This is a genomic window from Phreatobacter aquiterrae (assembly GCF_053471285.1).
Genome location: NZ_JBJPHW010000019.1, coordinates 1 through 40,543 on the forward strand (window position 1 = coordinate 1; position 40,543 = coordinate 40,543).

Consider the following 40,543-nt stretch of genomic DNA (forward strand, 5'->3'; position numbering starts at 1 on the left):
TCCACACCCGTCATCCCTGGACCCTTCCCGAAAACGGAAAGGATCGTGCGCTATGGCCTCAGCAGGGGTGGTTATTGGACGCGAAACCAGCCCAGCAGGGGGTGGTTCTTGCACGCGATTTCACATGTCTCCATCACCTGAAACGCTCGTTCGAGGTCCCCGGTTGGGCCTGTTGCAATGGTCCGTCTCTGCCGGAAAGCCGATCCGGTACCCCGACCCGGCAGAAAATGCCTAGAGGCCGGCAGAAAATTCCTATCTAAGTATCTGAAAAAAAAGAGAATTTGGCGAATTTTTCGCGCCTGCTTTTTCGCCTTCGATCGTTTCAGTATCAGGTGGCCCCCATGAACCCGGGCGTCGCCATTGGCCAGGGTGGGAGAATCGTAGTGTCTCTTGGAGCGGCAGCTTTGGATCTGGAGACCATCGGGGCACCGGTCATGACGGACGGACGGGGTGGGCAGCGCAAGACCGGCATCGATGCGATGCCGGCGACTGCGCGCCCGACGGATGCCGACGATCTGCTGTTGCGCCAGATTGGGCGTGGGGAAGAGGCGGCGTTCCGTGCCCTGGTCGAGCGTCACATCGACCGCGCCTATGCGCTCGCACTGCGCATCCTGCACAATGCGGCTGACGCCGAGGACGTGGTGCAGGAAACCCTGCTCAAGATATGGAACACCCGCGGGAGCTGGCAGGAGGGCCGTGCCCGGTTCTCGACCTGGATCTACCGCGTCGTCACCAACCGCTGCCTGGACCTTCGCCGCCAGCCGCGCATGGAGGAGATCGACAGCGCTCCCGAGGTTGCCGATGCCCAGCCCGACGCGCTGACCGCGCTGCATCGCGACGAGGTGACTGACCTGCTGCAGAAGGCGATGGACCGCCTCCCCGACCAGCAGCGCGTGGCGATTATCCTGTCCTACTTCGACGATCTCGGGAACGCCGAGATCGCCGAGGTGATGGAGACCACGGTCTCGGCAGTTGAATCGCTTCTCAAGCGCGGCCGTCAGGCACTTAAGAAGTTGTTAAATCGCGCAGAGCGCGACATTCGTCAGTCATTTACTGATGGTTAACCATAACCGCGCGGCCCATTATTGATTTTCCGCCTGATATTGCGGGGTCAGTTCGTTGAAGGTTCAGACGCGGACGTCCGCGTTGCAGCGCCTCGTTGACGTGAGGCGTCGTGTCAGCCTTGCGAGGAGTACGACCTCATGCCCGTCATTTCGACGAACATCGCCGCCAATTCAGCCGTCCGCTACCTGAACGTCAACTCGTCCGACCAGACCTCGTCGCTGTCGAAGCTCGCCAGCGGCTCGCGTATCTCGCAGGCCTCGGACGACGCGGCCGGCCTTGCCATTTCCACCCGCATCACCTCGGATGTCACGACGCTGACCCAGGCGGCGACCAACGCCTCGCACGGCATTTCGGTGCTGCAGACCGCCGACGGCGGCGCGGCCAACATCAGCGACATCCTGCAGCGCATGAAGGCGCTCGCCTCGCAGTCCGCCTCCGGCACCGTCACTGACAACGAGCGCGCCTATATCGACGCCGAGTTCTCGCAACTGACGGACGAAATCAACGGCATCTCCGAGTCCACCCGCTACAATGGCCAGAGCTTGCTCGACGGCACCAGCGCATTCGCGCAGGGCATCTCGGTCATGGTCGGCTCGGACGCCTCCGACACCATCACGGTCTCCATCGCCGCGCTGACAGCCAGCGCACTCGGCATCACGGCGGCGGCGGATGAAGCGGCGACTGACCTCGTCGGCGGGTCGGCCGGGTTCGACGCGAGCGGCGTCGACGTCTCCTTCAACGTCAACGGCACGACGGTGACGCTCGAGGACGACGGCGGCGCGGGCAGCGACGGTGTCTATTCTGCCGACGACATCGCCGATGCGATCAACACCGCCCTGTCGTCGGTGTCGGGAAATACGGTCACCGCTTCGGTCGATGCGACCACCGGCGCCCTGACCCTGTCGAACAGCGCGACCGGCTCGGCCGCCGAAATTACGCTCGACGACTTCACCGGCCTTTCTGCGTCGGACCTCGGCTTCGCCACCACGACCAGCGCTGGGCGGGACAAGGGCGATACCCTGTCGGTGGCGACCCAGGACGGTGCGAGCGCCGCGCTCAAGGCTCTCGACGAGGCGATCAACATCGTCTCGAAAGCACGCGCCGACATCGGCGCGACCGAGTCGCGCTTCGCCTTCCGCTCGGAATCGATCGCCACCAGCATCGAGAATCTGACGGCGGCCAATTCGGCCATCCAGGACGTCGACGTCGCCTCGGAATCCGCCAAGCTCGCCTCGGCGAAGGTGAAGACCCAGGCTGCAGTCGCCGCCGCCTCGCAGGCCAGCCAGATGCCTCAGGACCTCCTGAAGCTTTTGCAGTGACGACTGACACTTTTCACTGACGCGAAGGAGGATCGGGGCTTTGCTCCGGTCCTCTCCCTTCCGGAGGCCGCGCGATGTCCACCGTATCGAGTTCGAGCACGTCCAGCCTTCTGTCTTCCGCCTACAGCACCTCGACCACCACCGCGACGACGAGTTCCGGCAGCGCGTCGAACTCGAGCGGCACGAACAGCACGTCGAGCAGTTCCGACATCGACTGGAATGCGCTCATCGAAACGGCCGTCCAGGCGAAGCTTGCCCGCGCCGACACGATCGATCTGAAGATCAACTCGAACCAGTCCAAGGTCGCGGCCTACCAGAACCTCCAGTCGCTGCTGACCGGCATCACGACGGCCGCACAATCGCTGCGGGCGCCTTCCGGCGTTCTCGCCTCCGCCGACGATACCTTCCTCAACCGCGCCGCCTACCTGACCGCCAATGGAAGCGTCGATGCCTCCTCGTCCGTCTCCGTGTCGGTGAAAAGTGGCACGGATGTCGGCTCCTACGACCTGCAGGTTCTGCAACTGGCGAAAGCGCACAAGTTCTCTTCAGCCGCTGTCGGCAGCAGCACCGAGGACCTCGGCCATGACGGGGTGATTGCGCTCGGTGTCGAGGGCGGCGATCAGGTCGAGATCGCCATTGCAGCCGACATGACGCTCGTCGAGATCGCCGAGGCGATCAACAACACCACCAGGACGTCCGGTGTCCAGGCCACCGTTCTCAAGGTGTCCGGTTCCGCCTATCAGTTGATCCTGACCAGTGCCGAGACCGGCAAGACGATATCGGCCAGCGCGGTGTCGGGCGACGATGTCCTGGGGGGCCTCGGCGTTCTGGACGATGACGGCGCTCCGGCCCATGTGCTCCAGGAGCCGCAGGATGCGATCATCAAGCTCGACGGGATCATCATCACGCGCGATTCCAACGACATTGCCGACCTGATCGAAGGCATGACGTTCCGCCTCTATCAGACGACGCCGGCCGACACCTCCATCACGGTCGAGGTCGGCGCCGATGTCAGCGAGGTGAAATCGGCGGTTCAGGCGCTGGTCGACGCCTACAATGCCTTCCGCGAATTTGCCATCAGCCAGCAGACGCTGACCAGCTCCGGGACCGCATCGTCGGACTCCGTCCTGTTCGGTGACGGGACGCTGCGCAGCGCGACGCTCGCCATCTATGACGCGCTGAACCGGAAGATCGACGAGAATGCCATGGCCCTGCTCGGCCTGACCTTCGACAAGAACAACTACCTGGTCCTGGACGAGACGGCGCTCGACGATGTCCTGCTCAGCGACCTCGATGCGGTGCAGTCGTTTCTCAGCTTCCAGATGGAGAGTTCCTCCAGTGACCTGATGCTGCTGTCGCGCGGGACGTCGACGCCGTCCGCCTTCAGGCTGGACGTGACGACCGATGCAAGCGGAGCGCTCACATCGGTGTCCGTCAACGGCGATCCATCGCTGTTCACGGTGAATGGCGCCCGCATCATCGGGGCCGCGGGCACGATCTACGAGGGTTATACCCTCGTCTATGTCGGTAAGTCGTCCGGCTCGATCGACGTCTCGTTCAGCACCGGCATCGCCGAGCTTCTCTACCAGACCACCCATGCGGTCGCGAACAGCTCCACCGGCACGCTCCAGACGCTCATCGACAATCTGGAGAGCACATCCGACAGCCTCCAGACGAAAAGCGACAGCATCCGCACGTCAGCCGAAACCTATCGCACCAATCTGACCAGGCGCTATGCCCAGTATCAGGCCGCCATCGCGGCGGCCGAGTCCACCCAGGACTATCTCACCGCCTTGCTCGACCAATGGAACAGTTCGTGATGAACCAGAGATTGAACCACGCCATTTCGGCCTATCGCACCACGGCCACCCGCGTGCATCCACTCGTTGCGGTCGTCAGGCTCTTCGACGAGGCGCTGGTGCAGATCCGCCGTGCGGTTCAGGCGATCGAGACGAGGAAGCATGAGGACAGCTTCATCGCCGTCGCCAAGGCCGGCCTCATCCTTCAGGGGCTCAGCCACAACCTGCGCTTCGACAAGGGCGGCGACGTCGCCGAGATCCTGCTGAAGGCCTACAATCAGAACGCCATCGCCCTGCATACGGCCTACGGGAGGCCGGACGCCGCCGCGCGTTACCGCAAGATTGCCCTGGGGCTGGCGGAATTGCGCGATGCCTGGGCTTCGGCGGCCGGCATGCGGACCCTCGCCGAAGAGGCGCAGATGGTGTCCCGGCCCGTCGCACGGCCGTCGTGACCCGGCCAACTTGCCTCTCGCCAAATCATCTGTGTTTCGCGTAACAATTCGACACGAGGTGTTGCACACCGTCACAGACGGATACGGCAACATGCAATCGCGCGTCGGTGGGCGCGCCGGCATGCGAAGGCTTTTGACGGGCGGATCCCATGCAACGCTTGGATTTCCAGGATGCCCTCGACCGCTTCGGGGACGATCTGTCCCGCTGGCCGGCAGCCGAGCGGGTGCTGGGTGAAGCGATGCTGCGCGACGATCCAACTGCCAGGCGCCTGATCGAGGACGCCCGCCTGCTGAAATCCCTGATCACCACCACCTCGACCATCCGTGCGCCTGCCGGACTGGCCGACCGTATCGTCAGTCTCGCCCGGGAAACCGCCCCCGCACTGCCCCATGTCGCCTCTCCACCGACCGCGGCTGTCGACCGCGCTCCGCGGGGGCGTCTTGACACCGCCGTGCCGCATCGGCTTCGCCGTCCCGGCTGACGACCGGCGGCGTCGTTCCCCAAGATGAACCTTGCGTCGCGCCGTCCCGCTGTCGGCATGCGGGTTACGGGATTGCCTGTGCCAGTTTCACGCTTGTCGTCAGCACTTCATTCATACTTGAAATCGCTGACGTTTCCGCTGTTCGGCTTCGGCAGAATCCGCGCCTGAATTTCCTCACCCGACCGTTTCACTAGCGACGCCACACGAACCGTCGTCGCCCACGAAACCCCGATCTCCGGCACCGGAGGTCGGGCAACGGTCGAGGTCTGCCATGAGCATCAGTGCCCTCTCATCCACCAGCACGACGAGCACGTCGAGCACCTCCTCGACGTCGAGTGCGTCGAGCTTCTCCAGCGACGATTTTCTCAAGCTGCTGGTCGAGCAGTTGCAGAACCAGAACCCGCTCGACACCACCGACACCAGCGAGTTGATGGACCAGATGATGTCCTATGCCAGCTATGACCAGCAGGCACAGACGAATAACACTCTGACCCAGCTGTCGAGCACCCTGTCCGAGCTCTCCTCGACGGTTTCGGGAATCGCCTCCAAGCTCGACATCTCGGTCTGAGGCGCCTGTCATGAGCCTCTCCGGCGCCCTCAATTCGGCCGTCTCGGCGCTGAGCTCGCAGAGTTCGGCCCTGGCGATGATTTCCGACAACATCGCCAATGCCGGCACCTACGGCTACAAGACCGTCTCGGCGAGCTTCGAAAGCCTGCTCACCGGCACATCATCGTCGACCTATTCAGCCGGCGGCGTGGCGGTCAGTACCGTCTCGAACATCTCGATGCAGGGTCTGCTGACAGCGAGCACGACCTCCACCAACATGGCCATCGACGGCAACGGCTTCTTCGTTGTCGCCACCGGCAGCGACAGCGCCAACACCTACTACACCCGCAACGGCGAGTTCACGGTCGACGCCAGCGGCTATCTGACGAACGGCGACTACTATCTTCAGGGCTGGCCGACCGATGCCAGCGGCAATGTCGTCGGCGGCACCACGGCGAGCGCGCTCGAATCGATCAGCACCACGGCCGTCTCGAGCATTGCCGCGGCGACCACCGAACTCAGCCTGAGGGCGAACCTGCCGGCCGATGCCGCGGTCGGCGCAACCTTCACCAGCGAAGTGGAGATCTATGATTCACTCGGCACAGCGGCGAAGACCAGCATCACCTGGACCAAGACGGCCGAGAACGAGTGGACGGCGAGCTATTCCAATCCCACCAGTTCGGATGGCTCCACCGTGCTCGCCAGCGTCACCAGCGACCCGGTGGTCATCAGCTTCAATTCCAACGGCACCCTCGCCAGCACCACGCCGAACCCGCCGACAGTCACCATTTCGGGCTGGACGACCGGCGCGGCCGACAGTTCGATTGCGGTGAACATGGGCACGGCCGGAACCTCCAGCGGCCTGTCGCAGCTCTCCACAGGCGCCTCGACGCTGAGTGTCAGTCTTCAGAGCGAGCAGGACGGCGTCAGCTTCGGCAGCCTCAGCGGCATCACCATCTCGAACGGCACGGTCTATGCGAGCTATGACAACGGCCAGCAGCGGGCGATCTACAAGGTGGCAGTGGCCACCTTCAACAATCCCGATGGCCTGAGCGCCGAGGGCAGCGGCGTCTATTCTGCCAGCACAGCTTCCGGCGGCAGCACGCTCAACATTGCCGGGACCAATGGCGCCGGAAATATCGTCGGCAGCAAGCTTGAGGCGAGCACCACGGACACCAGCCGCGAATTCTCCAGCATGATGTCGGCGCAGCAGGCCTATTCGGCCGCGGCCCAGGTCATGTCGGCTGCCAACAAGATGTACGACACGCTCATCTCGGCCGTCCGATGAGCCGTCCCCGTCCGTTCCCCCGCCGCCAGGAGGCTGATCCGTTCGGCGACCGCCTCGAACGGGCGATACGGCACGCGCAATCCCGCTTCGGCCCGGGCGAGCGCCCGCCGCCCCAGGACGGGGCGGCGAGGCGTGAGTTGGTGGCACTGCTCACCGACCTCGACGCCCTCATCCGCGACCTCAAGGCGGGGCGGGCCAGCGTGCGGATCGAACTCGACGCGATCCTCGCTGAGACCAGAGCCGGCGACGCCTATCGCCGCACCGCAGCCTTGCGAACCGGTGGGCAAACCGGTCGCGCAGCCAACCAGGGACCTGTCCGATGACGCTTTTCACCGCAGACCAGATCGACGCCATGGTGGTCCGCATCATCACGTTGATCGACGCGATGGCCGAGGTCATCCGCGAGGAGAATGCCCTGCTGGCGAAAGGCGTCCCCGCTTCGCTGACAGACGCCGTCACCCGCAAGGCCTCGCTCGCTGCGGAACTCGAGCAATGGACCCTGGCGGTTCGGCAACGCAAGCTGCGCCTCGAACAGGCCGATCCCGAATTGCGCGGCTGGATGACGCGGCGCGGCGCGGACCTGCAGGCCGAGATGAACGAGAACGTCGACCGGCTGGAGGCTGCGATCGAGGCTACCCGCCGGCGGGTCGACGCGGTCATGCGCGCCATGCGCGAGCAGGTGACCGATCACGGCTCCTACCAGGCCAATGGCCGCGTCATGACCCATGCGCGGCCGGCTCCGGCCGGTGTGGTCGGACGGCTCGTCTGAGGTACCCGGACGCACCGCATCGGGGGTGAGGAGGCAGTCATGTCGTTTTCGACGATTCGCAGCATCGCCTATTCGTCGCTGTCCGCGGCGCAATACCAGATGAGCGTCACCTCCTCTAACATCGCGAATGCCGACACGACGGGCTACACGCGCAAGACGGCGAACCAGGCCGCGGCGGTTTCCAATGGAGTCGGCACCGGCGTCACCATCACGGCGGTGACCAGCAGCGTCGACAAATACCTGGTCAAGGACCTCGTGGCTGCGGCGAGCGCTCTGGGGTCCGCCTCGGCGACCGATACATTCGCCTCGCGGCTACAATCGCTCTACGGGACGACGTCGGGCTCGAGCGGCACCTCCCTCGCGAGCAGCCTCGTCAGCCTTGAAGCCGCGATGTCCTCGCTCGCCACCACGCCGGAGAGCGAGACCCTGAAGGCGCAGGCGGTGCAGGCGCTGGAGGATGTGGCAGCCCAGTTGCGGGAAACCTCTTCGGGCATCCAGAGCCTTCGGGCCGATGCCGATGCGGGGATCGAGGACGCGGTCGCGACTGTCAACGATGCGCTCGGCACCATCGCCGATCTCAACGCCCAGATTGCCGCGACCCAGGCGCGTGGCGGATCGACCGCCGATCTGGAGGACCTCCGCAATACCGCCCTCCAGGCCATCGCGACCGAGATGGACATCTCCTACTACGTCAATTCCGACAACCAGATGCGCATCTATTCGAGCGGCGGGACGACGCTGCTCGACAGTTCCGTGCACGCGCTCTCCTACAGAGCGACCTCTGCGGTGACGGCCGATACGGTGTTTGGCGCCATCACGGTCGACGGCAAGGACATCACAGGCCAGATCAGCTCGGGAACAATCGGCGCCCTGGTCACCCTGCGCGACGAGACGCTGGTCGCCAGCCAGGACGAACTCGATGCGCTGGCCGGAGGGCTGATCGCCGCGCTGAACAGCGCCTACAATGCCGGCAGCGCCCTTCCATCTCCCGACAGCCTGACCGGTTCGGTCGCCGTCGCCGGCTCCGATGCGTTCTCGGCTACCGGAACACTCCGCGTGGCCCTGACCGATGCGACGGGCAGCCTCGTCTCCTACGCCGATCTCGAGCTGTCGAGCTACGCGACGGTGGACGAGGTTGTCTCGGCGCTCGACGCCCTCGACGGCATCAGCGCCTCGCTGGACGCCAGCGGGCATCTCGTGATAGCCGCGCAAGCCAGTGGGCAGGGCGTGAGCCTCGCCGATCTGGATGCGGCGGTCGGGAGCGATGGCGCCGGGTTCGCGGCCCATTTCGGGCTGAACGACCTGCTGGCCGGCACGGGTGCGGCCACGATAGCGGTTCGTCCCGACATTCTGGCCCAATCCGGAACGCTGGCCACGGGGGGTCTCAGCACCGCCGCCGTTCTGACGACCGGCGCGGCCGTGATCAGCAGCGGCGAGAACGGGATTGCCCAGGGCCTGAGCGACGCGCTCGGCGGCAAGACCGCCTTCGCCGCCGCCGGGAGCCTGGCCGCAGGCCAGGAGAGCTTCGCGGACTATGCGGCGCGCATCGTCTCGGCAGCAGCGGGCCGCGCGACGTCGGCAGCCACCGATCTGACAGCCAAGCAGACGGCGCAACAGACCCTGTCCGATCTGTTCTCCTCCCAGACGGGCGTCAATCTCGACGAGGAGACGGCCCGGCTCAGCGAACTCGAGCAGCAGTATTCGACAGCCGCCCAACTCCTGCAGGTCCTGAACGCCATGTTCGACGCCCTGCTGGCAGCGGCCCAATCGACCTGACGGGGAGGGGACCACCATGGCCATGCGGGTCGCCACCTTCGCGATGAACGAGCGCATGTTGTCGGCGTCCCTGCAGACGCAGGCCAAGATGGCGCGGATGCAGATCCAGGAGGCGACCGGCCTTGTCTCCACCGACTATGGCGGGTTTGGCGCCTCCGCCTCCCGGGTCCTCAACCTGGAAGTGTCGCTGGCACGTTCGAAGGCCTATGGCGCGGCTGCGGACGAGGCGAACAGCCGCGTTCAGGTCATGTACGACCAGATGTCCACGATAACGGACATCCTGACCGACCTGCGCGCGCAGGTGACCGCGGCTCGCGGAACCAACAGCACGGCGACCTCCGATGCGAGTCTCGCGGCGTCCGCCGCCAGCGCCCTGGCGGATCTCGCCGGGCTCCTGAACGTCCGCTACGAGGGGCGCTACCTGTTCGCGGGGAGCGCCACGACCACCGCGCCCGTCGACCTGAGCGCCTACGATCCGGCGGAGCTGACCACCGCCGACACGAGCTATTATCAGGGCAACGGCACCGTCGCCGCGGTGCAGGTTTCCTCGGAGCGGTCCATCTCCTATGGCGTCACCGCGGCTGATCCGGCTTTCGAGGCGATGTTCCACGCGGTGCATGCCCTGGCCGGCGTGGACGGCTCCACGTCTGACAGCGCGTTCGAGGCGCTCTCGACGCTGCTGGTCTCGGCGCTGGACTCGGTCACGGCGGTTCAGTCGCGCCTGTCGTTAAGTTCCGCGGCGCTGGAGCGGGCTTCGACCTCGCAGCAGGACTATCAGGATTTCGTCTCGACCACCCTGACCGGCCTCACCGGGGTCGACGTCGCAGCCGTCACGGTGCAACTGACCGCATACGAGACGCAGCTCCAGGCTTCTTACGCGGCGGTCGCCAAGGTTCAGGGCCTGTCGCTGCTGGACTATCTGCGCTGAGGTTCAAAGGCCCGGTGCGCGCGTGCCGTTCAGGAACACGCCAATGGCGGCGTCGATCCGGCGCTGTCGGTCGGGAGCCTCGCCATGATCAGTGCGCGGCATCATGGCGCCGAACATCATGTCGAGCAGCACGCCGGCGCAGGCTGTCGGGTCATCAGTGACGAGGCGGCCGCGCGCGACTTGCCGCGCGATCCAGGCGGCCAGTTCGGCCTCCGCCACGCGCGGACCGCGGGAAACGAAGATGTCGTGCAGTTCGGGAAAGGCGCGGGACTCCGCGACAATCAACCGGATCAGGCCGTCATGCCCGATCGCCTCGCCCTCATCACCGTCAACGCGGAATATCCGCCTGATCGCCTGCTCCGGAGGCTCGTCGGTCTCGCAGGGCAAGTCGAGAATCGATCGCCGATGGGCCTCGACGATGGCACCGATCAGTTGGGCCTTGCTCGCGAAGATCTCGTAGAGCGTCTTCTTCGACAGCTGCGCACGACGGGCGACGCCGTCCATGGTCATGGCGCCATAGCCGGCCGCAAGGAGCAGTTCGCGCGCCGCGGCAAGTGCGCGGTCGCGCTGATCGCCGGGTGGGAGGACGCGCGGGCGACCACGCCTTGCTGTCGCAGAGACCTGTGAAGCATCGTCGTCGGGCAAGCTCTGAACCTTTCGTGATCGTGCTGATGGCCTTCGCACATTGACCCTAGCAGGACACTGCTATTAAATAAACTCAATAGTTTCCAATTGTTTCTGGGGCCATGATCATCCTATCCCGCACGCACGCAATGGCATCATGCCGTCGCCCGAACGGCCGCGCCATGCTCATGATCGCACCGGTGTTGCTCGGTCTTGCGGGCTGTGCGGTCGGTCCCGACTACCGCATGCCGGGGGTGGCGCTGTCGTCCCATCACGCCAATGCCCGCAATGCGCCGCCGATCCGGCCCGGCGAACTCGCGGACTGGTGGAAGCGTCTGGGCGATCCCGTCCTCGACGGCCTGATCGAGGAGGCCATCGCCGCCAATCTCGATGTGGCCTCCGCCAAGGCGCGCATCCGCGAGGCGCGCGCGACCCGGCGGCAAACGGCTGCCGGGCTGTTTCCGCAGGTCGATGGCGGTGCCTTGTCGTCCCATTCCCGGTCCAGTGCCTCCGCTTCGGGTGGCAATGTCACGTCCAATCTCTACCAGGCGGGATTTGACGCGAGTTGGGAACTCGACCTCTTCGGTCAGACGCGCCGCGGCATCGAGGCTGCCGACCGCGGCATCGAGGCGGCGGAGGAGAGCCTGAGGTCGACGGTGCTGACGCTGGTCGGTGACGTAGCGCAGAACTATGTCGAGGCGAGAGGCAGCCTTGCCCGGGCCGGGCTCGCGCGCCGGACCTCCGCCCTCCAGCGCCAGACGGCCGCTCTGACCCGCGCCAAGTTCGAGGCCGGGGCCTCCTCGGCGGTCGACGTGGCCAAAGCGACGGCTCTGGCGAGCAGCACCGCGGCCAATATCCCGACCCTGGAGACGGCCTTTGCCGCCTCGACCCACCGGATCGGCGTTCTCACCGGACGCCCGCCGGCGGCGATTGTCGCGCGGTTGCGGCGGAATGCCGCCATTCCCTCTCCCCGCCGCAATCTCCCACCCGGGGTACCGGCCGATGTTCTGCTTCAGCGTCCCGATGTGCGGCAGGCCGAGCGCCAACTGGCGCAGGCCACCGCAAAGGTCGCGCAGGCCGAGGCGGCGCGCTATCCGAGCGTCTCGCTGACCGGGTCACTGGTCACCAGCGGCATCCGCATCGGCGATCTCGCCAACGGATCCTCGCTCGCCTGGTCCTATGGTCCGTCGGTCACGATTCCCGTCTTCAATGCGGGCCGCCTGCGCGCAGCTGTCGAGGTTCAGGAGGCGCAGCGGGATCAGTCCTATGCCGCCTTCCACCAGTCGCTTCTCTCTGCGCTCGAGGATGTCGAGAACGCCCTGGTCGGTCTCGCCCAGCAACGCATCCGCTACCAGAGTCTTTCGACCGCGGCGCGCAGTTACCGCGAGGCGGCACGACTGGCGCGGGTCCTCTACGGGCAGGGAGCCTCCAGCTTCCTCGAAGTTCTCGATGCCGAGCGGTCGCTCTACGAGTCCGAGGATTCGCTGCTGCAAAGCCAGGTGCTGATCGCCACGCGTTTCATTGCGCTCGGCAAGGCGCTTGGAGGCGGCTGGAGCGGCACTCTCGATCCTTCGAAACCCCTCGTGATTGATCGCGACACCGGCCCGCGGTTCGCCCGCTAGAGGCCCGTGCGCACCCTCATATCCAGGAGCCCGGCCGTTGCCGGGAATGCCTTTGAAACGCAAAATCGTTGTCCTCCTTCTGCTCCTTGTCGCCGCCGCCTCGGCCTATGCCCTGCGCGATGTGCTTTCCGTCAAGCCGACATCTGCGGGGCTCCTGACGACCTCCGCTGCGGTCGGCGACGTGGAGGTCACGGTGTTGGCGAGCGGCACGGTGAAGCCCGCGAAGCTCGTTGCCGTCGGCGCTCAGGTCTCGGGCCGCGTGCTGTCGATCCCGGTGCGGATCGGCCAGGTGGTCAGGAAGGGCGATCTCGTCGCCGAGATCGACTCGCTCACCCAGCAGAACACGCTGCGCAGCGCCGACGCGGCGCTGGCCAGTACCCGCGCCCAGCGCGAGGAGAAGGCGGTCATCCTCGCCTATGCGGAGTTGAAGCTGGACCGCCAGCGCACCATGCTGGCGCAGACGGCGGGATCGCGCGCGGATTTCGAGACCGCCGAACAGACGGTGAAGCAGACCCGCACGCAGATTGCCCAACTCGACGCACAGATCGCCCAGGCCGAGGTGTCGGTGGCGACCGCCCGGGTCAACCTTGGCTATACCCGGATCACCGCGCCGATCGACGGAACGGTGCTGTCGGTGACGGCGCAGGAAGGGCAGACGCTGAACGCCGCACAGACCACGCCGACGGTCGCCGTCATCGGCCAGGTCGACGTGATGACGGTGAAGGCCGAGATCTCCGAGGCCGACGTGGTGCGGATGAAGGTCGGCCAGCCGCTCCACTTCACCATCCTCGGCGACCCGGACCGGCGTTTCGAGGCGAGGGTCGAATCCATCGATCCGGCCCCGGAATCGGTGAAGAACGACAGCAGTTTCACGTCGGCCAGCACGACCTCGTCGAGTTCGTCGAGCAGCACATCGTCCTCGGCGATCTACTACTTCTGCCAGTTCGACGTGCCCAATCCCGACGGCGTGCTGCGCACCTACATGACGGCGCAGGTCGTCGTGGTGATCGGCGTCGCACGCGGGGTCGTCACCGTTCCGTCGGCAGCCGTCACGCCGGCCGCAACCGGGCGACCGGCAACGGTCCGGGTTATCGATGACGCCGGACGGGTTGCCAGCCGCGAGGTGGCCGTGGGTCTCGACAACAAGGTCACGGCCGAAATCGTCTCGGGCCTTGCCGCCGGCGAGCGCGTCGTCACGGGCCAGCAACCGACATCGACGACTGCCACGTCGGCGCAGTCGGGCGGCGGGCCGCCGCCGCCCATGGGGCTTTGACATGGGCGAACCCCTCATCCGCCTGAGCGGGCTCAGCCGCGACTTTCAGAGCGGCGACCAGACGATCACCGTGCTCAGGGACATCAACCTCGACATCCGCGCAGGCGAGATGGTCGCAATCATGGGCGCCTCGGGTTCGGGCAAGTCGACGCTGATGAACATTCTCGGCTGCCTCGACCGTCCGAGCCGCGGCAGCTACGCCATCGACGGGCAGGAGACGGCCAGCCTCTCGCCCGACGATCTTGCCGACCTTCGCCGCAACCACTTCGGGTTCATCTTCCAGCGCTACAACCTGCTCGATGAACTCTCCGCCCTCGGCAATGTCGAGATCCCCGCCGTCTATGCCGGCATGGCGCGCGCCGACCGGCAGACGCGCGCGGCGGCGCTGCTCGGGCGCCTCGGGCTCGCCGACCGATCCGGACACAGGCCAAGCCAGCTCTCCGGCGGCCAGCAGCAACGCGTCTCCATCGCCCGCTCACTGATGAACGATCCGCAGGTGATCTTGGCGGACGAGCCGACAGGCGCCCTCGACACGGCCGCCAGCGCCGAGGTCTTGCGGATCCTCGAGGAACTCAATGCCGAGGGCCACACGGTTGTGATCGTCACGCATGATCCAAAGGTCGCCGCCCGCGCACGGCGGATCATCGAGATCAGCGATGGCAGGATCGTCGCCGACGAGCAGAAGGCGCCGGGGACACAGGCGGTCCCTCAAGCGGAGCGTGGCACGCAGCGGCGCAATGCCCTGTCCGTGCAGATCGACGGCCTGCGCGAGGCCTTCGCCATGGCGTGGGTCTCGATGAACGCCCATCGGCTGCGCAGCTTCCTCACGATGCTCGGCATCATCATCGGAATCGCCTCGGTGGTGTGCATGGTCGCGCTAGGGCAAGGCTCCCGGCAGCGGGTCCTCGCCAACATCAGCGGTCTGGGGACAAACACGCTGGAGATCTTTCCCGGAACAAGCTTCGGTGACGTGCGCTCCGGCAAGATCAAGACGCTTGTCGTCGACGACGCCAGGGCGCTTGAGGGCGAGCCCTATGCGTCAGCCGTCACCCCGACGGTCTCCACCTCCAGCACGGTGCGCTACCGCGCGATCGAAGCGAGCGTGATGGTCAATGGCGTTGGCGATCGGTACTTTGCGGTCAAGGGCACGAAACTGCGCGAAGGCCGCTTTTTCGATGCCGACAGCGTCCGGCGGCTGACGCAGGATGTCGTCATCGACGAGAACACGGCGCAGCGTCTGTTTCCGGGCGAGACAGGCATCGTCGGACAGATCATTCTCATCGGCAGCGTGCCCTGCCGCATTGTCGGCGTCGCCGCGCGCCAGCAGAGCGGCTTCGGATCGAGCCAGAACCTCTCGGTGTTCCTGCCCTATACGACCGTCCAGTCGCGATTCCTGGGCGATCCCTCGCTTCGCAGCATCACCGTGCGGGTGAGGGAGGACGTCGCGAGCGATGTGGCTCTGAGGGCCGTCACGCGGTTGCTCCTCCAGCGCCACGGGCGGCAGGACTTCTTCATTCTCAACACCGACGACATTCGCCAGACCATGACGCAGACGACGGAGACCCTGACCCTGCTGATCGCCTCGATCGCCGTGATCTCGCTGGTGGTCGGCGGGATCGGCGTGATGAACATCATGCTGGTCTCGGTGGTCGAGCGGACCCGGGAAATCGGCGTCAGGCTTGCGGTCGGCGGTCGCCGGCGCGACATCCTGCAGCAGTTCCTCATCGAGGCGGTGCTCATCACGGTCATCGGCGGCATTGTCGGCGTGATCACCGCGCTGGGGCTCGGCTCTGCGTTCAACCTGCTCAGTTCGCGTTTCGCGCTGATCTACTCGCCGGCCTCGATCGTCCTGGCCTTCGTCTTCTCGATGCTGATCGGCCTCATCTTCGGCTTTCTCCCGGCGCGCAATGCGGCACGGCTCGACCCGGTGGTGGCACTGGCGCGGTGAGGGGCGTTTGGTGATAGTTGTCCGTCAGACGGAGGGCACGGTCACGCTGGCCATAGAGCCGAAAGCGCCATTCAGCGCGGCTCCATCGCTGGATGCCGACCGACGGGCTGGTCAGCACACGCTCTATGTGGACGAGTATCCCGCTCTCTGAGCAGCATGGCGGGGCGAGGAGGAGTTCCGGCCGCCATGCGCTATCGACAGACCATCGGCCAGCGGACCCATCAGTTCCGCGACCTGAAGGACCTCATGGCGAAGGCGACGCCGCTGAGGTCCGGCGACCAGCTGGCCGGCATCGCCGCCACCAGCGCCGAGGAGAATGTCGCCGCGCGCATGACGCTCGCCGATCAGCCCCTGACGCTGTTCCTGGCCGAGGCTCTGGTGCCCTACGAGGCCGACGAGGTGACGCGGCTCATCGTCGACCGCCACGATGCGGCGGCTTTCGCGCCCGTCAGCCATCTGACGGTCGGGGGCTTTCGAGACTGGCTTCTGTCCGACGCTGCGACCACCGGGGTTTTGGCGGCCCTCGCCCCCGGCATCACGCCGGAAATGGCGGCGGCTGTGTCCAAGGTCATGCGGAACCAGGACCTCATCGCGGTCGCGCGCAAGTGTTCCGTCATCACCCGCTTCCGCAACACGATCGGCCTGCACGGCACCATGGCGGTCCGGCTGCAGCCCAATCACCCGACCGACGACGCGCGCGGCATCGCCGCCTCCATCGCCGACGGCCTTCTGCACGGAACGGGCGACGCCACGATCGGCATCAACCCCGCCTCCGACAGCCTTCCGGTGCTCTCGGACCTCCTCAAGCTGCTGGACGAACTCATCGCCCGTTTCGACATTCCGACCCAGGGCTGCGTGCTGACCCATGTCACCTCGTCGATCGAGCTGATCGAGCGCGGCGCGCCGGTCGACCTCGTCTTCCAGTCGGTGGCCGGCACGCAGGCCGCCAACACGTCCTTCGGTATCGATCTCGCTGTGCTGCAGGAGGGCATGGAGGCGGGCCGCTCGCTGAAGCGGGGCACGCTCGGCGACAATGTCATGTATTTCGAGACCGGTCAGGGCTCGGCGCTCTCCGGCAACGCCCATCACGGCGTCGATCAGCAGACGCTGGAGGCCAGGGCCTATGCGGTGGCGCGCGCCTTTGAGCCACTGCTCGTCAACACCGTCGTCGGCTTCATCGGCCCGGAATATCTCTATGACGGCAAGCAGATCATCCGCGCCGGGCTGGAGGATCATTTCTGCGGCAAGCTGATGGGCGTGCCGCTCGGCTGTGACGTCTGCTACACCAACCACGCCGAGGCCGATCAGGACGACATGGACACGCTTCTGACGCTGCTCGGGGCGGCGGGCGTCACCTACATCATGGGCGTGCCCGGCGCCGACGACGTGATGCTGAACTACCAGTCGACGTCGTTCCACGATCAGCTCTACATCCGCGACCTGCTTGGTCTGAAGCGCGCGCCCGAGTTCGAGGCCTGGCTGCAACGGCAGGGCATCACGGGAGCCGACGGGCGTCTGCTGCCGCGGGCCGACAGCCTGCCACTCCTGTCGGCCCTGACCGGGCTTGGCGCATGAGTGCCGAGATCTGGCGCCAGCTCGCGGCGACCACGCCGGCCCGCATCGGCCTCGGGCGGGCGGGGTCGGCGCTGACGACGGCGGAGACGCTGCGCTTCGCGCTTGCCCACGCCACCGCCCGCGACGCCGTGCTGGCGCCTTTCGATGCGGCGGCGGTGAGGGCCGGCATCGAGGCGCTCGGACTGGATGGGGTCGAGGTGGCGAGCCGGGCTGCGACGCGGCAGGCCTATCTGCTACGCCCCGATCTCGGCCGCAGCCTGGATGCCGACAGTCGGGAGCGGCTGGAGAATGCCTGCCGTGGGCCTGTCGATGTGGCGATCATCATCGGCGACGGCCTCTCTTCCAGCGCCGTCCATGCCCATGCCGTCTCCATGCTGTCCGCTCTGCAGCCGCATGCCGCGCGGAAAGGCTGGAGCCTTGGCCCGGTCGTGGTCGCGACACAGGCCCGCGTCGCGCTCGGCGACGAGATCGGCGAGCTCCTACGGGCGCGGCTGGTGGTCATGCTGATCGGGGAGCGGCCTGGCCTCTCGTCGCCCGACAGTCTGGGGCTTTACATCACCTATGCGCCGCACCCTGGCCGGAACGACGGAGAGCGCAACTGCATCTCCAACATCCACGGCGCGGGACTCGGCTATGCCGAAGCGGCCTTCAAGGCCACGTGGCTCATGCGCGAGGCCCTGCGACGTCAGCTCACGGGCGTCGCGCTGAAGGATGAAAGTGACAGCGCCATCGCAGCCCCGGGCATCGACCTGTTGGGCCGGGCCTGACGCAGACTGCCCCACCCCGCCTTCAGCCGGCAAAGTAGTCGGGACGGGGGATGGTCCACTGGTCGCCCCAGACCTGGTTCCCACCGTCCACCACGACGACTTCGCCGGTGATGAACGAGCCGCTCGGGGCGATCAGATAGGTCACGGCGTCGGCGACATCCGTCGCCTCGCCGAAGCGCTTCATCAGGTTGGACCGCGGCAGGTCGCGCTGGGCCTCGTCGGAATAGACGTCCATGCCCTCGGTGGCGATGGCGCCGGGGGCGACGCAGTTGATGCGGATGTCGAGCGGCGCCCATTCGATCGCCACCGTCTTCGACAGGTAGATGACGCCCGCCCGTGCGGCGCAGGTGTGGGCGACGCCCGGCATGCCTCGCCACACGACCGTGACGATGTTGACGATGGAGCCGGGCAGGCCGCGGTCGCGCCAGTTCCGCGCCGCCGCCTGCATCATGTACCAGGTGCCGTTGAGGTTGGTGTCGATGACGGCGTTCCAGCCCTTGACCGAATAGTCGATGGCCGCCTGGGGGAACTGGCCGCCGGCATTGTTGACCAGATGGTCGAGCCGGCCGAAGCGCTCCCAGACGTCGGCATGCAGCCGATCGACATCCTCCGCGTCGCGGATGGTGGCTGGTCTTACAAATACCTCCGCGCCGATGTCGCGCAGGATGGCGGCGGTCTCTTCCAGCTTCTCCACCTTGCGGCCGCAGATGGCGAGTTTCGCGCCGAGACGCGCGCACTGGATGGCAATGGCCTTGCCGATGCCGCTGCCTGCCCCCGACACCAGCACGACCTGGTCCTTCAGAAGGTCGTCGCGGAAGGTCAGGGGCGAGGTCAGGGGATCGCGGGCCGGCGGCCGGGTCGTGGGCAAGCTTCATCCTCCTCGGCGGGCCGGCGTGAAGCCGGCGGGCACGGGAACGGGGAAATCCATCAGCATCTGGGCGAAGGCCTTGCCCTGCGGATCGATGCGCAGCGAACCCACGCCGCCGCCGCCGAGGCAGTCGTGCAGCACGAAGTTCAGGGCGTGAATGCCGGGCATGTCGAAGCGCTCGACGCGGGTGACGCCGGTGTGCCGGAAGTAGGCGGTTACGGCCTCGGGCGTCAGTGCGGCGTGGATCAGTGGAAGGTCCTCTGGCCGCCGGGCGATGATGCCAATATTGGCCGCATTGCCCTTGTCGCCGCTGCGCCCCACAGCCAGCGCGACGAGTGGCACCGCGTGGCCGGTCTTTACCGGGGCCGGAGCGGACGACGGGGTGGTGACAGGCTCGCTTGCACTTCCCCGGGGCGACGGGATCTCGCGCGTCCCGCTGTCCATCTCGAGCGACGCGACAACCGTTTCCGCGGCGACGAGAAAGGAATAGCCCCGATAGACCGGCTGCACGCCCGGCCGTCCCGCGAAGAAGCCGGTCAACCCCTGGGCCATTGCCGTGGCGGCCGGGGCGATCTCGCGAGCGAGAAGGGCCAGCGGCGCCTCATCGGCGTGACGCGCCGCGATCTTGAGCACGACCTCGCGGCTGGCTGCCGCCTCGGCGCGGGCCTCGTCGCCATAGGTCGTCTCGCTGCCGAGCACCTCGATGGAGGTCTCGGCGAAGGAACCGTGGCCGGCCTCGCCGGCAAGGCGGGCGGCGCGGGCGAGAATGGCCTCGCCTGCGCGCCTCGCCTTGGCGGCGGCGTCCCGGCCGCCGATGGTCACCGTGCCGATGGTGCGGAAGCCGTCCTGCCAGGTGGCGCTGACCTTGAGCTGGCCGGTCGGCGGGCGGCCGCGGGCGCCCGAGACCAGCACCCGGTCCGGACCGTCCGACGTCATGGTCACGAAGCGGAAATCGCAGGCGACGTCCGGCAGCAGGTAGGACGCCGGGTCGCCGATCTCGTAGAGCATCTGCTCACCCACCGTCAGCGGCGTGATCAGGCCGCCCGTGCCGGCTGGCTTCGTGACGACGAAGGATCCATCTTCTCGGCACTCGACGACCGGGAAGCCCATGTCCTCCCAGCCGGGCACCTGCTCCCAGTCGGTGGCGATGCCTCCGGTGACCTGGGCACCACATTCGATCAGGTGGCCGGCGAGGCTGCCGGCGGCAAGGCGATCGTGGTCGTCCGGCGGCCAGCCGAAGGCATGCATGAGCGCGCCGAGCGTGACGGCGGAATCGACGCAGCGCCCGGTGATGACGATGTCGGCGCCCGCCGCAAGGGCGGCGGCAATCGGCCCAGCGCCGAGATAGGCGTTGGCACTGGCGAAGCGCTCCGGCATCGGCGTGCCGGCGAACATCTCGACGATGCCCGCCGTCCGGAACTCCTCGATGCGCGGCAGGAGGTCGTCGCCGGTCACCACCGCGATCTTCGGTGACAGGCCGAGAGCGGCGGCGCGGCGGGACAATTCGGCAGCGGCGGCGCGCGGGTTCATGCCGCCGCCATTGGAAATGACGCGGATGCCGCGCGCCATCACCTCCGGCAGGACGGCCGCCGTGACCTCAACGAAGTCCGGGACGTAGCCAAGGTCGGGCTTGCGCGCGCGGATGCGCGCCAGCAGGGCCAGGGTGATCTCGGCGAGATAGTCGAAGACGAGATAGTCGATGTTGCCGCGCGCGACGAGCTGCCGCGCGCCGTCGGGGCTGTCGCCCCAGAAGCCGGCCGCGCCGCCGATGCGGATGATCCGGTCGGAGTTCATGGCGTCACCCAGCTCGGCGCACGCTTCTCGTTGAAGGCCTTGAAGCCCTCGACGGCATCGTCGGTGCGGGACAACAGCGGCAGCACGCGCTGTGCATATTCGATGCCTTCGAGATAGGGCATGGCGGCGAGGGTGTTGAGCGCCCGCCGGCCGAAGCGCATGGCGGTCGGGGCGCCGCCGGAAAGGGCCTTCACGACCTCGTCGATACGGCCGTCGAGATCTGCGGCCGGCACCGCCTCGTTGACCGCACCGATTACCGCGGCTTCCGTGGCGGAGATCGGCTTTCCCATCATGGACAGGCGCATCACGTCGCGGCGCGACAGGGTGCGCAGCATCGCCGGCAGGATCATCAGCGGGAACAGGCCGAGCGTGATCTCGGGAGTGCCGAAGCGCGCATGATCGGCGGCGATGGCGAAGTCGCAGGCGCAGACGAGGCCGAAGCCGCCGCCCAGCGCGTGGCCGTTGACCCGGGCGATGGTGGCGACCGGCGCGTTCTCCATGGCGCGGAACAGGGTGGCGACGGGGTTGTCGAGGCGGTTCGGATCGACCCGGAAAGGATCGCCTTCCGCGTCGCTCTTCAGGTTGCCACCGGCGCAGAAGACCTTCGCGCCCGCGCCGGTAAGCACGACGGCGCGGATGTCGTCGCGGCGCCCGGCTTCCTCGACGCCGACGATCAGTTCATGGAGGACCGCGTCATCCAGCGCGTTGCGCTTCTCCTCGCGGTCGATGGTCAGCCACAGCGCGGCGCCGCGCTGCTCCTTGCGCACCTCGCTCATCGTCTCGCTCCCATTGAATGTCATTCATTTTTCAGTGACTGTAGCGCAAACCGCCTGGCGATCAAGGGTGGTACAAGAGGGCTCCATCGCCCGAAGGGAGGACGCCATGAGCACCGAGGCCACCGAGCAGCACCCCGTTCTGATGGAGCGCAGGGGAGGGGTCGCCATCATCCGGCTCAATCGCGCGCGCCAGCTGAACGTTCTCGATCCGGCCATGGGGCGCGGTCTGGTGACAGCGGTCGGCGAAGCGGCAGGTGACCCCGGTATCCGGGCTGTCGTCCTCGCCGGAAACGGACGCTCATTCTGTGCGGGAGGCGATCTCGGATCTTTCCACCAGGACCTCGCTGCGGCTCCCCAGACAGCCGCGGGCCTGATCGATCTCTTCCACACGGCGCTGCGTGGAATCACCTCCATGCCGAAGCCGGTCATCGTGGCGGTGCATGGTCCGGTGGCGGGCGGCGGCTTCTCGTTGGCCCTTGCCTGCGACATGGTCGTCGCTGCGGAGGATGCGACCTTCCTCTCGGCCTACACCAGGCTGGGGACGAGCCCGGATGGTGGGCTGACGTGGTCGCTGACGCGGCTGGTGGGCGCCCGTCGGGCGTTCGACATGATCCTTACCAACCAGCGCATCGACGCCGGGACCGCGCTGGCCTGGGGTCTCGTCAACAGGGTGGTCCCGGCGGCAGAGGTCGAGGCGACGGCGCTCGGGCTGGCCGCGATCTTCGATCAGGCGTCCGTGGGCGCAACGGCCGCGGTGAAGCGGCTCGTTGGCGAGGCTTCCGGCCAGTCCTACGACGCCCAACTGGATGCCGAGAAGGCGTCCTTCGTGGCGCGGGCGGAGACCGCCGATTTTCGCGAGGGCATCAGCGCCTTCATCGAGAGGCGGGCTGCGGTCTTTCCCAATTGACGGGTCAGTTGCGCAGCAGCTCTCCGGCAATGATCAACTTGCGAATTTCGGTGGTGCCGGCGCCGATTTCCAAGAGCTTCGAGCCGCGATAGAGGCGGTTCACCTCGGTTTCACGCATATATCCGGCGCCGCCGAAGATCTGCACGGCGTCCGAGATGACGCGGGTGCAGCCCTCGGCCGCGAACATGATGGCGGCCGCCGTGACCTTGTGGATCTCGCCGCGTCCGCCGGCGCCTTCGGCGAGGTCGTTGCACTGGGCGAGCGTGCGGTAGCACAGCGCCTTCATGGCCTCGAGGGTCACGTACATCTCGGCGAGCTTGCCCTGGACGAGCTGGAATTCGCCGATCGCCTTGCCGAACTGCTGGCGCGTCTTCGCATAGTCAACGGCGAGATCCAGCGCCCGCTCGGCCATGCCGACATTGATCATCGCGACGATGGCGCGCTCGAGGTCGAGCCCGCTCATGACGACGGCGACGCCGCGGTTCTCCTCGCCCACCATGTTGGAGGCGGGAACGCGGCAGTCGTCGAAGGTCAGCTCGGCCGTCGTCGAGCCGCGGAAGCCCATCTTGTCGAGCTTCTGCGCCACGGCAAAGCCGGGGGTCCCCTTTTCCACCACGAAGGCCGAGATGCCCTTGGCGCCCTTCGTCTTGTCGGTCTTGGCATAGACCAGCACGAGGTCGGCGACCGGGCCGTTGGTGATGTAGAGCTTGCGCCCGTTCAGCACGTAGTCATCGCCATCGAGACGCGCCGTGGTCGCCATGGAGCCGAGCGCGTCGGAGCCGGCACCGGGCTCGGTGAGGGCGAGGGCGCCGATCTTCGTGCCGTCGCAGAGGCCGGGGACGAAGCGCCGCTTGACCGTATCGCTGGCGTTGCGGACGATGTTGTTCAGGCACAGGTTCTCATGCGCCACATAGGAGAGGGCGACCGACGGATTGTAGCGCGCGAGCCCCTGGGTGATCAGGCCCGAGGTGAAGAAGTCGGAGCCGCTGCCGCCGAGATCTTCCGGGACCGTCACGCCGAGAAAGCCCACGCCGGCCAGCGCCGGCATGGCCTGCGGCGGCCACCATTCCTCGTCGTCCATGCGCTGCTGCAGGGGAAAGAGCTGCTCACGCGAGAAGTCCGTGGCGGTGTCGAGGATCTGCTGCTGCTCGGGGGTCAGGTCGAAGGCGGAATAGGGGCTGTTTCGCCCCTCGGCGGCGAGTGTGGTCATGGTGTCCTCCCCCGGGACGTTCCGCCGCTTCGGGCGTGTTGACAGGTTTAATTGAATGATATTCACTATTGCTCACTTGGCAAGCGTCCGTATCATCAGAGGCGCAGCCAGGGAGGAACGCATGGACAGGGAGGGGCGCGGTTTGGCCGCGCCGCGGGCGCGCGCATGCCTGTGATCAGCGCCAAGAGGATGCAGGACCGCCGGGATTCGATCCTGGACGCCGCGCGCGATGCCTTCGCGCGGGCCGGATTCGAGGGCACCTCCATCGCCGATATCGCGCGGCGGGCCGGCGTGTCGGACGGTCTCGTCTATCGCTATTTCACCAGCAAGCGCGACCTCCTGAACGCGGTGCTCACTGCCTTCTATGAACGCACCATGGTCGACCTCGAGTCGATCGCCGCCCGCGAGGCACCCTTCGAGACCCGCTTCCACGACCTGATCCGAAGGCACATCGAGGGCTTCGTGATCGATACCGATCTGTGCCGGCTCTTCATCTCCGAGGTCAGGACGGCCTCCGACTATCAGGGCTCGGCGGTGCAGCAGCTGAACCGCCGCTATACCTCCATTCTCGTGCGCGTGATCCAGAGCGGCATCGCCTCGGGTGACGTACGTCCCGACATCGACATCCGTCTGGTCCGTGACGTGATCTTCGGCGCCATCGAGCACCGCGCCTGGGCGGCGGTGACCGGGCGCCCCCTCGACGTGGACGCCACCGCCACCGCGCTGGTGGAACTCCTGCGCTACGGGTTGATGGTGCGCCCGAAGAGGGGGCGCAAATGACAGCCCTGCCGTTCGACACGCTGCTGATCGCGAACCGGGGCGAGATCGCGCTGAGGATCGTCCGCACGGCTCGCCGCATGGGTCTTCGCACGGTGGTCGTGGCCCACGAGGCCGACCGCGGCGCGCCGGCCCTTGCTGCGGCCGACGAGATCGTCTGGATCGAGGGGCGCACCGGCGTCGCCGCCTATCTCGATGGCGCACAGATCATCGAAGCCGCCCGCCGCACCCGGGCCGGCGCCATCCATCCCGGCTATGGCTTCCTGTCGGAGAATGCCGGCTTCGCGCGCGACGTGGCGGCGGCAGGTATGGTCTTCATCGGACCGACGCCCGAGGCCATAGACCTGATGGGCGACAAAATCCGCGCCCGCGCCTTCGTCGCCGAACGCGGCTTTCCGGTGGCCCCCTCGGCCATCGAGGATGACGATCCCGCGACGTTCCTCAAGCGTGCCCGGGCTCTCGGTGCGCCCCTTCTCGTGAAACCCTCGGCCGGGGGCGGGGGCAAGGGCATGCGCATCGTCCGCGACATGGGCCTTCTCGCACAGGAGATCGCCCAGGCCCGCAGCGAGGGCGAACGCTATTTCGGCGACGGGCGGCTCTATGTGGAGCGCTTCGTCGAGCAGCCGCGCCATATCGAGGTTCAGGTGATGGGCGACGCCCATGGCACCGTGGTCCATCTTGGCGAGCGCGAGTGCTCGATCCAGCGTCGCTTCCAGAAGATCGTCGAAGAGACGCCGTCGCCTGCACTGACGGCGGACGAGCGAGTGCGCATCTGCGAGACGGCGGCGGAGATCGCCCGTGCCGCCGGCTACCGCAATGCCGGCACGGTCGAGTTCATCTACGGCCGCGGCGCATTCTATTTCCTCGAGATGAACACCCGGCTGCAGGTCGAGCATCCGGTCACCGAGATGGTGACGGGCATCGATCTCGTCGAGATGCAGATCCGCGTCGCGGCAGGTGAGCCCCTTGGCCTCGCCCAGGCCGACATCCGCGCGAACGGCCACTCCATCGAACTGCGCATCTATGCCGAATCCGCGCCACGCGGTTTCACGCCGACGACCGGGCCGGTCCTCGCGCTGCGCCTTCCCGCGGGCGAGGGCGTGCGGGTCGATGCCGGGATCGCAGAGGGGCAGCGCGTGACGACGGCCTTCGATCCGATGCTGGCCAAGCTCATCGTTCATGCAGGCGACCGGACGACTGCGATCGGCAGGGCACGGAAGGCGCTCGCCGACTTCGTGCTGCTCGGCTGCGAAACCAACATCGCCTTTCTCGACAGTCTCATCGCCGATCCGGCCTTTGCCGCGGGCGAGGTGCACACCGGCTGGCTCGACGCCAATCCGGGCCTCGCGGCGGAGCCGGCGCCCGATCCAAAGGTCCGCCTCCGGCTTGGCGCCGTCGCGGCGCTCGCGACCCGCGCCGTGCGCGACGAGGCCGATGCCATCCCCGCGCTGCATGCGGCCATCGGCGGGTGGAGGAACTGATGCGGCACGCCTTCGACATCGCCGGAACCGAGACAGAGGTCTGGCTGAGCCGGATCAGCGATGGCTACCGGCTGCTTGGTGACGCTGGGACAGCCCGGGTGTCCCTTGCCCTGGGCGGCAACGAGGGTGAACTCAGCGTTGACGGCCATTGCGAGAAGGTCGTCGTGGTTCGCGACGGTGAACTGCTGCACATCCACGTCGCCGGCGGCAACCACACGCTGCGCCACCTCGATCCTGCCCGGCGCTTCGCCGACGCCGATGCGGGTGGCGGCGCCGACGTGGCGCGCGCGCCCATGCCCGGCACAGTGGCGCGCGTCGCCGTCGAGGTCGGTCAGGCGGTCGCCACCGGAGAGCCGCTGCTCGTCATCGAGAGCATGAAGCTGGAGACGACGATCCGCGCCTGGCACGACGGTCATGTCGCAGCGATCCATGTCGCCGCCGGCCAGAGCTTCGAGCGCGATGCCGTGCTGGTGACCCTCGCTTCGGAGGATCACTGACATGCGTCGGATCGTCTCCGCCATCGACACCCGCTCGGACGACTTCCTCGCCAACGTCGCGCATAACAGGCGCCTGGTGGCGAACCTGCGGGACGCGCAGGAGCGGGCGCGGCGCGTGCGGCCGCAGCGCGACTTCGATCGCCTGGCCCGTCAGGGGAAGATGTTCGTGCGCGACCGCATCGAGGCCCTGCTCGACCCCGGGACGCCCTTCCTCGAACTCTCCACGCTCGCCGCCGGCCATGCCTATGACGGCGACGTGCCGGGCGCCGGCATCGTCTCCGGCATCGGCATCGTCTCGGGCCGCGAGGTGATCATCCACGCGGACGACGCCAGCGTGAAGGGCGGCGCCTGGTATCCGCTCTCCATCAAGAAGATCGTCCGGACTCTCGACATCGCCATCGAGAACCGCCTGCCGGTCGTCCATCTCTGCGATAGCGCCGGCGGCTTCCTGCCGCTGCAGGCCGAACTCTTCGCCGATCGCCACCTTGCCGGACGCATCTTCCGCAACCAGGCGACGCTGTCGAAGATGGGCGTGCCGCAGGTGGCCATCGTGCTCGGCCACTGCACGGCCGGCGGCGCCTATGTGCCGGCGCTCTCGGAGTACAACGTCATCGTCAAGGGAACGGGCGCCATCTTCCTCGGCGGGCCGCCGCTGGTGAAGGCCGCGACCGGCGAGGAGGTCACCGTGGAGGACCTCGGCGGCGCCGACGTCCACACCCGCATCTCGGGCACGGCCGACTACCCGGCCGACAACGAGCGCCACGCCAGCGCCATCGCCCGCGAGATCGTCGGCACCTTCCCGAAGCGGGCGAAGGCGCCGCTTGCCTGGGCCGATCCGGAGCCGCCCGCCTACGATCCGGCCGAGCTCTACGGGATCATTCCGCGCGACATCAAGGTGCAGTTCGACATGCGCGAGATCATCGCGCGCATCGTCGACGGGTCGCGCTTCCACGAGTACCAGCCGGCCTATGGCACGACGCTGGTCTGCGGCTTCGCCAATGTCTGGGGCTGCCCCGTCGGAATCCTTTCCAACAATGGCGTGCTGTTCAACGACTCCACGCTGAAGGGCGCGCATTTCATGCAGCTCTGCGACCAGAAAAAGATCCCGGTGCTGTTCCTGCAGAACATCACGGGCTACATGGTGGGCCGGGAATACGAGCATCGCGGCATCACCAAGGACGGCGCCAAGATGATCATGGCTGTCGCCGGTCTCGAGGTTCCGAAGATCACCGTCATCGTCAACGGCTCCTTCGGCGCCGGCAACTACGGCATGTCCGGCCGCGCCTTCGATCCGCGGTTCCTGTTCATGTGGCCGCAGAGCCAGATCTCGGTGATGGGGGCCGAACAGGCCTCCAATGTCCTCGCCGACATCAAGGTGCGCCAGCTTGCCCGACACGGCGAGGCGCTGGACGCGGACGGCATCGCGGCCATCCGCCAGCCGATCCTCGACGAGTACCGGCGCCAGTCGAGCGCCTACTACTCCACCTCCGAAATCTGGGATGATGGCATCCTGGACCCGGTCGATACCCGCAATGCCCTGGCCATCGCGCTGTCCGCGGCGCTCAATGCGCCGGGCGGCGATCCCCACTACGGCGTGTTCAGGATGTGAGGGTGCGATGATCGAACCTGCCGCCGCCAGCAGCCCCCATGCAGACCGTCCCGTGGTCCTGTCCTGCGCTGGCATCGAGCGCTCGTTCGGCGGCCTCAAGGCCCTCAAGGGCGTCAGTCTCGACGTCCACGAGGGCGAGATCTTCGGTCTTGTCGGTCCGAACGGTTCGGGCAAAACGACTCTGGTGAATGTCGTCACGGGCTTCTACCCGCCGGAGGCCGGTACGGTGACCCTGTTCGGCGAGAACATCACCAATGTCGCGCCGCACCGCATCGCCGCTCGCGGGGTGGCCCGCACCTTCCAGAACCTCGCCCTCTTCAAGGGCATGAGCGTCCTCGACAACATCCTGATCGGCCGGCACGTGCACATGCGCCCCTCGGCGCTCGGCGCGCTGTTCTACTGGTGGTGGGCGGAGAAGGAGGAACTCGCGAACCGGCGGATCGTCGAGGAGGTCATCGAGTTCATGCAGTTGCAGGACATCCGTGACGAGCTCGTGGATGTCATTCCGCTCGGTCTGCAGAAGCGCGTCGAACTCGCCCGCGCTCTGGTCGCCGAGCCGCGCCTCCTGATCCTCGACGAGCCCATGGCCGGCATGAACCAGGAGGAGAAGGAGTATATCGCCCGCTTCATCCTCGATGCCCGCGAGGAGCGCGGCGTCACGGTGCTGATCATCGAGCACCACATGGACGTGGTCACCGCCATCTGCGACCGGGTCGTGGTGCTGAGCTATGGCGAGATCATCTCGCAGGGACGGCCGCAGGAGGCAATCGGCCATCCCAAGGTCGTCTCCGCCTATCTCGGCGAGAGGGCGGCAAAGCGCCACCAGCAGCAGGTGGCGTCATGACCGCTCATGCCGCGCCCCCCGCCGCCATGGCCTGGCCGAAGATGGAGGATGGCGAGCCCGCGACCCTCGTCGCTGCGCTGGCGCGCAATGCCGCCGCGTTCGGCAATCGCGTCGCCTTCCGCGAGCGCCGCTATGGCGTCTGGCAGGAGCAGAGCTGGCGCGAGGTGCTGGACGAGGTCGCGGCCATCGCGGCGGGGCTCGAGGCACGCGGCCTCAAGGCCGGATCGGCCCTGACCGTCATCGGCGACAATCGGCCCCGTCTCTACTTCGCGATGATGGCGGCGAACATGCTCCGGGCCTTCCCCTCGCCCGCCTATCCCGACATTCCGCTGGAGGAACTGATCGCCGCCACGCGGCACGGCGCGCCGACGGTGGCCTTCGCCGAGGACCAGGAGCAGGTCGACAAGCTTCTCGAATTGCGCGCTGCCATCGGCCGGCCGACCACCATCGCCTATGACGACGTGCGCGGCCTCAGCGCCTATGCGGGCGAGGGCATCATCTCCATCGGCACGCTGATCGCGGAGGGCCGGGAACGCCTTGCGAAGGAGCCCGGCCTGATGGCCGAACTGATCGGCCGCGCCGGCGCCGACGACATCACCGTCCTGCTCCACTCCTCCGGAACGACCGGCCAGCCCAAGGGCATCCCGCTGCGCCACCGCAACATCACCCGCGGCGTGCTGAACGCGGCGCAGTCCGGCTATTTCCGCAGGCATGAGGAACTCTTCGCCTATCTGCCCACGGCCTGGGTCGGCGACTTCGTCTTCACCCTCGGCGCCGGGCTGATGTTGACCGCCACCATCAACATCCCCGAGCGTCAGGAGACGGTGCTCCACGACCTGCGCGAGGTCTCGCCGACCTTCTATCTCGCCGCGCCGCGGGCCTGGGACCAGATGCTCACCCGTATCCAGGTGGGCATCAAGAATTCCACGCCGCTGAAGCGCTGGCTGTTCGACACCTTCATGCCCCATGCAGTCGAGCTGGAGCGCAAGCGGCTCGCCGGCGGCACGCCGACGCTTGCCGATCGGCTCGTCAACCGCATCGGCGACGTGCTCGTCTATGCGCCGCTGCGAGACTATCTCGGCCTCTCCCGCGCCGAGCGCGCCTTCACCGGCGGCGAGGCGCTCGGCGAGGATACATTCCTGTTCTTCCGCGCCCTCGGCATCAGGCTCAAGCAGTTCTATGGCCAGACCGAGACCTCGGCGCTGACCGCCGCACAGACCGAGGGCCACGTGAAGCTCCATACGGTCGGGCGGCCTATGGCCGGCGTGGAGATCAGGATCGATGACAGCGGCGAGATCCTCGTCCGTTCGCCCTCGGTCATCGACGGCTATTTCGACGACCCCGAGGCTTCGGCCAAAGCGATCGTCGACGGCTGGCTGCACACGGGCGATGCCGGCCGCTTCGAGGACGACGGCGATCTCGTCGTGCTCGGCCGCGTCAGCGAGGTCGTGCGCACCGCGGCGGGCGAGCGCTACATCCCGAACTTCATCGAGAATCGGCTCAAGTTCAGCCCCTACATCCGCAACGTCGCCGTGCTGGGTGCCGGCCGTGACATGCTGACCGCCATCGTCTGCATCGACTTCGAGGCGGTGGGGCACTGGGCGGAGGAGCGGCGCATCTCCTACACTTCCTATGCCGACCTCTCGCAGAAGCCCGAGGTTCAGGGGCTCATCGCAAGCGTCGTCGCCCATGTCAACGAGACCCAGCCGGAAGCCCTGCGCATCCGTCGCTTCGTCAACCTGCACAAGGATTTCGACGCCGACGACGGCGAGATCACCCGCACCCGGAAACTGCGCCGCAATATCATCGAGACGACCTATGCGCTCCTGATCGACGCCCTCTACGGCGAGGCGCGCGAGACCGTCTACGACGCCGCGATCACCTACGAGAGCGGCGAGCATGGCGTCATCCGCCGAACCCTGACGATCAGCGAGGTGGCCGTCTGATGGACTACGTTCTAATGGCAGAGCTTGCCGTCTCCGGGGTCTTCGTCGGGCTGATGTACGCCCTCGTTTCCCTCGGCATTGTGCTGATCTACAAGACCTCGGGCCTCGTGAATCTCGCACAGGGGGCGCTGGCCATGACCGGCGCCTATGTGACCTGGGCCCTGACGGCCGGCTTCGGCGCGCCGATGTGGCTCGCCGCCGCCCTGGCGATCGCGGTGCTGTTCGGGGTCGGATTCGCGATCGAGCGCCTCGCGCTCCGCCGCATGATCGGCCAGCCGGTGATCATGACGATCATGCTGACGCTGGGCATCGAGATCATGCTGCGCGGCCTCATGCCGGGCGTCTTCGGCGCCGCGGTGAAGCGTCTCGACATCGGCATTCCGCAGGCGCCGATCTTCCTCGGCGAACTGCTCATCAACCGCGCCACGATGATCGGCGGGATTATCGCGCTCGGCCTGATCGTCGTCTCGCTTGTCTTCTTCAACTCCCGCTATGGCATCGTGATGCGGGCCGTCGCCGACGACCAGACGGCGTCCTGGTCGGTCGGCATCCGGGTCGAGCGCGCCATCGCCATCGCCTGGGGCCTCGGGGCCGCGACGGCGACCACCGCAGGCATCCTCTGGGGGGCGACGCAGGGCGTCGACTGGTCGCTGTCGCTGCTCCTCATCAAGGCGCTGGCTATCGCAATACTTGGCGGCCTCGATTCCATTCCGGGCGTGCTCGTCGCCGGCCTCATCGTCGGGGTGGCGGAAAGCCTTGCGACGGGGGTTATCGACCCGCTCGTGGGCGCGGGCACGCGCGACATCGTGGCCTCGGTCATCATCCTGATGACGCTGCTGCTGAAGCCTCACGGCCTGTTTGGCCGCGAGCATATCGAGCGCGTGTGAGGAGGCCGACATGTTCTACCGCCGCGCCGGCATCCGCCACACCCGCTACCAGGACGAGCGGCAGCTCTTTCCGCTGCCCTTCGACCGCTTCCTCATCCTCGCCGTTCTGGTCGCGCTCGCCGCCGCGCCGCTGCTGCTCGACCGGTTCTATCTTGCCGGCTACCTGCTGCCCTGGCTGATCTGGACGACGGCGGCTCTCGGCCTCAACCTCCTGATGGGCGGGGCCGGGCAGATCCATCTCGGCTATGGGGCGGTGATGGCGATCGGCGCCTATGGCTCCGTGCACATGGTCCGGGCGGGGGTTCCGCTGGAGATCGCCATGATCGTCGGCGGCCTCCTGTCGGCGTCGATCGGGGTCGTGTTCGGAGCCGCGGCTCTGCGCGTGAAGGGCATCTACCTCGCCATGGCGACGCTCGCCATGCAGTACATCGTCGACTTCGTCATCGCCCAGGTGCCGGCCATTTCCGGCGGCTCGCTCGCCACCTTGCAGGTGCCACCTGTCAAGTTCCTCGGCATCAACCTGAGGGGCGATGTCGAGACCTATTACTTCGCCTTCGGCATCTGCTTCATCGTCACGCTGTTCATGCTGAATGTGGGGCGCACCAGCTTCGGCCGCGCACTCGCCGCCGTCCGCGAGAAGGACTATGCGGCGCAGATCCTCGGTGTCTCGACGTTCCGCTACAAGCTGATGGCCTTCTGGGTGTCATCCTTCATCGGCGGCGTCGTCGGATCGGTCCTGGCGGTCTGCTACCTGCGCGCCATCTCGCCCGACCAGTTCCACATCGAACTGTCGATCCAGCTCCTCGCCATGGTGATCGTCGGCGGCCTCGGCAGCGTGCTGGGTCCCTTCTTCGGGGCGGCGCTGATCCTGTTCGCGCCGATCGTCCTGAACAACCTGACGGGCTTCATCGCCGGCTCGTTCGGGCTTTCGATCCCCATCGACCTGCGCGCCCATATCCCGCTGATCGCCTACGGCGCCATGGTCATCGGCTTCCTGCTCTACGAACCGCTCGGACTCGCCAAGATCTACTCGAACATCCGCAACTATCTTCTCGTCTGGCCGTTCCGTCACGCCCAGCGGTGACGGCTTCCCAACAAAGGGCGGAGGAAACACACCATGGCTATCAACCGACGCATTCTCCTGTCGGGCACGGCGGCCGCCGTCGCCGCCCCGGCGCTGATCCCGTCCACCGTCTTCGGCCAGGACAAGATCATCCGCTTCTCGATGCCGCAGGACTTTACGCGCATCTATACGTTCGTGACGTCCGAATACAGCCAGGGCCAGCGTGACTATTTCACCCTGGTCAACGAGCGCGGCGGCATCAACGGCCACCGGATCGTCGCCGACATCTCCGACCACGCCAACGACATGCCGCGCGCCATCGAAGCCTATGAGCGCGGCAAGCGCGAGGGCGCCCTGCTGGTCGATCCCCTGTCCACCCCGGTCGCCCGCGCCCTCGTGCCGCGCGCGCTGGAGGACAAGATCAATCTCATCACCGCCTATTCCGGGCGCAGTGACGCCGCCGACGGCACGGCCTTCCCCTATGTGTTGCCGCTGTCGATCAACTACTGGACGCAGGCCGGGCTCATCATCGAGCACTTCCGCAACCTCGAAAACGGCAACCTGCGCGGTAAGAAGATCGTCTTCGTCCACATCGACACCCCCTTCGGCAAGGAGCCGCTGCCGATCCTGCAGGTGCTCTCGCAGCGTCTCGGCTTCGAGTTGCAGACCTTCCCCTACACCCCGCCCGGCAACGACCAGGCGGCCATCTGGCCGCAGGTTCGCCGCGCCCGTCCCGACTTCGTGATCTTCTGGGGCGCGGCCGTCGGCCAGACCGTGGCCCTCACGGAGGCGATCCGCAACGGCCTCAGGATGGACCGGGTTTCCTCCAGCGTCTGGATCTCCGAATCCGACATGGAGGTGGTGGGCAAGGAGGCCGCCAAGGGCGTGATGAAGGTCGAGCCCTGCGTCAGCGGCCGCGATCCGAAGCCCATCAAGGACATCCTTGCCGAGGTGGTGGCCAAGGGGAAGGGCTCCGGCCCTGAGGGTAAGGTCGGGACCAGCTACTACAACTACGGTGTCCAGATGGCCTCGCTCATGGTCGAGGGCGTCCGCAAGGCGTTCGAGAAGGCGCCGAATGGCCCGCTCAACGGCGCCTGGCTGAACGAGGGGCTGCGCTCCATCACCAATTTCACCGCCGACGGCATGCTGCCGCCGACGACCGTCACGAAGTCCGACCACCAGGGCGGCGGACTGGGCCGCATCGCCCGCTGGGACGGAGCGAAGTTCGTCCCGGCGACCGACTGGTTCACCGCGAACCAGGACGTCGTGTGGAGCGAGATCCGGAAGTACTCGGAAGAGTTCCGCCGCACCGGCAAGTGAGCGGGCGACGCTTTCCAACGACCACGGCGGGGCGGACGGGTGTCCGCTCCGCCCCTTCTCCCCGGACGGAGCTGCTTCATGGCGCTGCTGACCCTCAACAATGTCGAGGTCGCCTACGACCGGGTGTTCCTCGCCGTGAAGGGCGTCTCCATCGAGGTGCCCGAGCGCGGCCTCGTCGCGCTTCTCGGCGCCAACGGCGCCGGCAAGAGCACGGTGCTCAAGTCGATCAGCGGTCTGCTGAAGCCCGAAAGGGGTGAGGTCTCACGCGGCGAGATCACCTTTGCCGGCGAGGATATCCTGGCGCTCGACCCACCTGACCGGGTGCGTCGCGGCATCGTGCACGTGCTCGAGGGCCGGCGTGTCTTCGGTCATCTGACGCCGCAGGAGAACCTGCTGGCGGCGGCCTCCATGCATCGCGACCGGGGTCATGTGGCCGCTCTCGTCGACCGCATGTTCCAGACCTTCCCGCGTCTCGCCGAGCGGGCCAAGGCGAAGGCCGGCTACCTCTCGGGCGGCGAGCAGCAGATGCTGGCCATCGCCCGTGCGCTCATGACCGAGCCGAAGCTCCTGATGCTGGACGAGCCGAGCCTCGGCCTCGCCCCCTTCCTCGTCGATGAGATCTTCGACATCGTCCGGCGCATCAACACGGACACCGGCGTCGCCGTGCTGCTGGTCGAACAGAACGCCATTGCGGCGCTGGACATCGCCGAGACCGGCTATCTGATCGAGAATGGCCGCATCCTGATGAGCGGCCCCGCTGCGGTGCTGAGCGCCAACCCGGACGTTGCCGAGGCCTATCTCGGCGGCCATTCGCGGGTAGACTACCATGCGGTCAAGCACTACCGGCGGCGCAAGCGCTGGCTCGCCTGACCGCGTTCGACGACAGCAGGCATGTCCCATGATCCGCATCAGTGATGACACCACGATCGGCGAGGCGTTCGGTTCAGCCGTCGCCGCCTTCGGGCCGCGCGCCTTCCTCGCCACCCCCACCGGCGCGCACCGCCCCTATCACCGTGCCGGCTATGCCATCGACTTCTCTGAAGCCGGCCGGCAGGTCGAGTCTATGGCCGCGGCCTTCCGTGGCGCCGGCTTCGGTCACGGCCACCGGGTGGCGATGCTGCTCGACAACCGGCCGGAGCATTTCCTCGTCAAGCTGGCGCTGAATACGATCGGCGCCACCTGCGTGCCGGTCAATCCGGACTATCGCGCCGGCGAGATCGCCTATCTGCTCGAGCATTCGGAGGTCGATCTCGCCCTTGCCGCCCCGGAGCGCCGCGACCAGCTCGAGGCCGGGATGGCGGCGAGCCGTCACACAGCGCCGATCGCATTGTTCGACGACCTCGGCGCGCTCGCGCCCGCGACCCGTACGGCCCGAAGCGACACGGTGACCGCCGCCAGCGAGGCCAGCATCCTCTACACGTCGGGTACCACCGGGCGGCCGAAGGGCTGCGTTCTCTCGCATGCCTATGAACTCGCCTCAGGCGCCTGGTACGCCAACCGCGGGGGGCTTGCCACCTTCAGCCCGGAAGGCGAGCGCATCTACAATCCGCTTCCCGTCTATCACGTCAATTCCTCGATCGTGTCGTTCTACGCGGCCCTGCTGACGGGGAGCTGCCAGATCCAGCCGGACCGCTTCCACCCCGAACGCTGGTGGCCGGAGGTGCGGGAGAGCCAGGCGACGATCGTCCACTATCTCGGCGTCATCATCCCCATGCTGCTGGGCCAGCCGGTGCGCGAGGGGGAGGGTGCCCCGACCGTGCGCTTCGCCATCGGCGCCGGCGTCGAGCCTCAGCTTCACGCCGTCTTCGAAGAGCGTTTCGGCTTTCCGCTGATCGAGGTCTGGGGCATGACCGAGATGGTGCGGGTGCTGCTCGACAATGAGCCGCCGCGTTCGGTTGGGACCCGCGCCTTCGGCCGTCCTGTCGAGGGGATCGAGGTGCGCGTCGTCGACGCCGGGGATCGCGAGGTGCCGCGCGGCGAGGTCGGCGAGATGACCATCCGCCACTCGGCAGCGACCCCGCGCAAGGGCTTCTTCTCCGGCTATCTCAAGGACGAGAAGGCCACCGAAGAGGCCTGGCGCGGCGGCTGGTTCCATACCGGCGACACCGTGCGGCAGGACGCCGATGGCATGCTGCATTTCGTCGACCGCAAGAAGAACATCATCCGGCGGTCTGGCGAGAACATCGCGGCGGCCGAGGTGGAGGCCGTCCTTCAGGCCCACGATCTCGTCAAGGGCGTCGCCGTTCTCGCAGTGCCCGACGACCTGCGGGAGGAAGAGGTGCTGGCCGCCGTGGTTCTCCACGATCCCGCCAAAGCCGGCGCCGGGACGGCCGAAGAACTCTTCGCGCATTGCAACACCGAACTCGCCTACTTCAAGGCGCCGGGCTGGCTGCACTTCGTCGACAGCCTGCCGATGACCGGCACCCAGAAAGTCCAGAAGCACAGCCTCTATCCCCAGGGAACCGATCCGCGGGCGCTTCCAGACATCATCGATCTTCGCGCCCGCAAGCGGCGCAACCCCGGCGGCAGGGACACCTGAGCCATGGGGCTGACCTTCGATGCCTTCGAGCCCGGCGCGATCATCGTCACCCCGCGGCGGACGATCATCGAGGCCGACATCATGCAGTTCGCCGGGCTCACAGCCGACTTCAACCCGCTGCATACGGACGAGATCTTCGCCGCCGGAACGGGTTTCGGCGGGCGGATCGCGCATGGTCCTATGCTGATCGGGATGGCCTTCGGCCTCGCCTCGCGCGCCGGGCTGTTCGACGGCACGGTGCTGGGCCTGCTCGACATCACCTGGAAGTTCACCGGCCCCGTCCGTAGCCAGGATACGGTGTTCGTGAAAGTGACGGTGACTGGCAAGCGCCTGACCCGGAAGACCGATCGCGGCATCGTCGACCTTCGTCTCGACGTGATCAACCAGCGAGATGAGACCGTCCAGTCAGGCACGGCATCGGTGCTGATCGCGACCGCCAGCTCGTCCTGCGGCCACAGCTGAAGGAGGGCGATCCCGGGGTCGGTCGGACCGGATCTGGCGCATGGCTGCAGTCGCCGGAGGTGATCCCGTTGCTGCTTCCACCATCGGCAATCCGTGCTATGGGCGACGCGCCATGGCGAGACCTTCATGACGGCCGGTGACAACCTTCGAGCCCCCGGTGCGGCCATGCCGCGACCGGAGCGCGTCCTGCTGGCGCAGATATCGGCGGCTCACCTCGTCAGCCATGTCCACATCATGACCTTGCCGGCGCTGCTGCCGCTCCTGCCGGGCCATTTCGGGCGAAGCTTCCTCGAGATCGGTTTCGCCCTGACCCTGTTCAATCTGGTCTCGCTGCTCGTGCAGACGCCGATGGGCTTTGCCTGTGACCGGCTCGGCGCCCGCCGCGTCCTCGTCGCCGGCCTTGTCGTTGGCGGTGTGAGCTTCCTCGCCCTGGCGCTGCAGCCGACCTATCCGGTCCTGCTGGTCGCCATGGCCGCGGCGGGCCTTGCCAATGGCGTCTACCACCCGGCCGACTACGCGCTGCTCTCGACGGGCGTAGATGGCAAGCGCATGGGGCGGGCCTTCTCGCTCCATACCTTCGCGGGCTATCTCGGCACGGCCATCTCGCCGCCCCTGCTGCTCGGCGTGGCGGCGCTGGCGAATGTCGCCGCCGCTTTCGCCGTGGCCGGCGCCATGGGGCTGGCGGTGGCCGCCGTGCTGGTGCTGATGCCCCGGCAACCGGCCGCCCGTCCGGCGGCAGCAGGCGAGGCGGTCGCCGATGGCTGCCCGGCCGTGCCTGACCGCCGCCGCCTCCTCTCGGCAACGGTGCTGGCTCTGACGCTGATGTTTGTGCTGTTGAATCTGTCGACCGGCGGCATCCAGTCCTTCTCCGTCTCGGCGCTGGTCATGGACTATGGCGTCGAACTCTCAGCGGCCAATACGGCGCTGACAGTGTTCCTGTTCATGAGCGCGGCGGGTGTCCTTGCCGGCGGTTCGCTTGCCGACCGCACCAGCCGGCATGGCTTCGTCGCCAGCGGCGCTTTTTTCGCGACGGCGATCATCTGCGCCTATCTCGCCGTCGGCCAGCCGTCGCCCCTGGCGATCACGGTGCTGCTCGGCCTTGCCGGCTTCCTGTCGGGGATCATCACGCCCTCGCGGGACATGCTGGTGCGGGCCGCTGCGCCGAAGGGCGCGGAGGGAATCGTCTTCGGCATCGTCTCGACGGGTTTCAACATCGGCGGCCTGATCGGTCCGCTTCTCTATGCGGCGCTGCTCGACCAGAGGCTCGGCTGGGCGATCTTCGCGGTGGCATCGGGCTTCATGCTGCTCACGGTAGCACTGACGCTCGCCCATGAACTGCGGGCGCGGCGCTGATCCCGAAGGCCGGCTCGGGCCGCCATGTCTTGGTCTTGTCGTCGGCGGGGGCCACAGATAGATGAGGGCGCAGTTCCAGGGGCGCGCGCAAATGCGTAACGGAGAGGGCAACGCATGAACCCGTCACCCGAAAAGGGATCGGCGGCCGAGGTCTTCGGCGCGTTCCTCAAGCTCGGGCTGACCTCGTTCGGCGGACCCGTCGCGCATATCGGCTATTTCCGCGAGGAATTCGTTGTCCGCCGCCGGTGGCTCGACGAGCGCGCCTATGCCGACCTCGTGGCGCTCTGCCAGTTCCTCCCCGGGCCTGCATCGAGCCAGGTCGGGATGGCGCTCGGGCTGTCGCGTGCGGGTTATGCCGGCGCCCTGGCCGCCTGGACGGCCTTCACCCTGCCGTCCGCCCTGGCGCTGGTCCTGTTCGCCTACGGCGTCACGACCGCCGGCGGGCTGCTGGGGGGCGGCTGGCTCCACGGGCTCAAGGTCGCGGCCGTCGCGGTGGTCGCGCTCGCCGTTCTCGGCATGGCCCGCAGCCTCACGCCCGACCGCGACCGGGCGAGCCTCGCTGTCGCGGCGGCCGCCATCACCATCATGATCCCGTCGGGCTGGGGGCAGGTCGGCGCGATCCTGCTCGGCGCCATCGTCGGCATAGCGTTTCTCAGGAATGGCGCACCGGACGACCATGCGTCGCTGCCGCTCGCCGTGCCGAAGCGACATGCGATCGCCGCGCTCGTCGTCTTTGTCGCCTTGCTGGTCCTGCTGCCCCTGCTCGCGGCTGCTTCAGACAGCCAGAGCGTCAGGCTGATCGACGCCTTCTATCGCGCGGGCTCGCTGGTCTTCGGCGGCGGCCATGTCGTGCTGCCGCTGCTGCAGGCCGAGGTGGTGCCCACCGGCTGGGTCAGCAACGACGCCTTCCTGGCGGGTTATGGCGCGGCGCAGGCTGTGCCAGGGCCGCTATTCACCTTCGCGGCCTATCTCGGCGCGGTGATGGGGCCGACTCCCAACGGACTTGCGGGCGCTGTCCTCTGCCTCGTCGCAGTGTTCGTGCCGTCCTTCCTGCTGATCATCGGCGCCGTTCCCTTCTGGGAGGACATCCGGCGCTTTCCGCTGGCCCAGTCGGCGCTGCGCGGGGTCAATGCCGCCGTGGTCGGGCTGCTGCTGGCGGCGCTCTATCACCCGGTCTGGACAGCCGGCATTCTCGGCGCCCCGGACTACCTCCTCGCCATGGCGGCCTTCGTCCTCCTGTACTTGTGGCAGGCGCCGCCCTGGCTGGTCGTGATCCTCTGCGCGCTGGCCGGTGGCGCGATGGGCGCGCTCTGAGGCGACCTTCTTCCACACTGCAAGTCGGTTGCGATGGGGAAACCTGTGCCATCACATGGCGAAGATCAGGCGGGGCTGGCGTCAGGGCGCGCTGCGCAAAGCGGAATGGCGCGCGAAAACCAACCCAATTTCGGATTCGGACGGGGCCTTGGCGGATAAAGACATTCTAAGGCAGTGCGGGCTGGTGGCGGACGCAGTCTCGGTCGCGCGGGTCTGCGGTCTGTTATTCCCTGAATTCCCTGAAACTCGCCCGGGCACTTGGAAATTGCCTCGGGTGACGGCAATTAGTGTCGATATCTCCGGGAGTTAGAGGGTCAATTCCCTGTTCCGGGAAACAGGGAATCGAATAGCTGAGCAGGGAATTGCCTTGGCCGTGGGTATCGCAACCAGCGGGATTTTGGGCCTGGCGTGCCACTGTTGGCGGGCGTTAGCCCCCAGTTATCGGGAAATCACTCAACCGCTCACGGGAGCTGAAGTCATTTCCCGGGATGGGCGGTGCGAACTTCGGGATCGGCCGGCTCAGTTCCGGGATTCGCGGGCGGAACTCTGGGATTTCGAACGCGCTATTCGGGATTTCTATGACAAAATGCGGGATCGTATACTTTGATCCTAGTCCACAATCTGGTATATGCGCTCAGCAACGATAAGCAACTAAAGTTGCC

36 protein-coding genes and 1 pseudogene are annotated in these 40,543 nt (G+C 67.1%); 32 read left to right on the forward strand and 5 right to left on the reverse strand.

The genetic code is table 11. The features are described 5' to 3' along the window. Positions 1-434 precede the first annotated feature (434 nt). The 12 genes and pseudogenes from ACJ4V0_RS20485 to ACJ4V0_RS20540 all read left to right on the forward strand — a co-directional run bounded on the left by ACJ4V0_RS20485 (position 435) and on the right by ACJ4V0_RS20540 (position 10,425). Positions 435-1,064: an RNA polymerase sigma factor gene (locus tag ACJ4V0_RS20485; protein ID WP_448301500.1), complete on the forward strand. Its 630-nt coding sequence runs from the start codon at positions 435-437 to the stop codon at positions 1,062-1,064. A 138-nt stretch (positions 1,065-1,202) separates the two neighbouring features. Beyond that, positions 1,203-1,727, forward strand: a pseudogene (locus ACJ4V0_RS20490) (flagellin); the annotation flags it as partial. Positions 1,728-2,090: 363 nt separating this feature from the next. After that, positions 2,091-2,384 carry a flagellin gene (locus ACJ4V0_RS20495; RefSeq protein WP_448301501.1) on the forward strand — a complete coding sequence of 98 codons (294 nt, stop codon included), beginning with the start codon at positions 2,091-2,093 and terminating at the stop codon, positions 2,382-2,384. A gap of 74 nt (positions 2,385-2,458) precedes the next feature. Continuing rightward, a complete protein-coding gene (gene fliD, locus ACJ4V0_RS20500) occupies positions 2,459-4,204 on the forward strand; it encodes a flagellar filament capping protein FliD (RefSeq protein WP_448301466.1) in 1,746 nt (581 codons plus the stop codon). Next, positions 4,204-4,635, forward strand: coding sequence for a flagellar export chaperone FliS (locus ACJ4V0_RS20505; RefSeq protein WP_448301467.1), 432 nt, complete (start codon positions 4,204-4,206; stop codon positions 4,633-4,635). The genes fliD and ACJ4V0_RS20505 overlap by 1 nt, the downstream gene beginning before the upstream one ends. 149 nt (positions 4,636-4,784) lie before the next feature. After that, complete coding sequence (locus tag ACJ4V0_RS20510) at positions 4,785-5,117, forward strand: hypothetical protein (protein ID WP_448301468.1); 333 nt, start codon at positions 4,785-4,787, stop codon at positions 5,115-5,117. Between the two features lie 271 nt (positions 5,118-5,388). Next, on the forward strand, positions 5,389-5,685 hold the full coding sequence (locus ACJ4V0_RS20515) for a flagellar hook capping FlgD N-terminal domain-containing protein (RefSeq protein ID WP_448301469.1): 297 nt from the start codon (positions 5,389-5,391) through the stop codon (positions 5,683-5,685). Positions 5,686-5,695: 10 nt separating this feature from the next. Next, entirely contained in the window at positions 5,696-6,952 is a 1,257-nt protein-coding gene (gene flgE / locus ACJ4V0_RS20520; protein ID WP_448301470.1) for a flagellar hook protein FlgE, read from the forward strand. Between the two features lie 140 nt (positions 6,953-7,092). Beyond that, positions 7,093-7,275, forward strand: coding sequence for a hypothetical protein (locus ACJ4V0_RS20525; protein ID WP_448301471.1), 183 nt, complete (start codon positions 7,093-7,095; stop codon positions 7,273-7,275). Beyond that, positions 7,272-7,721 carry a flagellar protein FlgN gene (locus ACJ4V0_RS20530; RefSeq protein ID WP_448301472.1) on the forward strand — a complete coding sequence of 150 codons (450 nt, stop codon included), beginning with the start codon at positions 7,272-7,274 and terminating at the stop codon, positions 7,719-7,721. Before ACJ4V0_RS20525 ends, ACJ4V0_RS20530 begins: the two co-directional genes overlap by 4 nt. Before the next feature lie 39 nt (positions 7,722-7,760). Next, a complete protein-coding gene (gene flgK / locus ACJ4V0_RS20535; RefSeq protein ID WP_448301473.1) occupies positions 7,761-9,497 on the forward strand; it encodes a flagellar hook-associated protein FlgK in 1,737 nt (578 codons plus the stop codon). Positions 9,498-9,513: 16 nt separating this feature from the next. Further along, on the forward strand, positions 9,514-10,425 hold the full coding sequence (locus ACJ4V0_RS20540; protein ID WP_448301474.1) for a flagellin: 912 nt from the start codon (positions 9,514-9,516) through the stop codon (positions 10,423-10,425). A 3-nt stretch (positions 10,426-10,428) separates the two neighbouring features. Here ACJ4V0_RS20540 and ACJ4V0_RS20545 read toward each other — a convergent pair whose 3' ends face one another. After that, on the reverse strand, positions 10,429-11,109 hold the full coding sequence (locus tag ACJ4V0_RS20545; protein ID WP_448301475.1) for a TetR/AcrR family transcriptional regulator: 681 nt from the start codon (positions 11,107-11,109) through the stop codon (positions 10,429-10,431). A 122-nt stretch (positions 11,110-11,231) separates the two neighbouring features. On the opposite strand from ACJ4V0_RS20545, the gene ACJ4V0_RS20550 reads away from it, so the two are divergent. The 5 genes from ACJ4V0_RS20550 to eutC all read left to right on the forward strand — a co-directional run bounded on the left by ACJ4V0_RS20550 (position 11,232) and on the right by eutC (position 18,234). Beyond that, positions 11,232-12,671 (forward strand): efflux transporter outer membrane subunit, encoded by a 1,440-nt coding sequence (locus ACJ4V0_RS20550; RefSeq protein ID WP_448301476.1) that lies wholly within the window; start codon positions 11,232-11,234, stop codon positions 12,669-12,671. Between the two features lie 46 nt (positions 12,672-12,717). Then, positions 12,718-13,944, forward strand: a complete 1,227-nt coding sequence (locus ACJ4V0_RS20555; RefSeq protein WP_448301477.1) for an efflux RND transporter periplasmic adaptor subunit — start codon at positions 12,718-12,720, stop codon at positions 13,942-13,944. A 1-nt stretch (position 13,945) separates the two neighbouring features. Next, positions 13,946-15,892, forward strand: a complete 1,947-nt coding sequence (locus ACJ4V0_RS20560; RefSeq protein ID WP_448301478.1) for a MacB family efflux pump subunit — start codon at positions 13,946-13,948, stop codon at positions 15,890-15,892. 186 nt (positions 15,893-16,078) lie between these two features. After that, the gene (locus ACJ4V0_RS20565) at positions 16,079-17,467 is read left to right on the forward strand and encodes an ethanolamine ammonia-lyase subunit EutB (protein ID WP_448301479.1); all 1,389 of its coding nucleotides are present in this window, start codon (positions 16,079-16,081) and stop codon (positions 17,465-17,467) included. Next, a complete protein-coding gene (eutC, locus tag ACJ4V0_RS20570; RefSeq protein ID WP_448301480.1) occupies positions 17,464-18,234 on the forward strand; it encodes an ethanolamine ammonia-lyase subunit EutC in 771 nt (256 codons plus the stop codon). Before ACJ4V0_RS20565 ends, eutC begins: the two co-directional genes overlap by 4 nt. Positions 18,235-18,256: 22 nt before the next feature. Here eutC and ACJ4V0_RS20575 read toward each other — a convergent pair whose 3' ends face one another. Genes ACJ4V0_RS20575 through ACJ4V0_RS20585 form a run of 3 tightly spaced genes read right to left on the reverse strand, consistent with a single transcriptional unit; the run spans position 18,257 to position 21,696 of the window. Next, positions 18,257-19,102 carry an SDR family oxidoreductase gene (locus ACJ4V0_RS20575; protein WP_448301481.1) on the reverse strand — a complete coding sequence of 282 codons (846 nt, stop codon included), beginning with the start codon at positions 19,100-19,102 and terminating at the stop codon, positions 18,257-18,259. Positions 19,103-19,105: 3 nt separating this feature from the next. After that, the gene (locus ACJ4V0_RS20580) at positions 19,106-20,896 is read right to left on the reverse strand and encodes an acyclic terpene utilization AtuA family protein (RefSeq protein WP_448301482.1); all 1,791 of its coding nucleotides are present in this window, start codon (positions 20,894-20,896) and stop codon (positions 19,106-19,108) included. Beyond that, positions 20,893-21,696 carry an enoyl-CoA hydratase-related protein gene (locus ACJ4V0_RS20585; RefSeq protein WP_448301483.1) on the reverse strand — a complete coding sequence of 268 codons (804 nt, stop codon included), beginning with the start codon at positions 21,694-21,696 and terminating at the stop codon, positions 20,893-20,895. Before ACJ4V0_RS20585 ends, ACJ4V0_RS20580 begins: the two co-directional genes overlap by 4 nt. A gap of 82 nt (positions 21,697-21,778) precedes the next feature. On the opposite strand from ACJ4V0_RS20585, the gene ACJ4V0_RS20590 reads away from it, so the two are divergent. Beyond that, positions 21,779-22,579, forward strand: a complete 801-nt coding sequence (locus tag ACJ4V0_RS20590) for an enoyl-CoA hydratase/isomerase family protein (RefSeq protein WP_448301484.1) — start codon at positions 21,779-21,781, stop codon at positions 22,577-22,579. Positions 22,580-22,583: 4 nt separating this feature from the next. On the opposite strand, the gene ACJ4V0_RS20595 is transcribed toward ACJ4V0_RS20590, so the two are convergent. Continuing rightward, positions 22,584-23,789: an acyl-CoA dehydrogenase family protein gene (locus ACJ4V0_RS20595; RefSeq protein WP_448301485.1), complete on the reverse strand. Its 1,206-nt coding sequence runs from the start codon at positions 23,787-23,789 to the stop codon at positions 22,584-22,586. 165 nt (positions 23,790-23,954) lie between these two features. On the opposite strand from ACJ4V0_RS20595, the gene ACJ4V0_RS20600 reads away from it, so the two are divergent. The 14 genes from ACJ4V0_RS20600 to chrA all read left to right on the forward strand — a co-directional run bounded on the left by ACJ4V0_RS20600 (position 23,955) and on the right by chrA (position 39,881). Beyond that, on the forward strand, positions 23,955-24,569 hold the full coding sequence (locus tag ACJ4V0_RS20600; RefSeq protein WP_448301486.1) for a TetR/AcrR family transcriptional regulator: 615 nt from the start codon (positions 23,955-23,957) through the stop codon (positions 24,567-24,569). After that, entirely contained in the window at positions 24,566-26,047 is a 1,482-nt protein-coding gene (locus ACJ4V0_RS20605; RefSeq protein WP_448301487.1) for an acetyl-CoA carboxylase biotin carboxylase subunit, read from the forward strand. The genes ACJ4V0_RS20600 and ACJ4V0_RS20605 overlap by 4 nt, the downstream gene beginning before the upstream one ends. Further along, complete coding sequence (locus tag ACJ4V0_RS20610; protein ID WP_448301488.1) at positions 26,047-26,544, forward strand: acyl-CoA carboxylase biotin carboxyl carrier protein subunit; 498 nt, start codon at positions 26,047-26,049, stop codon at positions 26,542-26,544. Before ACJ4V0_RS20605 ends, ACJ4V0_RS20610 begins: the two co-directional genes overlap by 1 nt. A gap of 1 nt (position 26,545) precedes the next feature. Further along, the gene (locus ACJ4V0_RS20615; protein WP_448301489.1) at positions 26,546-28,153 is read left to right on the forward strand and encodes an acyl-CoA carboxylase subunit beta; all 1,608 of its coding nucleotides are present in this window, start codon (positions 26,546-26,548) and stop codon (positions 28,151-28,153) included. A 7-nt stretch (positions 28,154-28,160) separates the two neighbouring features. Then, positions 28,161-28,997 (forward strand): ABC transporter ATP-binding protein, encoded by an 837-nt coding sequence (locus ACJ4V0_RS20620; protein WP_448301490.1) that lies wholly within the window; start codon positions 28,161-28,163, stop codon positions 28,995-28,997. Next, on the forward strand, positions 28,994-30,943 hold the full coding sequence (locus ACJ4V0_RS20625) for an AMP-dependent synthetase/ligase (protein ID WP_448301491.1): 1,950 nt from the start codon (positions 28,994-28,996) through the stop codon (positions 30,941-30,943). Before ACJ4V0_RS20620 ends, ACJ4V0_RS20625 begins: the two co-directional genes overlap by 4 nt. Then, complete coding sequence (locus tag ACJ4V0_RS20630; RefSeq protein ID WP_448301492.1) at positions 30,943-31,830, forward strand: branched-chain amino acid ABC transporter permease; 888 nt, start codon at positions 30,943-30,945, stop codon at positions 31,828-31,830. Before ACJ4V0_RS20625 ends, ACJ4V0_RS20630 begins: the two co-directional genes overlap by 1 nt. Positions 31,831-31,840: 10 nt before the next feature. After that, the gene (locus ACJ4V0_RS20635) at positions 31,841-32,914 is read left to right on the forward strand and encodes a branched-chain amino acid ABC transporter permease (RefSeq protein ID WP_448301493.1); all 1,074 of its coding nucleotides are present in this window, start codon (positions 31,841-31,843) and stop codon (positions 32,912-32,914) included. 33 nt (positions 32,915-32,947) lie between these two features. Then, positions 32,948-34,213 carry an ABC transporter substrate-binding protein gene (locus tag ACJ4V0_RS20640; protein ID WP_448301494.1) on the forward strand — a complete coding sequence of 422 codons (1,266 nt, stop codon included), beginning with the start codon at positions 32,948-32,950 and terminating at the stop codon, positions 34,211-34,213. A gap of 78 nt (positions 34,214-34,291) precedes the next feature. Continuing rightward, positions 34,292-35,083 carry an ABC transporter ATP-binding protein gene (locus ACJ4V0_RS20645; protein ID WP_448301495.1) on the forward strand — a complete coding sequence of 264 codons (792 nt, stop codon included), beginning with the start codon at positions 34,292-34,294 and terminating at the stop codon, positions 35,081-35,083. 28 nt (positions 35,084-35,111) lie between these two features. Beyond that, positions 35,112-36,752 (forward strand): AMP-binding protein, encoded by a 1,641-nt coding sequence (locus ACJ4V0_RS20650; protein WP_448301496.1) that lies wholly within the window; start codon positions 35,112-35,114, stop codon positions 36,750-36,752. 3 nt (positions 36,753-36,755) lie between these two features. After that, positions 36,756-37,214 carry a MaoC family dehydratase gene (locus tag ACJ4V0_RS20655; protein WP_448301497.1) on the forward strand — a complete coding sequence of 153 codons (459 nt, stop codon included), beginning with the start codon at positions 36,756-36,758 and terminating at the stop codon, positions 37,212-37,214. A 126-nt stretch (positions 37,215-37,340) separates the two neighbouring features. After that, complete coding sequence (locus ACJ4V0_RS20660) at positions 37,341-38,567, forward strand: MFS transporter (protein ID WP_448301498.1); 1,227 nt, start codon at positions 37,341-37,343, stop codon at positions 38,565-38,567. Positions 38,568-38,681: 114 nt separating this feature from the next. Continuing rightward, a complete protein-coding gene (gene chrA / locus ACJ4V0_RS20665; RefSeq protein WP_448301499.1) occupies positions 38,682-39,881 on the forward strand; it encodes a chromate efflux transporter in 1,200 nt (399 codons plus the stop codon). Positions 39,882-40,543 lie beyond the last annotated feature (662 nt).

Excerpts from the sequence above, each read along its gene's own strand:
- ACJ4V0_RS20620 (WP_448301490.1), top strand. The coding sequence starts at position 28,161 with ATGATCGAACCTGCCGCCGCCAGCAGCCCCCATGCAGACCGTCCCGTG.
- flgK (WP_448301473.1), top strand. The coding sequence starts at position 7,761 with ATGTCGTTTTCGACGATTCGCAGCATCGCCTATTCGTCGCTGTCCGCG.
- ACJ4V0_RS20640 (WP_448301494.1), top strand. The coding sequence starts at position 32,948 with ATGGCTATCAACCGACGCATTCTCCTGTCGGGCACGGCGGCCGCCGTC.
- ACJ4V0_RS20540 (WP_448301474.1), top strand. The coding sequence starts at position 9,514 with ATGGCCATGCGGGTCGCCACCTTCGCGATGAACGAGCGCATGTTGTCG.
- ACJ4V0_RS20555 (WP_448301477.1), top strand. The coding sequence starts at position 12,718 with ATGCCTTTGAAACGCAAAATCGTTGTCCTCCTTCTGCTCCTTGTCGCC.
- ACJ4V0_RS20530 (WP_448301472.1), top strand. The coding sequence starts at position 7,272 with ATGACGCTTTTCACCGCAGACCAGATCGACGCCATGGTGGTCCGCATC.
- ACJ4V0_RS20565 (WP_448301479.1), top strand. The coding sequence starts at position 16,079 with ATGCGCTATCGACAGACCATCGGCCAGCGGACCCATCAGTTCCGCGAC.
- ACJ4V0_RS20650 (WP_448301496.1), top strand. The coding sequence starts at position 35,112 with ATGATCCGCATCAGTGATGACACCACGATCGGCGAGGCGTTCGGTTCA.
- ACJ4V0_RS20485 (WP_448301500.1), top strand. The coding sequence starts at position 435 with ATGACGGACGGACGGGGTGGGCAGCGCAAGACCGGCATCGATGCGATG.
- ACJ4V0_RS20515 (WP_448301469.1), top strand. The coding sequence starts at position 5,389 with ATGAGCATCAGTGCCCTCTCATCCACCAGCACGACGAGCACGTCGAGC.
- ACJ4V0_RS20610 (WP_448301488.1), top strand. The coding sequence starts at position 26,047 with ATGCGGCACGCCTTCGACATCGCCGGAACCGAGACAGAGGTCTGGCTG.
- ACJ4V0_RS20630 (WP_448301492.1), top strand. The coding sequence starts at position 30,943 with ATGGACTACGTTCTAATGGCAGAGCTTGCCGTCTCCGGGGTCTTCGTC.
- ACJ4V0_RS20660 (WP_448301498.1), top strand. The coding sequence starts at position 37,341 with ATGACGGCCGGTGACAACCTTCGAGCCCCCGGTGCGGCCATGCCGCGA.
- flgE (WP_448301470.1), top strand. The coding sequence starts at position 5,696 with ATGAGCCTCTCCGGCGCCCTCAATTCGGCCGTCTCGGCGCTGAGCTCG.
- ACJ4V0_RS20550 (WP_448301476.1), top strand. The coding sequence starts at position 11,232 with ATGCTCATGATCGCACCGGTGTTGCTCGGTCTTGCGGGCTGTGCGGTC.
- ACJ4V0_RS20590 (WP_448301484.1), top strand. The coding sequence starts at position 21,779 with ATGAGCACCGAGGCCACCGAGCAGCACCCCGTTCTGATGGAGCGCAGG.
- ACJ4V0_RS20580 (WP_448301482.1), bottom strand. The coding sequence starts at position 20,896 with ATGAACTCCGACCGGATCATCCGCATCGGCGGCGCGGCCGGCTTCTGG.
- ACJ4V0_RS20625 (WP_448301491.1), top strand. The coding sequence starts at position 28,994 with ATGACCGCTCATGCCGCGCCCCCCGCCGCCATGGCCTGGCCGAAGATG.
- ACJ4V0_RS20645 (WP_448301495.1), top strand. The coding sequence starts at position 34,292 with ATGGCGCTGCTGACCCTCAACAATGTCGAGGTCGCCTACGACCGGGTG.
- fliD (WP_448301466.1), top strand. The coding sequence starts at position 2,459 with ATGTCCACCGTATCGAGTTCGAGCACGTCCAGCCTTCTGTCTTCCGCC.
- ACJ4V0_RS20595 (WP_448301485.1), bottom strand. The coding sequence starts at position 23,789 with ATGACCACACTCGCCGCCGAGGGGCGAAACAGCCCCTATTCCGCCTTC.
- eutC (WP_448301480.1), top strand. The coding sequence starts at position 17,464 with ATGAGTGCCGAGATCTGGCGCCAGCTCGCGGCGACCACGCCGGCCCGC.
- ACJ4V0_RS20585 (WP_448301483.1), bottom strand. The coding sequence starts at position 21,696 with ATGACATTCAATGGGAGCGAGACGATGAGCGAGGTGCGCAAGGAGCAG.
- ACJ4V0_RS20655 (WP_448301497.1), top strand. The coding sequence starts at position 36,756 with ATGGGGCTGACCTTCGATGCCTTCGAGCCCGGCGCGATCATCGTCACC.
- ACJ4V0_RS20615 (WP_448301489.1), top strand. The coding sequence starts at position 26,546 with ATGCGTCGGATCGTCTCCGCCATCGACACCCGCTCGGACGACTTCCTC.
- ACJ4V0_RS20560 (WP_448301478.1), top strand. The coding sequence starts at position 13,946 with ATGGGCGAACCCCTCATCCGCCTGAGCGGGCTCAGCCGCGACTTTCAG.
- ACJ4V0_RS20605 (WP_448301487.1), top strand. The coding sequence starts at position 24,566 with ATGACAGCCCTGCCGTTCGACACGCTGCTGATCGCGAACCGGGGCGAG.
- ACJ4V0_RS20510 (WP_448301468.1), top strand. The coding sequence starts at position 4,785 with ATGCAACGCTTGGATTTCCAGGATGCCCTCGACCGCTTCGGGGACGAT.
- ACJ4V0_RS20505 (WP_448301467.1), top strand. The coding sequence starts at position 4,204 with ATGAACCAGAGATTGAACCACGCCATTTCGGCCTATCGCACCACGGCC.
- ACJ4V0_RS20635 (WP_448301493.1), top strand. The coding sequence starts at position 31,841 with ATGTTCTACCGCCGCGCCGGCATCCGCCACACCCGCTACCAGGACGAG.
- ACJ4V0_RS20600 (WP_448301486.1), top strand. The coding sequence starts at position 23,955 with ATGCCTGTGATCAGCGCCAAGAGGATGCAGGACCGCCGGGATTCGATC.
- chrA (WP_448301499.1), top strand. The coding sequence starts at position 38,682 with ATGAACCCGTCACCCGAAAAGGGATCGGCGGCCGAGGTCTTCGGCGCG.